General features: G+C 51.5%; 33 protein-coding genes (1 of these 33 running past the window's edge). 15 read left to right on the top strand and 18 right to left on the bottom strand.

Annotation, left to right across the window (positions count from 1 at the left end; genetic code table 11):
- Positions 1-1,497, top strand: a 1,497-nt coding sequence (locus tag BM114_RS08515; RefSeq protein ID WP_255406472.1) for a helicase C-terminal domain-containing protein, incomplete at its 5' end; no start/stop codon positions are given.
- Positions 1,498-1,580: 83 nt separating this feature from the next.
- Here BM114_RS08515 and BM114_RS08510 read toward each other — a convergent pair.
- The 15 genes from BM114_RS08510 to BM114_RS08440 form a co-directional block, all read right to left on the bottom strand.
- The gene (locus BM114_RS08510) at positions 1,581-2,642 is read right to left on the bottom strand and encodes a nucleotidyl transferase AbiEii/AbiGii toxin family protein (protein ID WP_091826435.1); all 1,062 of its coding nucleotides are present in this window, start codon (positions 2,640-2,642) and stop codon (positions 1,581-1,583) included.
- Entirely contained in the window at positions 2,639-3,349 is a 711-nt protein-coding gene (locus BM114_RS08505; protein WP_091826433.1) for a DUF6577 family protein, read from the bottom strand. Before BM114_RS08505 ends, BM114_RS08510 begins: the two co-directional genes overlap by 4 nt.
- Before the next feature lie 97 nt (positions 3,350-3,446).
- On the bottom strand, positions 3,447-3,755 hold the full coding sequence (locus BM114_RS08500) for a helix-turn-helix domain-containing protein (RefSeq protein WP_091826431.1): 309 nt from the start codon (positions 3,753-3,755) through the stop codon (positions 3,447-3,449).
- The gene (locus BM114_RS08495) at positions 3,743-5,803 is read right to left on the bottom strand and encodes a bifunctional DNA primase/helicase (RefSeq protein ID WP_091826429.1); all 2,061 of its coding nucleotides are present in this window, start codon (positions 5,801-5,803) and stop codon (positions 3,743-3,745) included. Before BM114_RS08495 ends, BM114_RS08500 begins: the two co-directional genes overlap by 13 nt.
- Entirely contained in the window at positions 5,800-6,180 is a 381-nt protein-coding gene (locus BM114_RS08490) for a DNA-binding protein (protein WP_091826426.1), read from the bottom strand. The genes BM114_RS08495 and BM114_RS08490 overlap by 4 nt, the downstream gene beginning before the upstream one ends.
- Positions 6,171-6,518, bottom strand: a complete 348-nt coding sequence (locus BM114_RS08485; RefSeq protein ID WP_255406471.1) for a helix-turn-helix domain-containing protein — start codon at positions 6,516-6,518, stop codon at positions 6,171-6,173. Before BM114_RS08485 ends, BM114_RS08490 begins: the two co-directional genes overlap by 10 nt.
- 572 nt (positions 6,519-7,090) lie before the next feature.
- The gene (gene galA / locus BM114_RS08480; protein WP_092112428.1) at positions 7,091-9,475 is read right to left on the bottom strand and encodes a beta-galactosidase GalA; all 2,385 of its coding nucleotides are present in this window, start codon (positions 9,473-9,475) and stop codon (positions 7,091-7,093) included.
- A 195-nt stretch (positions 9,476-9,670) separates the two neighbouring features.
- A complete protein-coding gene (locus BM114_RS08475) occupies positions 9,671-12,622 on the bottom strand; it encodes a TIM-barrel domain-containing protein (protein WP_092112415.1) in 2,952 nt (983 codons plus the stop codon).
- 27 nt (positions 12,623-12,649) lie between these two features.
- A complete protein-coding gene (locus tag BM114_RS08470; protein ID WP_092112413.1) occupies positions 12,650-13,537 on the bottom strand; it encodes a helix-turn-helix transcriptional regulator in 888 nt (295 codons plus the stop codon).
- Position 13,538: 1 nt separating this feature from the next.
- On the bottom strand, positions 13,539-14,729 hold the full coding sequence (locus BM114_RS08465; RefSeq protein WP_369808414.1) for an AGE family epimerase/isomerase: 1,191 nt from the start codon (positions 14,727-14,729) through the stop codon (positions 13,539-13,541).
- Entirely contained in the window at positions 14,726-16,108 is a 1,383-nt protein-coding gene (locus BM114_RS08460; protein ID WP_092112411.1) for an MFS transporter, read from the bottom strand. The genes BM114_RS08465 and BM114_RS08460 overlap by 4 nt, the downstream gene beginning before the upstream one ends.
- Positions 16,108-17,274, bottom strand: coding sequence for a glycoside hydrolase family 130 protein (locus BM114_RS08455; RefSeq protein WP_092112409.1), 1,167 nt, complete (start codon positions 17,272-17,274; stop codon positions 16,108-16,110). Before BM114_RS08455 ends, BM114_RS08460 begins: the two co-directional genes overlap by 1 nt.
- A gap of 6 nt (positions 17,275-17,280) precedes the next feature.
- On the bottom strand, positions 17,281-18,345 hold the full coding sequence (locus BM114_RS08450) for a glycoside hydrolase family 26 protein (RefSeq protein WP_092112407.1): 1,065 nt from the start codon (positions 18,343-18,345) through the stop codon (positions 17,281-17,283).
- A 3-nt stretch (positions 18,346-18,348) separates the two neighbouring features.
- On the bottom strand, positions 18,349-19,629 hold the full coding sequence (locus BM114_RS08445) for an acetylxylan esterase (RefSeq protein ID WP_092112405.1): 1,281 nt from the start codon (positions 19,627-19,629) through the stop codon (positions 18,349-18,351).
- 24 nt (positions 19,630-19,653) lie between these two features.
- Complete coding sequence (locus BM114_RS08440) at positions 19,654-20,877, bottom strand: glycoside hydrolase family 27 protein (RefSeq protein ID WP_092112403.1); 1,224 nt, start codon at positions 20,875-20,877, stop codon at positions 19,654-19,656.
- An 849-nt stretch (positions 20,878-21,726) separates the two neighbouring features.
- On the opposite strand from BM114_RS08440, the gene BM114_RS08425 reads away from it, so the two are divergent.
- From BM114_RS08425 to BM114_RS08380, 10 genes are all read left to right on the top strand, one after another.
- The gene (locus BM114_RS08425; protein WP_092112397.1) at positions 21,727-25,020 is read left to right on the top strand and encodes a SusC/RagA family TonB-linked outer membrane protein; all 3,294 of its coding nucleotides are present in this window, start codon (positions 21,727-21,729) and stop codon (positions 25,018-25,020) included.
- Between the two features lie 21 nt (positions 25,021-25,041).
- Positions 25,042-26,793, top strand: coding sequence for a RagB/SusD family nutrient uptake outer membrane protein (locus BM114_RS08420; RefSeq protein WP_092112394.1), 1,752 nt, complete (start codon positions 25,042-25,044; stop codon positions 26,791-26,793).
- Positions 26,794-26,814: 21 nt separating this feature from the next.
- Complete coding sequence (locus tag BM114_RS08415) at positions 26,815-28,194, top strand: glycan-binding surface protein (RefSeq protein WP_092112391.1); 1,380 nt, start codon at positions 26,815-26,817, stop codon at positions 28,192-28,194.
- Positions 28,195-28,214: 20 nt separating this feature from the next.
- Positions 28,215-30,191 carry an IPT/TIG domain-containing protein gene (locus tag BM114_RS08410; RefSeq protein WP_092112388.1) on the top strand — a complete coding sequence of 659 codons (1,977 nt, stop codon included), beginning with the start codon at positions 28,215-28,217 and terminating at the stop codon, positions 30,189-30,191.
- A 76-nt stretch (positions 30,192-30,267) separates the two neighbouring features.
- Positions 30,268-30,717: a T9SS type A sorting domain-containing protein gene (locus tag BM114_RS08405; RefSeq protein WP_092112386.1), complete on the top strand. Its 450-nt coding sequence runs from the start codon at positions 30,268-30,270 to the stop codon at positions 30,715-30,717.
- Entirely contained in the window at positions 30,714-33,056 is a 2,343-nt protein-coding gene (locus tag BM114_RS08400) for a cellulase family glycosylhydrolase (protein WP_092112384.1), read from the top strand. Before BM114_RS08405 ends, BM114_RS08400 begins: the two co-directional genes overlap by 4 nt.
- Before the next feature lie 9 nt (positions 33,057-33,065).
- Positions 33,066-34,127: a hypothetical protein gene (locus BM114_RS08395; RefSeq protein ID WP_092112381.1), complete on the top strand. Its 1,062-nt coding sequence runs from the start codon at positions 33,066-33,068 to the stop codon at positions 34,125-34,127.
- Positions 34,128-34,227: 100 nt separating this feature from the next.
- A complete protein-coding gene (locus tag BM114_RS08390) occupies positions 34,228-35,682 on the top strand; it encodes a sialate O-acetylesterase (protein ID WP_092112379.1) in 1,455 nt (484 codons plus the stop codon).
- Between the two features lie 10 nt (positions 35,683-35,692).
- Entirely contained in the window at positions 35,693-36,976 is a 1,284-nt protein-coding gene (locus BM114_RS08385) for a glycoside hydrolase 5 family protein (protein ID WP_092112377.1), read from the top strand.
- 12 nt (positions 36,977-36,988) lie between these two features.
- Complete coding sequence (locus BM114_RS08380) at positions 36,989-39,328, top strand: glycoside hydrolase family 3 C-terminal domain-containing protein (RefSeq protein WP_177207082.1); 2,340 nt, start codon at positions 36,989-36,991, stop codon at positions 39,326-39,328.
- 272 nt (positions 39,329-39,600) lie between these two features.
- Here BM114_RS08380 and BM114_RS08375 read toward each other — a convergent pair whose 3' ends face one another.
- Together BM114_RS08375 and BM114_RS08370 are read right to left on the bottom strand one after the other, a co-directional pair.
- The gene (locus BM114_RS08375) at positions 39,601-40,230 is read right to left on the bottom strand and encodes a nitroreductase family protein (protein WP_092112373.1); all 630 of its coding nucleotides are present in this window, start codon (positions 40,228-40,230) and stop codon (positions 39,601-39,603) included.
- A gap of 13 nt (positions 40,231-40,243) precedes the next feature.
- Positions 40,244-41,329, bottom strand: coding sequence for an FMN-binding protein (locus tag BM114_RS08370; RefSeq protein WP_092112371.1), 1,086 nt, complete (start codon positions 41,327-41,329; stop codon positions 40,244-40,246).
- Positions 41,330-41,533: 204 nt separating this feature from the next.
- Between BM114_RS08370 and BM114_RS08365 the strand changes: the two genes are divergently transcribed.
- The 4 genes from BM114_RS08365 (at position 41,534) to BM114_RS08350 (ending at position 46,036) form a co-directional block, all read left to right on the top strand.
- Complete coding sequence (locus BM114_RS08365; RefSeq protein ID WP_092112369.1) at positions 41,534-42,019, top strand: ferritin; 486 nt, start codon at positions 41,534-41,536, stop codon at positions 42,017-42,019.
- 105 nt (positions 42,020-42,124) lie between these two features.
- Positions 42,125-42,610: a hypothetical protein gene (locus tag BM114_RS08360; RefSeq protein WP_092112367.1), complete on the top strand. Its 486-nt coding sequence runs from the start codon at positions 42,125-42,127 to the stop codon at positions 42,608-42,610.
- Positions 42,611-42,645: 35 nt separating this feature from the next.
- A complete protein-coding gene (locus BM114_RS08355) occupies positions 42,646-45,138 on the top strand; it encodes a DUF3160 domain-containing protein (protein ID WP_092112365.1) in 2,493 nt (830 codons plus the stop codon).
- Positions 45,101-46,036: a CapA family protein gene (locus BM114_RS08350; protein WP_092112363.1), complete on the top strand. Its 936-nt coding sequence runs from the start codon at positions 45,101-45,103 to the stop codon at positions 46,034-46,036. Before BM114_RS08355 ends, BM114_RS08350 begins: the two co-directional genes overlap by 38 nt.
- A gap of 19 nt (positions 46,037-46,055) precedes the next feature.
- Here BM114_RS08350 and leuB read toward each other — a convergent pair whose 3' ends face one another.
- Positions 46,056-46,183, bottom strand: partial view of a 3-isopropylmalate dehydrogenase gene (gene leuB, locus BM114_RS08345; protein WP_092112361.1) — the final stretch only. 937 nt of this gene lie beyond the right edge of the window; only the last 128 of its 1,065 coding nucleotides appear in the window; the start codon falls outside the window, past its right edge — the gene reads right to left on this strand; the stop codon is at positions 46,056-46,058.

The raw sequence follows: 46,183 nt of genomic DNA, 5'->3' as shown, positions 1-46,183 counted from the left end.
AAGATGAGCTTGGATTTACGCATGATAGATTTGGAGGGGTACTCGGATCATATCGACAACAAGGCGAGCCATTGTGCGAAGTTGCTCAATGACTATTATCGGAAGTATGATGCACAGAAAGGAACGCAGTTCGTATTCTCTGACTTGGGGACATACAAGCCCGGAGAATGGAACGTGTATTCGGAAATCAAAAGAAAACTGGTGGAAGACTACCATATCCCGTCCTACGAGATACGCTTTATTCAGGAGTGCAAGAACGAGAAGGCAAAGAAGGCGATGGTGGATGCCATGAACCTTGGCGACATCCGTATTATCTTCGGCTCCACGTCCATGTTGGGAACAGGAGTCAATGCCCAGCAGCGTGCCGTAGCCGTCCATCATTTGGATTGTCCTTGGCGTCCTTCGGATTTGGAGCAACGCGATGGGCGTGCCATTCGTAAGGGCAATATAATCGCCAAGGAGTTTGCAAATAACAAGGTCGATGTGATTATCTATGCCGTAGAACGCTCTTTGGATAGTTATAAGTTCAATTTGCTTCACAACAAGCAGTTGTTCATCAATCAGCTCAAAACAAACACCCTTGGTAGCCGTACCATTGACGAGGGTTCAATGGATGAGGACAGCGGTATGAACTTTTCTGAATACGTGGCAGTACTTTCGGGCAATACCGACCTCTTGGAGAAAGCAAGGATGGACAAGAAGATTGCCACCTTGGAATCCGAGCGCAAGAACTTCCTCCGTGAGCGTGATGCAGCGACAGGGAAGTTGGCGGAGATTGACAGCTCCGTGTCCTTCCATTCGGACAAAATTAAGGAGGCTAAGGCGGACTTGGCTCTCTTTGAGCAGCGTGTGGAGCGTGACAAGGAGGGACTGCCCGTCAATAAACTGACGATAAAGGGTGTGGAGGACAGCACTGACATCAAAGTCATTGCAGCCCGCTTGCATGAGATTGAGGAAAAGGCTCGCACTAAGGGTGAGTACAACAAAATCGGTGAGATTTACGGCTTTTCCGTTATGGTCAAGACGGAGAGCAGCTCAAAGGACCTGTTCGATTGCTCGGTGAACCGTTTCTTTGTCAAGGGACAGGAGAGCATCTACTATACCTATAATAACGGTAAGTTGGCGACAGACCCGAAACTTGCCTGTGAGAACTTCTTGGGTGCCTTGGAGCGTATCCCGAAGGTGATAGAGTCGCATGAGAAGGAAATGGCAAAGGTTGTGGCCAACAAGGACGTTTACACCAACATTGCGGGTGGTTCTTGGAAGAAAGAGGACGAACTGCGTGCGCTCAAAGGGGAGGCAGCAGAACTTGACAGAAAGATTGCGCTTACGCTTGCACCGCCGGAGGAGGAAAAAGAGGAAACGGAGGAAATGAAGCAAGGAGAGAACTTGTCCGACAATAATCATTCTGCCGGAATAAAGAACAAGAGTTATCCTGCTCAAGACAAGGAAGAAGACTACCGTTCACAAAACTTCAGACCCAAATGGAGACACTAATAGAAATACATTGATGATAATTATTATCAAGTCAGTTAGATTTTGGCAATAAATAGAAATTATTGCCAAAATCTAACTAATTTTTATAATAGCTCACTCGTCTTGACCCAATAGAAGAAGGCTTCCGGCAATATTTTTTTCAATTTGTTGAGTTTATTATTGACGGAAGGAGACAATTCCATGGCAAGTATGGTGTTCGGATTTCCATCGTATTTCTCAATTCTTGTGTTTGATTTTTCTATTGAAGTGGCAAGGTAAGCCGCACGGGCCGAATCTACGATAGCATCCTCTATGCGATATTTCCCTTTGTAGATGTAGCCGTCTATTTTCTTAATGCCGCTTTGCAGCATTTTGAAATCGCCTTTACCCATTTGCCCTCTGGTAGCCAGACACAAGGCGGTTTCCCGAATATCCTCATAAATGAGTGACAAATCAGCAGGCAAGCCCCGGTATTGCAATTCTATTTTCCCTATCTGAGTGAAAGTTTCCTTAGTGTGCAGGAAATTGTCAGTATGCTCAAACAGTCTGCCTACGTCATATAACTGCTTGATGATTTCCAGCGAGCGGTCTCTGCCTCCCTTGATATAAGGAACACCTGAGGTGTTGGGGGCAAATGCAGTAAGTTTATCACCGAGAATGTCGTCAGCTGATGGCACGGTTACCTTCAATGGATCACCGTCCAATTCTATAAAAGGCCCTTTAATCTCAACTTCTTCTGTAGCGTGGTATTGTAAATCCTCGTACAGGACATCAAGCAGTATATACGCAGGTTTATCATCGTTCTTATAAGCGATGTGATAAAAGAATTTCGAGTGGCTTTTGGGAATATTCGTGTCCCTCTGCTGCCGTTCCTCAAGGGTCTTGGATATGAATCCGAACTTTTCTATATCGTTCAGATAAAGCTCAATATTCGTCCCGGGCGGGCAGATAATGTCAATGTCTATGGATAACCGGTGAGCAGACTCGCCCAGAATAAGCATCAGAGCCGAACCGCCCTTAAAGCAGAATGGGCAACCAGATAATTTCAGCATCTCCAGCAGGGACATTGCCCTGATGACTTTTTCTATCAGGTTCAGGTCTTTATACTTGTTGCGTACGGATATGGACTTTATCCATTCGGTAGTCATACATTCTTTTTTGATCATACCATTTCCTTGATATAGTTTTCTATTTGCGGTTTTATGTTGCGTCGTGAGGCATAACGCAGCAGCATTCCTACATTCACGTTATAGTTGGTAAAAGCATTCCGCATCATGTACAGGGCTTCCTGACCTTGCAGGTAGAAGAAATCCCTGTCGCATTGAATATCGACTAAAAGCTTTTCAATAGTCGGTACATTGATGCCGTTTACTTCCTGCATGGGGGACTCTGAAACAAGAGGCTTTACGATATAGGCTCTTTTATCCAGCCGGATATAATCGGACATCACGTCTTCCTTTGGCGAAAGGAAACTGCGTTCGTGCATATCCTGTACAAAGTGGAATATGGTTTCAGCGGCATCACGCTCCGTTTCTATATAGATATTGTTGTTGTATGACAGGTGATGCTGTAAGTCGGACAGGATTTCGCCGTTATACACGCAAAAGTCCAATAACGGATATTCCGCTTTTAATTTCTTGTACAACCGAATGGAATAAACGTTAGGAACCGGGCGGAATATGACTTTTGGAGTGGTTGTATATATACCCTTGCTTATTCTGAATATTTTTCTTTCATCCATCAGCTTGCGTAAATGCCAAGACAGCATCTTCTTGGAAATTTCAATTTTTCCGGAAAGATTCTCATACAAGTCGTTCGTCCTGAATTCCTTGTTGGTGTTTGCAAAATCTATAATGATATTACTGACGTTCATTCTGCTATCACTAATGGTTCGGTGCAAAGATAGTTAGATTTTGGCAATAAAACAAATAAATTGCCAAAATCTAACATATTTTCATATTACTTTGCTGCTACCAACCATCTCGCTTCCGTACCATTTCATCTATCTCTTCCCGAAGGAAAAGCAATCGTCCATTGGCCTTGAGATAGGGGATTTTCCCTGCCCAAACCCAGTTGTAGATGGTCTTTTGTTCCACTTTGAGAATCTTGGATACATCTATGATGTCCAAGTATTCCGGTTTCAAGGGTGGACGGACGCTTGTATCGACGGATTGCTCTTGCAGGACAAGCAGCTGGTCGAGTTTATCCTCAACATTCCTCAGCTTGTCGAACAGGCATTTCTGCCAAGTATCTTCTGTATTGTAGTCTATGTACGGCATAGTTCTCCTTTTTGATAGTTACCATTGGTATCCTGTGCCAAGATACGCTGTTCTTTCATGTAGGCGATGTATTTCTTCGCGGTTCTGTCCTTGATTTCCATTTCCCGCATCAGAACCTCACAAAGCTCTTGGTAAGTGAGCTTGAAAGAATTTCGGAAAGCTTCCTTGATAACGGCAATGAGTTCATCGGTCTTGCGCTTTTCCTTGTCCTCCTTAGACTTCTCGCCACGATAGACGTGCATATCCTCTGCCTTGTCCCAGCCGAAAAGCATCATCGGTACATCCAGCGGACTTCCGTCACGGACTTTCAATGCCTTCACCACAGAATATTCGGGATTGTCGTCTTTCTCTATAGAGAGAATACCCGCCGCCTTGCGTTGCAGTTCCGAGCCGATGTGTCCACGGAGTTTGATACCATTCGGCACGAAGTGCAGCACGCAGACAATGCAGGTATTGTAGATACCCGCCAGACGGTACAGCTCATCAACAATGGCTATGCTCTCCGTTTCGTCATTGGCTGAGCGTATCAGGTCTGCTATGCCGTCAATAACCACAAGATGGATGCCTCCATGCCTGTGATGAAACAAATCCATACTCTCGCGGATAAGTTTCAGCCTGTCCTTGCGGGACAGAGAGGCGAGGTACAGGGAATGGTAAAACACCGGTACGGCCGTCAATAAAGCCCGGCGCAGTGTCTTGCCCAAATTCTTGTGCAGCTGTGCCTCGGACTGCTCCGTGTCATAGTGCAGGACTGCCAAGCCTTTGGGGTTGGCGGTAATCTCCAATCCCAAGGTTCTCTCTATTGGCAGCCGTTCTTCTCCCAATGCTCCGGCAAGGATGGCTCCTACATAGTTACTCTTGCCCGTGCCCTCACCACCGGTGATGCAGAACAGATTATCCTGTGTTCCCAGCGGAACGCCATTCACCGCCACAACCGATTTGGAAATGTCCGGTGGATTTTCGTAGTCTATCTCACAGGAGCGAAGCATCATCATGGTTTGGCTGTATAGGTCTGTAAACATATTGGCAAGCAGTTCTTTCAGTTCTTTAGTCCCATTGCCTAAGGCAAAGAAATCGGAAATGTCTTTTTCTGTCTTAGTTCCGCTGAGCGGAAGTGAAAGATTCAAGACCTTATATTCTGCTAAATGTTCAACCTGTTTATGCGCCTCCCGTACACCTGTTTCATCCGCATCATACAAGAGTATGATATGCCTAAAACGAAGCTGAAGGCTCTCAATGATACTTGTAGGTATCTGTGCCGTTTCACTGTTGAAGCAAATCGCATTGAAGCCGTGTGCATACAACGAGAGGACATCCTTTTCCCCACCTGTTATGAAAAGCATATCTCCTTTGGTGGGGATCTGCTCCATACCGAAACAATAGGTGGCTGGCATCCGTCCGCCATAGAGAAAGCGGATTTTCGGACTGTGGGGGCGGTATATCTTGACATAGCCGTTTCCGATATAGGCAAATATCGGCTCTGTCGGTGAACTGTGAAGTTCAAACTTCCTGCCTTCAGCAGATACGCTTTCATACCGTTTAAGGCTTCGTACCCGAAAAAGCCGAAGTGTATCCTCATGGATACCGTAATGCGCCCAATAGTTCAGCAGTCCATCGTCAAAAGGCTGTATCTCGAAATTGTATGGGCGTTCTTCCGCACTTTGGACTGTATCAGTCTTAGGACTGGAAACGATAGGGCTTTTACGGGGCGGTGCAGCGCGCTTGCCATGCTTCCCACCGTCATACAAGGAATACAGTCCAAGTTCTTGGACGATGATTTTCAAGACTTCGGGGAAATCGGTTTTTAGATTTAAGCCTCGCATGGTTGCCACAAACCAGAAACAATCCCCCGAATAGGTGGTATCCCCATGATCATAGAACTTATAGGAAGAAGTTTTCCTATCATAGTAGATATGGCATGAAGCCCGCCTGTCGTCATAAAAAGGACTGCGGAAGTTACGGTGAAGGTTCACCTCAAAGCCAAGGAAATGGGAAAACACATTAAGCCCTCCTTGTGTAAGTGATAGTATCTGTTCCTTATCTATCATAACTGTCGGTTTTTAGGGTTAAGGCATGAACTCATGATAAGATTGTCCTTGAAGCGGTTGAGCCGACCAAGAACCTCGTCATTCCTCATGCCTGAAACACGGAGGCGGTTGCACTTTACGGCAATAAGGATTGACTTAAAGAAGTAACGCACATCGCCACTCTCCGTGTAGCGATACCGCACTAACTGTTTCTTGCGCCAACGGTAAAGGGTGGACTCTGAGATATTCAGAGTCCCGATAAGGTCTTTGGTGGTCATTTCCAACTCGTCATCTATATCCTGGATAAGGTGAGAGGTTCGCTCAACGTACTGCTCTATTCGGTTGAGCCTGTCTATCAGGTCCTGATAGGCTTGGCTTTCTACTGCTATTATTTCCATCTTTTCAACTTGGTGTTTTTAATTGCTACGTCCAACCCGGAATTCGCAAGATGTTGCATAAGCGAGTTATAGGCACCCTGTGTATATACCTCAACGTGTACTTCCGCGATAGGTCTTGGAATGTCTTCTCCATTACTTGCGAGAAATGCAAACATCTCATAGATATCTATTTCCAAAGCAGATGCATAGTTCTCTATTTGGAGGAATGTCATTGCAATCTGTCCGGACTCCCATCGGGATATCGTACTTTCATCAACTCCCAATTTCTCAGCAAGATACGCTTGTTTCAGAGATTTGTTCAGTCTCTCATTTCTAAGAAATTCCAGTAACTTTTTCATAGATATAAAGTTATAGAGACATCTCGGCACGAGCAACCCGTCACACGCAAGTTTATGTACCCTCTGCAAGTCGTCATGCTTCAGATGCAATAGTTTGTTTGGTGGCGGATGCAAAGGGCATCTATATATAAATTGACGATTATCTATTGTGAATTATATTGGGAAGTATTAACATTCCATTCGTCTGCCACATACATAAAATTCCTCCAGTGCAAGGTGCAAGCCCCTATATATAAGGGGACTTGCACCTTGCACTGGAAAGTGTAGCAATAACAAGTCTAAATATTTATGGCACAAAGATTTGGAGGTTAGTACAATTTTATATACCTTTGTACCCAAGAAAAGAGAGCTGTTGTGCTTTCAAAAGGTAGTCAGAATGGTAGTCATAAAGCAGTCAAAATACTGCTACAAAAATGCTACACAGGTGATTTATCAAAATATATAGAAGATTTATATACAACGAGATACGAGAGTTTGGTTCATAAACCTCTCTCTCCGCGGAAAGATATAGGCAAGTCGCCAGCCCGTTATGGGATGGCGACTTGCTTTCGTTTATAGGCTTTCTCTTACTTTCAATTCAGTCTTAAAACGGCCTTTCCGCCGTTTGCGAGCTGCACGGTGAGGGTTACGGGGGCCTTCTCTTGCCATTTTCCATCGACTCCTCGCAAGATGACCTGCGCATGTCCCATGAAGGCTTTGAGTTCAGCCTGTTGACAGTCCTTGACCGTCGGGCGTTCCGTTTCCTTGAAACCCGGGTCGCCGTTGCCCCATCCGAGGATGGCGGCAGCACCCGTTACGCTGACTGCGAGCTTGTCGCAGGCGTCGGGCACGCGGCGACTCTTCTTGTCGAGGAGTGAGATATCGATGACCACGGCGTCCTGCCCGTCGGAAAGGAGCGTGTTTTTGCTGGCCTTGAGGACAACCTTTGAGGCCTCGTCGGTGGTCTCCACTCGGGTGGTGAGCACCTTCTTCCCGTTTTTGAAGCCATTGGCAACCAGTCGGCCAGGCCTGTAAGTAGTGCTCCAGACCAGATGCCCGTCTCTCGGCATTTTCTGTCTGCCCAGCGAGCGGCCGTCCTGAAAGAGTTCCACCTCGTCCATATTCGAGTAGGCCCATACCTCCACGGGCTGCCCCTCCTTGCCTTTCAGGTTCCAGTGGGGGAAGATGTGCAGCACGGGCTCTGCCGTCCAGGCGGCCTTCAGGTAATAAGCCTCATCCTTGGGGAAGCCGCAATAGTCGAGGATACCAAACTGGCTGCCTGTGGCAGGCCACTTCATCGGGTTGGGTTCACCCCTGTAATCGAAGCCTGTCCAATAGAAGATGCCGCCGGTATAGCTGTTGTCGCGATAGTATTTCCAGCCTCGCTCGATGACATTCTTTTCCCCTCCGGAGCGTTCCTCGCCCTCATAGTTGATGCTTTTCATCCATCCCTTGAGGGAGTCGGTCTCATAGATGTTGCGTGTTCCGCAGCCGCTGGTCTCCTCAGTCCCTACGACAAACCAGTCGGGATAGGTCTTATGCCGGTTCTCGACATCGTTCTGGAAGATATAGTTGTAGCCGTGGATGTCCACCTGCTTCGTCAGTCCGAAGCCGCCGCTGTTGCCATAGGTGTATGGGCGGGTATCGTCAATCGTGCGCGCAAAGTCTATCATGCGCCGCGCGATACTCTCTCCCTTCTCCGTGCTTTCTATCCACCACTCCTCGTTGCCGATGCTCCAGAGGATGACGGAGGGGTGGTTGCGGTCGCGCTGAATCATTCTCCGGAGCAGGTCGAGGTGCTCCTCGTTGGTGCCCATGAGTCGGTTTTCGTCGATGACGAGTATTCCGAGCGAGTCGCATATGTCCAGCATGGCCGGTGTGGCGGGGTTGTGGGAGCAGCGGATGGCGTTCACGCCGAGCTCCTTCAGCTTCATCACCTCGTAGCGCCACACCTCGTCGGGCAGGCCGACTCCCACGCCCGCATGGTCGAGATGCATGTTCACGCCCCTCAGTTTCATCGCCTTGCCATTGAGCAGGAATCCCTTTTCAAGGTTAAACTCCATCGTGCGGAGCCCTACCTTGGTCCTCACCTCGTCTGTTACCTTCCCCGACGGGTCGGCAATCCGCGACACGAGGGTGTAGAGATAGGGGTCGGTGGAAGACCAGTAGTGCGCCCTGCTGACGGCTGCCGACCCTCCCTCGTCAATCCGGGCGACCTCGCTGCCCCCGCCATCCATCAGCGCGTGGGTAACGCGAAAACCTGTCTGACCGGCGGGATTGTCAACCTCGCTGCTCACGGTGAATGTGATTCGGTCGCCGTCTTTCCGCGTCCTGAAGAAGATGCGGTCGCTCTTGAAATGCAGGGGAGCGGTCTCTATGAGCCACGCATGCCGGTAGATGCCGGCTCCCTCATAAAACCAGCCCTCCTCGGTAGAGGCGTCGCAGCGCACGGTGATGATGTTCTCGCCCCCGTAGTTCAGGTATTCGGTGAGGGTATACTCGCGGGAAGCATAGCCGCTGACCTCGTGCCCCAGATAGAATCCATTGCAGAACACCTGGCTGTTGCGGAAGATTCCGTCGAAGCGGACGGCAAGGTGCCGGCCTTTAGCTTCGGCGGGGATGAACAGCCGCTTGCGATACCAGCCGACGGAGTTTCCCGGATATTTCCAGCCTACCTGCTTATAGCCGTGAGAATGGCTGGCCTCGCCACTGTAGGGGAGGTCTACCACCCAGTCGTGGGGCAGGTTTACGGATGTCCACGAGGAGTCGTCGAACTTCTCGCTGGCAGGTCCTTGGTTCTGGCCGACGGCCTTTGTGAGGTAGGTGAAGTATTCCGTGCCGTGCGAGAAGTCCTTTTCCATGGAGGCGGCATTGCCGAGATGGAAGGTCCAGTCGTTGTCCAGCGAGGTTGTTTCCCGTTGCGCTCCGGCGCCGCAGGCAATGGAAATCAGGCAAAGTGTTGCGAGGAGTTTCTTCATAAGTCTTGTCTTGTAATATGATAGGTTTCTGTTTGTCTGGGGAAAGACGGTCTCCCCTTTGACAAAATCGGCGAAATTGAAGAACAAAATCGGCGATTTTGTCGCACAATCTCGCCGATTTTGTCAGCCTGTTAGCCGCTGATAGCAAACGGGAGGGCAGACTCCCGTGCTGCAATAGGGGAGGAGACTGCCGTCTTATTGCAGCTTCACGGTGATAGCCTTGCCGCCGTAGTTCACCATCTTGCCGGCAGGACTGTCCAGGTTGAGTGCCTGGGGGTTGTCTCTGTTCACGGCCACGATGTTGAAGCGGCGCTGCTTCAGCATTCCGTTGAAGGAGCCCTTGCGCTTGGAGAAGGCAACGGTCTTGTCGGCCTCGCTATAGTGGATGTCGATGGTGGCGTAACGCCCCTTCTCGTAATTATAGTTCGTACCCTCGTCTTCATACAGCTGGAAGTCGGCATCCCTGCCCTCATAGACATAGAGATTGATGAGCTCCGGCTGCTTCTCGTCGCTCCATTCCATTTCCGGACCGAAAGGAATGATGCTGCCTTCGGGCACGAATACGGGGATTCGCTCATAGGGCGCATCGACCACGAGGCTTTGTCCGCCTTCGATAAACTCGCCCGTGTAAAGGTCGTACCACCCTCGCTGGCGGGGGAAGTAGACGCTGCGGTTGCGTGCGTTGTAGTATCCCACGGGGCAGGCCATCAGCGACGGCCCGAACATCCATTGGTCCTTGATGTCGTAGATGTTGTCGTCGCCGTTGAAGTCCATCACCAGCCCCCGGAGCATGGTGTAGTCGTTGAAGTGCACCCATCCGGCCATGGAGTAGAGATAGGGCATCAGCCGGTAGCGCAGCTTGTCGTAGGCCACGATGCTCTTGTAGGCGGGATGCCCCTCGGGAGCGATGTTCCATACCTCGCGCGTGGGCCATTGCCCGTGAGTGCGGTAAAGGGGAATGAAGCAGCCGAACTGGTTCCAGCGTGCCTGTAACTCACGCCATTCCTTCAGGTCGCTGTTTTCCACTCCGGTCTTGTCAAACTCCTGTTGGGCTGCCACATACCTGTTCTCCACGCAGAAGCCGCCCTGGTCCATCCCCCAGAAGGGCAGCCCGGACATGGAATAGTTCAGTCCGGCACTCATCTGGGCGCGCATGTCTTCCCAGCGCGTGGCTATGTCTCCGCTCCAGGTGGCCGTGGAGTAGCGTTGTTCACCGGCAAAACCGCTCCGGGTGAGCAGGAATACCCGCTGATCGGGGTTCACCGAGCGCTGTCCGCTGTAGATGGCGTCGGCGTTTACGATGGAGTAAGCGTTGAAATATTCGGTCGATGTACCGAGCGCGGTGGGCCCGGAGAGCGCCTTGCGATACCACATGGGCGTGCAGTCGCGTATGTTCGGCTCGCTGGCATCCATCCACCAGGCGTCTATGCCGTGGTTATACTTGTTATAGAGATTCTCGTCCATCTGCCGCCAGAACACCTTCCTGGCCTCCGGGTCGTAAGCGTCATAGAAGGAGCCGGGGAATCCGAGCCAGTCGTGAATGTCGTCTTCGATGGCCTGATGGTAAATCCAGCCTCGGCGGTCGAGCTCCTTATAGTTAGCCACCGACGAATAGAACTTGGGCCAAACGGAAATCATGAATCGCCCGTGCATGGCATGCACGCTGTCGAGCATTGCCTGCGGGTGGGGATAGCGACTGGTCTCGAAGGTGTGGTCGCCCCAGTTTTCGAGCTTCCAATAGTTCCAGTCCTGCACGATATTGTCGATGGGGATGTGGCGTTTGCGGAACTCCGCGAGGGTGGCCTCTATCTCCTCGGAGGTCTTGTAGCGCTCGCGGCTCTGCCAGAAGCCGAGTGCCCACTTGGGATATACCTGCGCCTTGCCGGTCAGGGTGCGGTAGCCGCTGATCACCTCATCGGCATTCCTGCCGGCAATGAAGTAATAGTCGAGGTCTTTGCTCATCTCGCTCCAGATGCTTATCATGCCCTGTTCCTTCTCCGGGAGCAGCCGGGCTACCCGCAGGCCGCAATAGCTCACATCGCCGTCGGGCTGCCATTCCACGCGAATCTGCGTCCTCCGCCCCTTGACGAGGGGAACGACGAACTTCCAGGAGTTGGGGTTCCACGCCGTGCGCCAGCGCTCGGCAACCGCCTCCCGGCCGTCGAGATAGACTTTTATGTAGCCTGCATAGTAGAGCATGAAGTGGTAATTGCCGTTCTCGGGAGCCTCCAGAAAACCCTCGTAGACCACATTCGAGCCGTTCAGGGAGAATCCTTTCGGGAGATTCTTGATGCCTCCGGGCTCAACGGCGTTGGCAAGCCTTGAGGCGGCGGGGGTGTCAAACTCAAAGTAGAGGCTGTCCTCATCGCGCACGAGCGTCTTGCCTGTCCGGTCAATATAGGTGCCTGTGAGGTGGCCTTCCTTACCCCGCCTGTCATAGAGCTTGAAAGCCCGGTTCAGCTGCAGGTATTCATTCGGATTTCCCCAGCGGCAGTAACTGTAGCTGTCCCATAGGATTCCGTAGTTCTTATTACTCAAAACGAACGGCACGGAGACCTTGGTGTTGTATTGGAAGAGGTCTTCGTTGAGCCCTTTCATATTGAATTCCTCGGCCTGGTGCTGCCCGAGCCCGTAGAAAGCCTCGTCGGCTGGGCTGTCGAAGCGGGCTTGCCAGGAGAATCCGTGCTTCCACGCGTCGGGCACCTTAGCAATGTCGACGCCCATCTCACGGTCGGGCACGGTGAAGGGGGTGAGCGTCTTGCCACCCTCCGCAGCCTCTGCAAGATAGGTCTTACCGGCTTTGTCTTTGAAGAGAATGCGGCCGGAATGCCTGTTCACGAGCACCTTTATATCTGCCGTGGTGATGTTTATGTCCGCTCCCTCCTCGTCTACCCGGAAGTCGCTGAACGGCTTCTGCGGGACGATGATCAGGCTTTGCTTCTGCGGAAAGGTGTCGCCGGCGGTGGCCTCCACGCGTACAATCCTGCTGTTCACTACCTGCAGGCGGACGAGGGAGGCTCCGTTGCGCCCGGGATTGGAGACTCTGATTGTAACCTGGTTACCCCTTTCCTCGTAGTCTTGGGCCTTGCTGATGCTGGTTGGCACGGTCAGAAATGTCAGGAGAATTAGCAGCTTGACGGTTCTCATTTATGTCTTTGGGATTTGATAGGTAGCCTATACGATGATTCTCACTTTCTTGTAGTTCTCGCGGAAATCGCTGGGAGAGCAGCCTTTCTTGCGCTTGAAGATGCGGTTGAAGTTGCTGATGTTGTTATATCCGCACTTGAAACTGATCTCGCTGATGCTCTGTGTCGTGTCGATGAGCAGCCGGGCGGCATTGCCGATGCGGATGTCGATGATATAGTCGCTCAGCGTCCGGCCGGTATGCAGCTTGAAGAAGCGGCTGAACGCGCTCTCGCTCATGTAGGCCATGTCGGCCATGGTCTTGAGCTTGAGGTCGTTCATATAGTTCTGGCTGATATAGTTTTTTATCTTCAGGATGCGCCGGCTGTCGTCCTCTATGTCAACCTTCGCATAGCTTGTGGTGGCCAGGGTGCGGGCCCCTTCGCTCTGTGAGAGGTCATAGAGTATCTCAAGAAACTGGATGACGGCATGGAACCGGTCGTTCTGCCGGCTCAGGGTGTCAAGTTTCCCGTAGACTTTCATGATGGTATTGAGCGGGAATACAAGTCCCTTCCGCGCCTCAAGGAGCATGCGGCGGATGCTGTCGAAGGGTGTCTTGTTCAGAAATCCCTCATCCTCGGTGAGGCCAAAGCGGAACTGGATGGTAATCTCCCGGATGTCTTCGCTTTTGCATTCGTTCTGTTCCCAGACATGTTCGAGGTCGGAGCTGGTTATCAACACCAGGTCATAAGGGCCGATGACCTCATTGCTGTCGCCGACAATCCTGCGTACTCCTTCTGCGTGTTCTACGAAGTTGAGCTCACATACCTCATGGCAATGGATGGGGTAGGAGAACTCTTTCTTATGCCTGTCGGCGATGTAGAGGGCATCCTTGTCCATCAGAGGAGTAATCTCGTGTAATACATGACTTTCGTTCATATCAGTATTTCCTTTCCATTAATTCAAGGCACATGCGGCTGTTGTGGTAAGGGCACTTCCATAATCCGGCCTTGTCGTCTTTGTAGTTGACGGCTCCGTTGGCGTCTATTCCCCAGTGCCATTCCCCGTTTTCGTAGTCGATGAGATTGTTTTTTACGAAATTCCAGCATCTTAGTGCGGTTCCAAGAGCTTCTTTGTCCCCAAAATGCTGGTAGAGATTGACATGCCCGATGATGTTCTCGCACATCACCCACCATTGTCTCTGGTTGTCGGTCTTGCCGCTCTCCGTCCAGCGCTCATAGGCCATGGAGCCGTCTGGCTGCAGCCCTTCGTCGGCCGCTTTGGCTATGTCTACGACTATGGGCTCCATCTTCTTGAGAATCGCGGCATCCCCGAGCACCAGGGCAGTCTCGTGAAGAAGCCAGCTGGTCTCGATGTCGTGGCCGAAGCTTTGGATATTGCGCTTGCCGTTCCATTTGTCATCAAAGAACAGGTCGAGGTGCCGCGTTTGCTTGTTGAGCAGTTTTTCGGTGAAGATATCAAGTAGGTTCACAATGCTTTCCCTGAGTTCCGGGGTTTTCCACACACGGTAGAGGTTGGTATAGGGCTCAATGATGTGCAGATGAGTGTTCATCGTGCGGCTTCCGTTCTCATCTTTGTCGGAGAGGCGCATGTCGGCAATAGGCTTCCAGTCGCGGGCCAGAGCTTCCACATATCCATTGTTCACCGGGTCGAAGGCATGCTCTTCTATGTCGTGATAGAGCTTGACGGCCAGTTCGAGAGCCGACTTGTCTCCTGTGGCGCGGACATACTCGCCGAGCCCGTATATGGTGAAGCCGAGGGCATATGTCTGCTTCTTGGTGTCAAAGGGGTTCCCTTTATCGTCCAGACTCCAGTACACTCCGCCGTATTGCGAATCGATGAAGTGCTCTTCTATATAGTTCTTTGCCCTTGTGGCAGCTGTCAGATAGTCGGACTTTTGCAGTATGCGGTAGGCCGCGGAGAAAGTCCAGAGGATGCGGGCATTCAATACGGCCCCCTTCTCAGCGGTCATATCCACCTTGTCATGGCCGTCGATGCGGCCATAATAGCCTCCGTGCTCACGGTCGGTCATCCGCTCAATCCAATACTTGAGAATGTTTTCCTCGAGCGTCTGACGCATTTCCTGTTTCAGCTTCTCACTATTCATCATCCTTCCATCTTACGCAATTCCTTCAGTTTTTCACCGATGTCTTTCATCTTGCCCTTGCCGAGCGGATAGGCAACCATGATGATAACCATTAATATGGCGATGGCAGCAGGAATCCAACTCATGGTGAGCTTCATGCCGAGAATGGCCGTCTCGGTCTGCTGGACGGCGTTGGGAACAAGGCCGAAGGCCGCAAACAGCCATAGCACGGCCGACCCGGCGATGGCTCCGCCGAACTTCTGGGCCATCGAGCCTGACGAGAAAATGAGACCCGTGGAGGAGCTTCCGTCCTTTATCGTCGCATAGTCTGACACATCAGCATACATGCTCCAGATGAGCGGACTGATGATTCCTGTGCAGATGGAGATGAGTATCTGGAGCAGGAGCATGGAGATGAAGCCGCCGTTGGAGACTGGCAGATAGAAGAAGAACATGCTCAACACGGCCATGCCGGTGCAGGCAAGGGCGAAGGTAATGCGCTTTCCGAGACGCTTGCTGACGGGCACCGCGCATACAACGCCTATCATATTGCAGACCTCGCCGACGCCAAGGAACAATCCCGCATAGAAGAGAAATCCCACGATGCCTAAGTCTATATTGGCATTCTCACCAATGTAATACTTGAAATAATAGGCCACGGTAGCTCCCCGGACCGTGTTGAAGAGGTTGGAACACAATGCTGCGGCCGTGAGCAACCACCACGGAGCATTGTGGATGAGCGACTTCAGGTCGGAACCGAGAGGCGTTGCCTCTACATGGACATGCTCCCTGGTTAGCCGGAAACAGGCAAGGAAGAGCAGGAAGCAGAATACGGCGATGACAATCATTGCCCACTGCCATGCCCCTTGCTGCGTCTTTCCTGTCGCCTCGAAGAATTTGCAAAGGGGTTCCCAAGCAAACAGGGCAAGGAACGAACCCGCATAGGCGAAGAACATGCGGAAGCTGGAGAACACGGTTTTCTCATCTGAATCATTCGTCATTACGCCCAACATGGAGCCATAGGGGACATTGATGCCCGTATAGACGGTCATCATGAGGATATAGGTTACATATGCCCAGACCAGTTTCCCGGTCTCGCTCATGTCGGGAGTAGTGAAGAGCAGGATGCCTGCAATGGCAAAAGGTGCCGCGAACCACAAGAGATATGGGCGGTATTTGCCCCATCTGGTCTGTGTGCGGTCGGCGATTACTCCCATCATCGGGTCGGACACGGTGTCCCAGATGCGGGTAACGAGCATCAAGGTAGCGGTCGCTCCGAGAGACAGACCGAATATATCGCTGTAGAAGATGGGCAGATAATAGGAGAAGATCTTCCAGAACATGCTGGAAGACATGTCCCCGAAGCCATAGCCAACCTTCTCTGTCAGTTTTGCTTTAGCCATTATTCTGCGGTTTTGTTCTTGGCAATCAGTTTCTTGATAGTCTCTACGGATTCCGCCGTTGTGTATCCGTCGGCAGGAGTATTCTGGCAGTAGTCCACCAGTTTGTCGACTGTTGAGGTGGCCACATGCATTCGTGTGTCGCTGGAGGCATAATAGATATACACGGTGCCATCCTCATCTGCTATCCATCCGCTTGAGAAAACGACATTCATTACATCGCCTACATATTCCTCCCCCTCGGGTACCAGGAAATAGCCTCCCGGCATGGCGGTAACCTTCGAGGGGTCTTCGAGGGCAGTCATATACATATAGAGCACATAGCGGAGCCCGCTCGCGCAACCGCGGACGCCGTGGGCCAGATGAAGCCAGCCTGCCGATGTCTTGATGGGGTGTGGCCCCTCGCCGTTCTTCACCTCCATGATGGTGTGGTAGTTGCGTGGATAGATGATGGTTTCCTCTTTGATTTCAGCATTCTCGATGTCGTCGATGAGAGCCCAGCCGATGCCTCCTCCCGAGCCTGTATCTATGAATCCATCCTGCGGACGAGTATAAAAAGCATACTTTCCGTCTACGAATTCAGGATGAAGAACCACATTACGCTGTTGGGTCTTGGACTTCAAGTCATGCAGCCTTTCCCACTTAACGAGGTTCTTGGTGCGTGCGATGGCTGCCGTGGCAGTTGCTGCGGACAGGTCGCCCGGCTGGCTGTCGTCGTGCCGCTCGGCGCAGAATACGCCGTAGATCCAGCCGTCTTCATGGGCCGTAAGCCGCATGTCGTAGATATTGGTGGCGGGAATGATGTCCTCGGGCATGGTAATCGGATCGTCCCAGAAGCGGAAGTTGTCAATTCCGTTGGGGCTTTCGGCCACGGCGAAGAAGCTCTTGCGATCTGCTCCTTCCACCCGCGCCACCAGTACATACTTGCCGTTGAACTTGATTGCGCCGGAGTTGAGCGTGGCATTGCACATGATGCGCTGCATCAGGTAGGGGTTGTCTTTCTCGTTAAAGTCGTATTTCCACTCCAATGGCGCATGTTCTGCCGTGAGGACAGGGTACTTGTAGCGGGTATAGATACCGTTTCCCCATTCGAGAGGTTGGTTCTTTCTCGCCAGCAGTTCTTCGTGGTGGGCACGGAGGGCAGCGACTCTTTCTTTGAAATCACTCATAATATATTACTTTTTGTTCTTGATGTCGTTGACGAAGAGAGTTCTCTTTTCTGCGGCAAACTTCTTGAAGTCTGCCTCCGACGGGGCACCCGGATAGGACATGTAGGTTTCCTTGTGCTGATCCCATGCGTTCCTCCAGAAAAGCACATAGCTGAAGGAGTATTCCCTTGCCACGGGCCAGAACACCTGCGAGAACCAGTTCTCGTCCGGCAGTTGCTGTGCTCCCGTCTCTGTAAGAGCTATCAGTTTCTTGTGCTCTTTGCCGACTTTTGCCAGGCGGGTTAGTTCCCGCTTGAGGTTTCCCTGGTATTTTGCATTGTCGGCCTCGAAGTCATACAGGTCGAACCCCATCAGGTCTACATACTCATCGCCGGGGTAATATTTCAGGAAGTCTTCGTCTCCGGCATTGGGCGAATATCCCCAGACGAGGTTGTCGAGCTTGTATTGTCTTGTGAAAACATCGTGGGTATAGACGAAGAGCTGCTTGAATTCTTCCGGCGTGCAGCTCTTGCTGCCCCACCAGAACCAGCCTCCCCCCATCTCGTGCCACGGACGGAAGACGACAGGGATGAGCTTCCCGTCCTTGTCCCTGAGCGACGAGAGGAACTCGGCAATCCGCTTCAGCCATGTGTTGAACTTGGCATGCTGGCTGCCTCCTGCAAGTATTTCCCTTACCGGGAATCCGGAAGGATCCCAGGCACTCTTGCCCGTAACGGGGTTGTCCGGATGCCAGCTTATCTCGATGATGCCGCCGCGCTCGTGCTGTCTTTTCACTTCCTCGCGGATTCTGGGGAACGGAACCTGGTCAAGGCTCTTCTCCTTTCCCTGTTCGAGATGCCCCAGTTCGAATCCCATCAATGCAGGATAGTCTCCCACGACATCCTTTACATCACTGCGTCCGAGCTCCCATTTCCAGTCGTGCCCATAGACAGGGTCGTCCTGATGGCCGACCATGATTCCAGCCCTTTGCAGTTTTTTCATTCGCTTGATGAGCTTACGGGCGGGCGAGCCGCTGAAAGCCGACAGACTGAATGCGAGTAGCGTCATTGCCAATAGAATGGTCTTGTGCATGATTTACTTTATTTTCATTTGTTCTAAAAGCCAGTTCTGCCATTCGTCCCACTGCTCCTGATACCAGTAATGGCCTGTTAGCTGATAGAGGCTCAGCGTCTTCGGGGCCTTAAAGACATTATAGGTTCCGTAGGCAGAGGTAGGAGGAACGACCTCGTCGTTGTACCCGAACGAGAACCATCCCGGACATTTGATGCGGCGGGCGAAGTTCACGCCGTCGTAATAGCGTGCTCCCCTGATGCGTTCGCTGCTGGGATTCTTCACACGATAGAAGTAGTGAGGCCATCCGCCTGCCACTCCCTTGAGTTCTGATTCATAGTCGCACATGGCGCCATGGACGACTCCGCAGAATGTAACCCTTTGGTCAAGGGCCGCGACGGCCAGCGAGAGGAATCCCCCCTGACTGGAGCCGCTGACCCCCAGGCTTGCCCCGTTCCATTCGGGGAGCGACGCGAGATAGTCTACTGCACGGACTGCACCCACGACCACACGCTTGTAATAGTTCCTGTCCGGGTTTTCGAGGTTGACATCGTAGTAGCCGTCGAGACCGGCGGTGAACATCTCGTCGTAGACGCTTTGCTCCATGGTGACGGGAATACCATGGATTCCGATTTCAAGCGTGATGGCTCCTTGCGCGGCTGTCCACACATCGCCGTGGTATTGGCGGATGCCGGCACCGGGAACGCGGAGCAGGGCGGGATATCTGCCCGCTTTCTTCGGGATGCAGAGAATGCCGTAGATGCGGCCGTTGGGGCGGTCGTTTACGAAGCTTACCTCATACACGGCCACATCCTTCGTGCTCCGGTCGGGGAGTGGGGTGAGGTGTGGGTCGAGGTCGAATTTCCGCGCGTCGTCGAGCGCCTTGCTCCAAAAGGCATCGAAATCAGCCGGACATTGGGTTGCCGGTTGTATCTTCTCGGGGGAGAAGCCTGCCATGCAGAGCCCTTCGTAGTCCTTGTCGCCTACATGGGCGGTAACCTTGAGTTGGTAGAAACCGGGCTTGCTCATCTTTCCTGAGAACTTCATGGTTCCGTCTTTCAGGGTTACATCCCGCTTTTGGATGTCGGGATACATGGCCGGGCCGGCCTCGTAGTCCACCCGTACATTGTCCAGCAGGGTGCCGGAGCGGAGCACATTGACGGTGAACACGGCCTTCTCGCCTACTTTGTAGTTCCAGTCTTTGTGGTCGGGTTGTATGGTAACCGTGATGTTGTTGCCGCGGATTTGAGCGCTGGCAGGCGTCAGCGCGAAGAGCGTTACTAATAAGAGCAGATATTTTCTCATGTTGTTTGTTTTTTTATAGACTGTTTACTGTCGGATGAGCCGGTAGGCTACCACATCGTGGGAGGGCACGGTAATCCTGCGTTCAACCTTGGCTTTCTTCGAGGTCTTTCCCTCGAAGCGGTGCGTCCAGAGGTTGCGCACGCGGTAGACCTCCGCGTCGAAACGGGTGCTCCTCCCTGATACCTCCTCATCGGTGAGGTTGAAGTCCTGCCAGTTGAGGGCATAGGTGATGGCTTTCTTCGTGGGATTGAGGATGGTGAACGCCCAGTCGCCGCCGGCAAGGGGCTTGAACCAGAAGTCGAGTCCCCGCTCCGAGCAGAAGTGCAGGCCCTGTACGCCCAGCGTGTCCTGGTCCACGGCTATCATCTCCCGGTTCAGTATGATGTCCCGGGTCTCGTCGCTCATGCCGCGGATGTCGTTCCCGAGGATTAGCGGGCTTGCCATCATGCACCACATGGTGAAGTGGGCGCGGTCTTCGCTCGCCGTCATCCCGTTGCCCACCTCCAGCATGTCGGGGTCGTTCCAGTGGCCTTTCCCGGCATAGGCGCGCAGGGTGTCGTTGGCGTGGATGCAGTGCATCACGCTGTACTGGACGGAGGTGGGAAATACGCGGAGCGAGTCGAAGGAGCACCAGATGTCGGGTCCTATGCGCCAGCTGTGGCCGATGTCGCGCGCCCAGCGCCACGGCTTGGCCGTACCCCATTCGCACATGGAGAGGAATATGGGCCTCCCGGCGGCTCTCAGGGCGTCGCTCATGAGCCGGTAGGCACCCATGGGGTTCACATTCTCGGTGTTGCACCAGTCTTCTTTCAGGTAGTCTATGCCCCAGCGGGCGTATTGCAGGGCGTCCTGGTATTCATGTCCGAGCGAGCCGGGCATGCCCGCGCAGGTCGCCGTCCCGCAGTCGGTGTAGATGCCCAGCTTCATTCCCCTGGCATGGACATAGTCCGCCAGCCACTTCATTCCGTGGGGAAACTTGCTGCTGTCAGCCTGCATGAGGCCGTCGGCATCCCGCTTTCCGTGCCAGCAGTCATCAATGTTGATGTAGGTATACCCGGCTTCCTTCAGCCCGCTGGCTGCCATGGCGTCGGCAATGCCCGTGATGATCTCCTCGTTGATGTTGCCCTGGAACTTGTTCCAGCTGCTCCATCCCATCTGAGGAGTGTCGGCTATGTGCTCCCATTTCTGGGCGTCTGCACTCAAGGCAAAGGCTGTAAGGAGCAGCAATAAAATACCAGTTTTCTTCATTTTTTAGGTTTTTTGCTCGGTTTTAATCTTTTTATCTTGGTGCAAAGATAAAGTATATTTCCTAAAGCACATAATATTATTTTGATAAAAAGTGGCACTTTGATGCTTTTTTTGATATTCCTGCGCTTTTCTTATCCTGTCCTTTTCGTATGATTTTGGATGTTTTTCCAGGTGGGGGAAATAGTGTCAGAAGTTCTCGAAATAGCCGGCGTGAGGGTGTCCTGATGCCTCTGGAATCACCTGAAACCGCTTCTGAAACGGTAAAAGGCGGCAAACAGCACCGCTTTTGGTGGCCTTTTACTCTGCTCTTGGCCGTCTTTTACTCTGCTCTTAGCCGTCTTTGGGCAGGCCTTTCAGCCGCTTTTTACTCGGAAAAAGTGCTGCTTTTTGCTTCTTGGTAATTTGTTTTGTTCTTTTTCTTTCTGATAATCAGATGGTTGTGAAATCCTTCAAAAAAGAGCCGTTTTCAGTCCGAATGCCTCCTCGGTTTCATGGAAGGGCTTGTTTTTGCACCTTTCCATGTTCTTTTGGTACGATTTCTCGTATTTTTTTCTGTCATGTAGCACGGAGTGCGGAATAGTGCAAGAGAATTCTCTCTTTTCCCCCTTATCCCTCCTTAAATGTACTGGTTTTTCCTTTAAGTTGATACAAGTCAAGCAAGATAAGGCAAGATAATATAGAATCATGCGTTTTATATCTTTTGCAAAATAATGTAACTTTTAGGTAAAAAAGTATTATAATGTTTTGAAAATAATTGTATATATTTGCAGCGAAGTTTATATCTTCCAGGCAAAACCTAATAAGGAATCTACTGATAAATAAATAATGTATATATCTAAACATATTTCTATGAATCTAAAAAAGCAAAGATTAGTGGTGCTTGCAGGGCTGTGCTCATGCCTGCTCGTGGGCTATGCTCCCAAGGCTCACGCCGTGAATGAAACCGGCAGGGCTGTCCAGCAGCAAACTAAGAAAGTAACAGGTACCGTATCGGACGCTCAGGGTCCCATCATCGGTGCCACGGTTCGTGTGAAGGGTAGTCAGGTTGCGACGGTTACAGACATTGACGGTAACTACTCAATCAATGCCCCTCAGGGCTCAACGCTTCAGATATCCTATGTCGGTTATGTCAACAAGGAGTTTAAGGTGGGAGCCCAGTCCAGGTATAATGTTACTCTCGTGGAGGACAACAACAACCTCGATGAGGTGGTTGTCGTAGGTTATGGGGCGATGAAGAAGAGCGACCTTGCCGGTGCTTCAACCTCCTTGGACGAGAGCACCTTGAAGTCTGCGCCGGTTACCAATGTCGACGACGCCCTTCAGGGTCGCGTGGCCGGTATCCAGTCATTGCGCACATCCGGTCAGCCGGGTTCCGCCATCTCTGTGAATGTGCGTGGCATTGCCACGGTGAATGCAGGTACGGATCCCCTTTATGTCGTGGACGGCGTGATCTGGCAGGGCGGCGGCAACAGCGGAGCAAGTCTCGGACTCGGCGATGCGCTGGGTAATGGTACCCACTCGGCCGTCTCCCCTCTGTCATTGCTGAGCCCTCAGGACATCGTGAGCATGGAAGTGTTGAAGGATGCCTCGGCCACCGCCATCTATGGAGCACAGGGTGCTAACGGCGTGGTGCTGATTACGACCAAGCGCGGTAAGGCTGGCGAGGCAAAGTTCACCTATAACGGTTCGGTTACGGCTTCCCGTCAGAATCGTCGTTTGGACATCCTCAACCTCCGTGGCTTTGCCGAGTATTATAATGACATCGTGGCCCAGGGAGAGATTGCGGCTTCTCAGGCAGATCCTGCTTACAGCGATCCGTCTATCCTGGGTATAGGTACCAACTGGCAGGACGCCATCTTCCAGACGGCTCTTTCCACAAAGCATCAGCTGAGTGCAGAGGGTGGTACAGACAAGGTAAAGTACTATGTCTCCGGCAACTACGACAAGCAGGACGGTACGATCATAGGAAGCAACTTCAAGCGCCTTGGCTTCCGTACGAACCTTGACGCCCAACTCAAGAAGTGGTTGAAGCTTGGTGTAAACCTCAGCTTCAGCAAGACGCACGAGAGTCTGAAGCTGGCTGACAGCGATGAGGGCTTGATCAACTATTCCCTGAATACTCCTCCTGACATTCAGATCTATAATATCGACGGTGGCTATTCAAGTGTTTCCAAGGAGGGATTCATCAATCCGAACCCGATAGCCATGGCTCTTGAACAGGATATCCTGCTGGATCGTCAGGGCCTGAACGGCTCTGTCTATGCAGATGTTACTCCTATCAAGCATATCACCTGGCATATCCAGTATGGTTTTGACATCAACTCTTCAAAGGGCGACACCTTCGTTCCCGTGATTCACTTGGGTACTTGGAACAGGGATAAGAACCAGAGCCGTATTCAGAAGAACAGCGGATCCTATTGGTCGCTCAACAACTATGTAACTTATGCTAACCAGTTTGGCAAGCACAGCGTTTCTGCCATGCTGGGTCAGGAGGCTTGGGAGTCTAAGTATGACTACATGTCGACCACGGGTACGGGGCTGCCAAGCAATATCGTCCACAACCCCTCACTGGGAACCGGCGACCCTATGATTTCCAACGGATGGGGAAGCAGCTCCATGGCGTCTTTCTTCACTCGCGAGACCTATAACTACGATGACCGTTATCTGGCAACTTATACCTTCCGTTATGACGGCAGCTCCAATTTCGGTCCCAACAAGCGTTGGGCTCCTTTCCATTCGATTGCCCTTGCATGGCGCTTCTCCAACGAGAAGTTCATTCAAGACTTTGCCGGCAAATGGCTGAGTAATGGCAAGCTGCGGCTTGGATGGGGACAGACGGGAAACTCCAACATCGGTGGATACCTCTGGGGTTCCAGAATGTCTGTAATGGGTAGCGGACTTGGTACAAGTTATCGTCCGGCCAACTTGAAGAACCTTGATATCCAGTGGGAAACACAGGAACAGTTCAATGTGGGCCTGGACCTCGGTTTCCTTAACAATCGTCTGAACATCACCGCCGATTGGTATCGCAAGGAGTCAAAGAACATGTTGATGATGCTCAACCTGCCTTCTATCATGGGTACGAGTGGAAATGGATCGTCTGCCCTTGCTGCGCCTTATGGTAACTATGGCGACATCCTGAACTCCGGTATTGAGGTTACCATCGATGCGAAGCCTGTCTATACAAAGGACTTCGACTGGACAGCCAATGTAAACTTCTCGGTAAACAAGAATGAGCTGAAGAGTCTGAGCGGCAGTGCGGCTCTTCTGGGTTATGGCCAGTGGTCGGATCCTGTATCCCGTACCGTTCCCGGAATGTCTCTCTATCACTACTATGGCTATGAGGTGGTGGGCGTTTACCAAAGCTTTGAGGACATCCTGAACTCACCGGTAGATACTCGCCAGCAGGCTAACCCTATCGTTGTAAATGCAGACGGCACAAAGTCGTGGAATACGGATCCCACGAGATATAGCCGAACCAACACCACTTATGTGGGCGACCTGAAGTTCAGGGATGTAAACAAGGATGGCGTTATCGACGACAACGATAAGACCGACTTGGGCGATCCGATGCCAAAACTCTTCTTCGGCATCAACAATACCTTCCGTTACAAGAACTTCGATCTCAACATCTTCTTGCAGGGTTCTGCCGGCGGCAAGGTGTTCAATTACCTGAAGAAAAACATCACTCACATGAACTCCATGTGGCAGAATCAGCTGAGCGAGGTTGACAAGCGCGCTCGCCTTACGGCCAAAGACGGCAACCTCACAGGAAACTGGTATGACAATATTGCCAATGTGGTAGTTGCCAATCCCGATGCCGTTTTGCCCCGCGCTTCTCTCAACGACCCGAATGATAATGATGCTATCAGCAGTCGTTATATTGAGAGTGCTTCCTATCTTCGCTTGAAGAGCATTACTCTCGGGTACACCTTCGACAAGAAGCTTATCCAGAAGATCGGCTTGACGAATCTTCGCCTGAGTCTAAATGCCACCAACCTCTTCACCATCACGGGCTATGACGGTTATGACCCTGAAATCGGTCTGTCTACGGCAAGTTCGAGTGGCAGTGTATATAACCTCGATAATGGTCGTTATCCATTGCCGACAAGTGTAACATTCAATGTAAACCTGTCGTTCTAACAACTTAAACAGAATAAAGAAATGAAAGCTAAATATATCAAAATAGTTGCGGCTATGTTATTCATGGGGTTGGGATTCACTTCTTGTGAGGATTTCCTGGACCGTCCCGTGGACGACAACTATAATGCCGACAACTTCTACCAGTCGGACGAGGCATGTAAGTCAGGCGTGAACTACCTGTATAACTCCCCTTGGTATGATTTCCAGCGTGGTTTTATCAAGGTGGGTGAAGTGATGTCGGGCAATATGTACTGGGGGGCCAGCCCTTACCTGAATTTCTCTGTGAACGGTTCTGATGTTGACTTGGTGAACATGGCATATTCTCTTTGGGCTGTCATTGGCCATGCCAACACCGTATATCAGTCGTTGCAGGGTGCCACGGCTTCTGAAAATGTGAAAAGACAATGCATGGGTGAATGCCTGGCCTGGAAGGCCATGGCTTATTTCTACCTCGTCCGCACCTTCGGCGATGTGCCTATCGTGCACAACAGCTCAGAGACGCTGGCTTCTGGTAAATATAACGACATGCCTAAAGTTGAGAAGGCTGATGTATATGAATATATCATCATGACTCTTGAAGAGGCGATGGAATTGCTTCCTAAGACAAAGAGCACGGAGGGGCGTATCGATTACTATTGCGCCGAAGGTCTGCTTTCAAAGGCTTACCTGACAAAGGCGGGTGTAACCGGCACCCTTAACAAAGAAGACCTGCAGAAGGCCGCAGAGTATTCCAAGGATGTGATAGAGAACTCTGGCCGCGTGCTCATGCCTAACTACGAGGATATCTTCCGCGGCAGCAACAATGCGAGCGATGAGAGTCTGATTGCCTGGCGCTGGGCCGTAAGTGCTCAGTGGACTTCGCAGAACACCTTGCAGAGCGACCTTGCACCGGAAGGATTTGACGAGTACGGTGATGTATGGGGAGGCTGGGGCGGCCCTTCGCTCGATTTGATAGAAGCCTTCGGTGTTTCTCCCATGGACAATCCTGCTACCCGTATAGACAAGGATGTTCGTCGTAAGGCTACTGTCATGATGGCCGGCGACACCTATCCTTACTTCTGGAGGGATCATACGATGAGCGATGGCAAGAAGGGATTCAGTTATCTCCAGTTCTGGTATGACAAGACTTATAATGTCTCGGCTACTGGTGAATGCCAGGGGCCTTGCGGCGGAAACAATGTAAAGAACCTCTATGGTGATGCAGCCGACCATGAAGCAGAGATGGGCTCTTCTGCGGCAAGAATGGCAAGTAGCCTGGCTACTCATATCCTCCGCCTTTCTGATGTCTACCTCGTAAACGCCGAGGCTCATGTCCTGATTGACGGAGGGACGACTTCTAACGCTGACGCCTTGAAGAGCTTTAATGCCGTCCATCAGCGTGCCGTATCTGGTGATCCGGAGATGAAGTCGCTCACCTTTGATGATGTATGGAAAGAGCGCCGTCTGGAGTTTGCCGGTGAAGGCGACCGTTGGTATGATTTCGTCCGCCGTGCTTACTACGATGTAAATTCCTGTATCTCTGAAATCAAGGCTCAGAAGCGTAATGCACTCTGGGGATGCAGTGCCGTTTACAAGAGGTATTATGAGTCTGGCGTATGGTCCTACAATGAGGCTGATGGCGAAATGCAGTACGATGCAGCTACTGCTCCTCCTAATGTGAACGAGAATACTTTCCAGTTACCATTCCCCACGAATGATGTGGCACTGAATCCGAACCTCGGTTCTAACGCAAAGCCTATCCATGTTGATGTGCGTACAGAGTATAGCTATTAATCAAACATAGAACATATAATTATGAAAACTAAGAATATTAAATGGGCTTTCATGCTGGCTTTGGCAGCTGTCGGCACCATGTTCACTTCTTGTGAAGATGAGCCTGATAAATATGAATCGACTGGCGGACATCCCACGGTTTACTATATTCGTCCGGCTGCTGTGGCAAGCAAGGATTCGCTCCTTGTCTCTGCCTCGATGGAGCAGATGATTTGTTTGGTGGGCGATAACCTTAGAAGTATAATGGAGCTTTATTTCAATGACCAGAAGGCCGTGCTGAATACCAGCTATATCACAGACCATACTTTGATAGTTACAGTTCCAAAAACCATCCCTTCTAATGTAACAAACAAAATGTATATGATTACAGCTGATAAGGATACCATTCCTTATGACTTCTCTGTAACCATCCCGGGACCTTCGGTGGTCTCATTGAGTAACGAGTGGGCAGCTGCCGACGAAGAGGTAACCATTACCGGAGACTACTTCCTGGATTACGAAAATTCCCCATTGACAATCAATGTGGGCAAGAACTATACTGTTCCTCGTGAGAATATAATAAGTATCACAAAGACAGCTATCACTTTCAGAATGCCTGCTGACATGCCTCAGCACGAGGAGATTTCCGTTACTACTATTTATGGAACCACTAAAGGATCTTTTGAGTATATGGATGATCGCGGTATGCTGTTTGACTTCGACAATCCTTATCCTGGAGGATCGGATGTTCTTGGCAACAACGGGTGGCACAGTCGTCCCATTCAGAGCGATGATACATCATTGAGTGGCAATTACATGATGCTGGGTGGCCCTGCAGCTTCAATGGGTGCCGATGGCGGTTGGAACGATGGAGATTTCTCATTCGAGTATTGGGCTGGCAACTGGGCTGACCCGGAGACTTATGCCGGTCGCCCTCGTCTAAATGATGTGGCAGACTTTACTGACTGGAATAACATGAGCCTGAAGTTCGAGATGCGTGTTCCTTCAAGCAACCCTTGGCAGTCAGGTCCTATGCAGATAATCTTCGGCGGTCCAGAAGTGATTTCCCAGGGCAATGCGGGTGTGAAGGATATATATGGAGCGACTCTGGGTGGTGCTAACAATACTTGGTTCCATGAGCAGGGTAAGATAGGTAGGGCGATTTACATGCCATTTAAGGCCTCTGGCTCTTATGATACTGGCGATAAGTGGGTAACAGTTACAATTCCATTGAGTAGCTTTACGCTCGACTGGGATGGTAATGACTTGAAAAAAACCACCTTCACTAAGCCTTCTGATTTTGCAAGTCTGAACATTTTCATGGTTAGAGGTAATTATGATGACAAGACTGTCCTCCCAGAAGGTGCGGACTGTCATCCAGTAGTACAGATTGATAACATCCGTGTGGTTCCTAACAAATAAGTCTTAAACTGAAATCCAATATGAAAAAGTATTATAATGTATTAGGTCTGTTGATGGTAGCCCTTATGGGGCTATCGTTGACAGCCTGCAGTGACGGAGATGATTTGAACACCGACCAGTACGGAAACGAAATCTCCCTGAATTCCTTCGGGCCTTGTCCTGTTCTGCGTGGCGGTACCTTATATTTCTATGGAGTTAATCTGGATCAGATTACAGAAATAGATATTCCGGGGGCGGATCCAATCACAGCTATCAATGTTATCACTTCAGGTCAGCATAGTCAGATTTCTATTCAAGTGCCGGCGGAGAAGTGTGATACGGGTCTCGTTACTTTGGTTACAGCTAAGGGTGGCCAGATAAAGTCAGTTACTCCTATAACATATCGGGAGGATATCACTTTGAGTGATCTCTATATCGGGCAGCAGGGTAACCTTGCAGGTAATGTAGGCGATGTAGTTACCATTAAGGGCGATTATCTGAACCTCATGCACGGAGTAATCTTCGCGGGTAATGATACGGTGAGGGAAGCAGAGTTCGTCACTCATGACCGTTATACTATTCAGGTCAAGATTCCTGAGTCAGCAGCTTCTGGAAAGTTGATTCTTACGGACCTTGCCGTTGAGCCTGCAGAACTTGAGACAGAAGATGCAATCACCATTACTCTGCCAACAGTTACTAAGTTGACTCCTACGGATCCAAAGGCCGGTCAGACCATTACAATTACTGGTACGCAGCTCAACCTCATCGCTGCTGTTGTGTTGCCAAACAATGTAACCATAGAAGCAGAGGATTTCACAACGCATAGTGCTACTACCATCGCATTCAACCTTCCTGAGACCGTGGGAGATGGAGAGGTTTCCCTGACAACCAAGTCGGGTGTCCAGATTCCTGCCGGGAATATCATAACCGTAGTTCCTGGCGACCTGAGCGCTGCTCCTGCCCCGGTGAAGAATGGCAAGGAGATCACTATTAGTGGCAAGGATCTTGACCTCGTTACTGGTATAGCATTCCCTAATGCAGACGGCACATTAAAGTCTGTTGCTGCTACAAAAGTGGTTGCTGTTGTTCCGGGGACAGCTCAAGAGGGTGATATAGCCTTGACCCTTGCAAACGGTAAGACTGTTACAGTAGCTTACACATTGGTTAAGCCTGTCGTAACTGGGGTTACTCCTGCAACCGTAATGGCTGGCAACAAGATCATGCTGAGAGGTACAGATTTAGATCTCGTTGTTTCTGTAACATTCCCCGGGGAGTCTCCTGTTACGGCCGATGACGCTATTATCAATGCTACTGCTATCGGCGTAACGGTTCCGGCTTCTGCCGTGGGTTCTGGCTGTACACTTAACTTGAAGAACGGTAATACTGTTTCTGTTTCTGGTCTGACAATTACTGCTGCTACCGATCCTGTTCTTTCAGAGCCAGCAGAGGGTGTTCTTGGCGAAAATGTAACGGTAAACGGTAAAAACTTCAATAATGTAGAGCAGATATTCATCGGAGAGACCAAGGTTACCAAGGTTATCAGCCGTGGGGATAATGCCATGACATTCCAGATTCCAGCTACTGTAGCAGCCGGAACTTACGATCTCATCTTCGTAGGTCCTGACGGGACAAGGTATGTAGGAGGTAAGATTATAGTGAATGCTCCAGAGATTGATTTGTGGACAGGCTCAGCTGGTCCTATCGCCTGGGATGGCACGGGTACTGTGGCCATTGCTGATAAGGCCTCCCTTCTCAGGCCGGGTTATACCCTTGGATTTGATTTTACTCCAACTCCAGGCTCTTATTACCAGATTCGTCTGATGGGCACATGGTGGACAGAGTTGCCGTCATTCCAGGCTATATATACCGATAAGGCCAACAATGTAAAGGAATATAAGGAAAGCGATACGGGAGACTCTTTCGTATTGACTCAGGCTGATATCGATATCATTGCACAGCAGGGACTTCTGTTTGCTGGTAACGGACTCACAATTACACGAGTTTATTACAAGAAATAGGAAATAAATCTGTAACTTTGTGGCGCAGTAATCAAAAACTACTGCGCCATATTTGCCAAATCTAAAAACCTGGTTGATGAAAAGATTACTACTTATTTTATTGACATTTATCTGCACTATAACAGTTTTAGCGGATAATAAACAACTCATCATTACTTTTAATGATGGCACCTCCCAGGCTTTTGCGTTGTCAAATCTTCCTGATATAAAGATGGAAAATGACAAGATGACTATCAAGGCAGGGGAAACGACTGCGGAGTATGACCTCTATAAGGTCAAAACCTTTACTATTGGCGAAGCTACAGGTATTGAGGGAATTGCCTTGAAAGGTTTTACCATGGATGGGAACAAATTCATAGTTCCGGGTGTTAACAATAGTATCAGACTATACTCTGTCGACGGAAAGAAAGTCGAATTGAATCAGATGCAGACAGACTCTGCTTCTTTCATCAGTCTGGATGCTCTCCCAAAGGGTGTCTATATTATCAGCGCTAACGGAAAATCAGTTAAAATATTGAAGAAATGAAGAAACTCTTATTCTCTATCGTTGCGCTCCTTATGGCATTGAATGTGTCGGCTCAAGCAGATACCGATGTATATACCGTACATAAGACAGATGGTACCTCAGAGCAATTTTCAATTAAGGATAATAATCATCTGAAATTCACAGATGCTAATACATTAGTGAATTACATGACTGGTTTTGAAGACTGGGGTGCTACGGGAACTTGGAATGTTTCAGACATCAAGAGCATTACTTTTGATGTTTTCCATCAGGATCCTATAGATGTAACAGGCGTGAGTCTTGCCGACGCTCAAGCTTCAGATGAGGCCAAGAAGCTTTATAAATATCTACAGCTGGTGTATGGCACCAAGATTCTTTCTGGGGTTATGGCTAATGTGGCATGGAATCACACGGAGGCAGACAAGATTTATAGTTTGACAGGTAAGTATCCTGCCATCAACTGTTTTGATTTCATTCATATTACAGTTCCTAATCAAGGTTCCAATGGTTGGATTAATTATAATGACATCACTCCTGTCACGGAGTGGGCAAGTGCGGGTGGCATTGTAAGTCTGATGTGGCATTTTAATGTTCCGAAGAATGAGAATACCAAAATCGGCGCAGATGGTTCCGGCACGGGCATTAAAGCCGGAGAGACCACCTTCAAGGCTGCCAATGCGTTGGTTACTGGTACTTGGGAGAATCGGTTCTTCATGGAACAGTTGGAGAATGTTGCCAATGTAATGCTTAAGCTCCAGGATGCTGGTGTCGTGGCTCTTTGGCGACCATTCCATGAGGCTGCGGGAAATTCAACGGAAAAGTCTGGCACTTGGGGCAAGGCTTGGTTCTGGTGGGGTGAGGCTGGTGCTGAAACCTTCAGGCAACTCTGGCAGACAATGTTCAACTATTTCGCCACTAAGGGAATCCATAACTTGATTTGGGAATGGACCTCTCAGAACTATAATGGCGATGCTGCAAATTATAATAATGACTACGGCTGGTATCCTGGTGATGCGTATGTCGATATCATCGGCCGCGACCTTTATGGGACGAATGCTACTCAGCAGGTAACGGAATACAGACAGCTCAAGGCCCAGTTTCCAACCAAGATGATTACTCTTTCGGAGTGCGGCATAAATGGCAATACGCCTACGGCAGATGTAGGGGATGCTTGGGATGCAGGTGCTAAATGGTTGAACTTCATGCCTTGGTATGGTGCCTCTATGCCTTCTGATGCTTGGTGGAAGAAAGTTATGGATGAAGGAGTCGTAATCACCCGTGATGAGGTAAATACAGACGCAACTTATATGGCTGAGCCAGCCCAGAGTGCGGTTGTCAACTTTGGTCTGGGTTTCAATCTTGGCAATACGCTCGAGGCAAATGGTATTGGCAAAGGACAGGACTTGGCGAAGTATGAGACACAGTGGGGACAGCAGCCTACGACACAGAGCCAGTTGACATTTCTGAAGAAAGAAGGCTTCAACTCTGTCCGTATTCCTATTACCTGGTATGAACACATGGATGATGCCGGAAATGTGGATGCTGCATGGATGGGGCGTGTAAAGGAAGTGGTAGACTATGCCATGAATGCAGGCTTGTATGTCATCATCAATGTACATCACGATACGGCTGCAGGCAAGGGGGCTTGGATCAAGGCTGATCCTGCGGTTTATGCCGCAACCAAGGATAGATACAAGAAGTTATGGACGCAAATAGCCAACGCCTTTGCCGACTATGACCAGCATTTGCTCTTCGAGGGATATAACGAGATGTTGGATGCAAGCAACACCTGGAACCAGCCTCTGGATGCTTCAAGTTATACGGCTTTGAATAATTATGCACAGGACTTCGTAGATGCTGTGCGTGCCACTGGCGGCAACAACGCCACTCGTAACCTCGTAGTAAGCACTTATGCCGCTGCCAAGGGTGTGGAGGTATTGAACAACTTCACCATCCCGACAGATAAGACAACGGGCCATCTCGTTGCAGAGGTACACTCTTATGATCCCTGGAACTTCATTAATGACAAGGATACATGGGACGACGAATGCCACATCACCTTGACTAACATTTTTTCGGATGTGTCTAAGAAGTTTGATTCCATTCCTTTCATCATCGGTGAGTACGGGACGGCCGGTGCTGCGGATGCAAATGGGAATGAGACATCCGTAAACAAGTCTTCTGCTCCCGAGAAAATCAAGATGGCAGCGGATCAGGCTGCTGACATGGTGCGGCAGGCCAAGGGGAAGAAGGCTGCAACCTTCTATTGGATGAGTATCTTCAATGGCGCAGACCGTACCGTCCCTCAGTGGAGCCTTCCTACTGTCGTAGAGGCCATGAAGAAGGCCTATAATGAATAAACGGAACCCATGAGGCAGAAAATAGTCTATAGTCTTCTGTTGACAGCCATACTCTTTTCATCTTGTGGCAAGAAGGCAAAGAAGTCGTATGATGAGATTGGGAATGCAGGCTTGACAGTCCGCACGGAAAATTTGCAGGCAAATTTGCGCTCTTTTGCCAAGCAGGGAGTCATAATCGGTCAGCAATATGCCACCTTGGAGGGAGTGGGATGGGTGAGCGATACCATTGAGCGTAGTGATATTCATGGAGTTTGCGGCGATTTTCCGGCATCTTCTGGCTACGAACTTTTAGGATTGGAGCATGGATGGTCTATGAACAGCGACTCCTTGGATTTTAGTGTAATTCGTGAAGATGCCCTGCGACTTTTCAAGAGAGGTGGGCTGATTTTGATGAAATGGACGGCTCCTGACCCCAGGGGTAATGAAAAGACTCTTGATGATTGGGTGGGGAGAATCGCCCGTTATCTGGCTTCGCTCCAAAACGATTATGGCATCAAGGCTCCGGTTGTCTTGTTTCTTTATCCCCAAGAGGGAAAGTCATGGTACGATAATCTGTCAGACGAAGCGTATAAGGATATGTTCGAACACACCATTGACAAGTTGAAAGACCTCGATGTAACCAATGCGCTCTATGGATACTCCTGTAATTCCGCGGCCTTGAAGAAGGGTATAGAGGACAGATTGCCCGAGGGCGTAGATGTCATAAATATGACGCTGTTCGGTGATAGAGACACAAGAGAATCCAAGTCTCTTTCGTCTTCTTTGCCTGAAAGCCTGAATCTGTTGAAACAGACGGCGAGCGAGCACCATCTGGCTCAAGGGCTGACAACGGGAATGGAAGGCTTGCCTGACAGCACCTTTTTCTCAAAAACATTGCTCCCTGCGATTCAGCAGAGCGGGCTTTCATACATACTTTTCGGCCGCAATCATGGAGATTTCTCCGAGGGGTACTGCTATACACCTTATCCCGGTTGTGGAAATGCGAGGATTAATGACTTCATGAAGTTTTATAATAATCGTACGACGATATTTCTTAAAGAATTGAACGGCTTGTATCTTAACGGGAAATAGTGTTTATGGCAACACATTATATGTAATAAATAATCTTTGCAGGTTGTCGGTAGTAATGACGGCGGCCTGTATATAGGTAAAATCATTTAAAACAAAATATATGACAAAGCATTTGTTGGCCCTGGCCCTGACTCTTCTCATGGCCGCTCCAGTACACTCTAAGGTTCGTCTGCCGCATGTGATTGGCGACTGTATGATTCTTCAACAGCAGGCAGAGGCGCGTCTTTGGGGATGGGCCAAGCCTGGCAGTGAGATAAAGGTTTCTGTCTCCTGGAGCAAGAAAGTCTATCGCACGAAGACGGGTGAGGACGGAAAGTGGCTTGTAAAGGTGCTGACACCCGCTGCCAGTTATACTCCGCTCTCTATTTCTTTTGATGATGGAGAGAAAGTTACGATATGCAATGTGCTCGCGGGTGAGGTCTGGGTATGTGCCGGGCAGAGCAATATGGAATTTCCTGTGCGGGGATTCAACAACTGTCCTTTGGAAAACTATGCCGAGACCGTTGCCTCCGCCAACGACTACAAGGGCATTCACTATGTCAAGGTGCCAAGTGTGATGAGCATGACTCCCCTCGAGGATGCCGACTGTAACTGGCAGACTGTCAATCCGGCTACCGTCAGCGAATGTAGTGCGGTCGGCTATTTCTTTGCCCGGGTTATAAATAAAGCTCTCGAGATACCCGTCGGATTGGTGATTGCCAATAAGGGGGGAACCCGTGTGGAGAGTTGGCTTGACAGGGATAACCTACGGAAATATACTTCCGAATCATTGGATTCATCCGAGATGGCACATCGGTTTTCTGAGAGTTACCATTACCCCTTGCTTTGGGGCAACGGCACATTCCATCCCATCTTGAACTATACCGTTAAGGGAATCCTTTATTATCAAGGCTGCTCCAATGTCGGCGATCCGGCTAACCAGTACTCTGACCGCTTGAGGCTTCTGGCAGATCAGTGGCGCCGCGATTTCCAGCTTGGTGAGATTCCGTTCTATATCGTACAGATTGCGCCCTATGTCTATGGCGACGGGCTTGATGGTGTTTCCGGTGCCTTGTTGCGGGAGCAGCAAGTGCGGGCGGCTGATATTATCCCTCATAGTGGCATTGTATGCACCAACGACTTGGTGTATCCTTGGGAGAAGAGTCAGATTCATCCTTGCCGGAAACAGCCCGTCGGCGAGCGCTTGGCCTATTTGGCTCTGAACCATGATTACGGATTGAAGAACCTTTATTGTGAAAGTCCCCGTTTTAAGGAGATGGAAATAGGAGGCGACACCTGCTATGTTCGTCTGAAAAACGATTTTGGCGGTATCTCCCGCTTTGAAGACATCGAAGGTTTTGAGGTGGCAGGCGCGGACAAGGTGTTCCACAAGGCCACTGCCGGACACTTCTGGAGGCCGGGGCGTGATGCTCGCAACGAAACCATCTTCGTAACCTCACCCGAGGTTAAGAAGCCCGTGGCAGTACGCTATTGCTTCAAGAACTTCCAGGTGGGCAACCTGAAGAATAATGCAAACCTGCCGTTATTGCCGTTCCGAACCGATAATTGGCAATAACACCGAAAACATGAAGAATCTATTTCAGCTTATCTTATTGATATTGATGACAATTTTTCCTTTAACTGCTGATGCTCAGTTCGTTACTACTGATAACGGTAGCTTCTTTCGGAACGGCCGCCCCTATTATTATGTCGGCACTAACTTCTGGTATGGTGCCATCCTCGGCTCTGAGGGCGAAGGCGGAAACCGTCGTCGTCTGATAAAGGAGCTTGACCTGATGAAGAAGCAGGGCATCAACAATCTGCGTGTCCTGGTGGGGTCCGACGGTGTTCCCGGTCCCAAGGCGAAGGTGCAGCCCACGCTTCAGCAGGCTCCGGGCGTTTATAATGACACGATTCTTGCCGGCCTCGACTATCTGCTTTCGGAAATGGGTAAGCGGGGCATGGTGGCCGTGCTCTATCTGAATAACTCCTGGGAATGGAGCGGCGGATATAACTTCTATCTGGAGCATGCCGGAGCGGGAAAGGCCGTTATGCCCCAGGATGTGGGTTACGGTGAGTTCATGAAGCATGTGAGCCAGTTCTCGGTCAACAAGAAAGCGCAGCAGCTTTTCTATGATTATGTCCGCTTCATCATAGGGCGTACGAATCGATATACGGGCAGAAAGTATATCGACGACCCTGCCATTATGTCGTGGCAGATAGGCAACGAGCCGCGGGCATTTGCAAAAGAGCTGTTGCCCGACTTCGAAAAGTGGCTCCGCGAGGCCTCCGCCCTCATACGCAGCTTGGATGCTCATCATCTGATATCCGTGGGAAGCGAGGGCATGTGGGGCTGCGAGAACAGCTATGAGAGCTGGGAGCGCATCTGTGCAGATAAGAATATCGATTATTGCAATATCCATCTCTGGCCCTATAACTGGGGATGGGCAAAGGCCGACTCCCTGATGGAGAACCTGCCGCGTGCCTGTGAGAACGCAAAGGAGTATATAGAGCATCACCTGACGATAGCCCGTCGTCTGGGAAAACCCCTTGTCATGGAGGAATTCGGCTACCCGCGCGACGACTTTCAGTTTGCGCTCGGCACTCCTACGAAAGCCCGTGATGGATTCTATAGCTATGTTTTCGATCTCGTGTACCGGAATGCCCAGGGCAAGGAGCCTTTTGCCGGCCTGAATTTCTGGGGCTGGGGCGGTCTTGCAAAGCTCCGGCACGAGCAGTGGATGGTGGGCGACGACTATACCGGCGACCCCGCGCAGGAACAGCAGGGGCTGAACTCCGTGTTCTCGGGCGACAAGTCGACCTTGAAGATTATCCGCAGATATTGCAGGAAACTATCAACAATCAAATAAATAGAGATTACGATGAAGAAAGTGTTTATTTTTATTTCAAGTCTTTTTATGATGATGGATATACAAGCTCAGGCTCCGCAGTTGCGGGCAGATAATATCGACGAAGTTCTCGCCGCAATGACTCTTGAGGAGAAGGCGCAGCTTCTGGTGGGTGGCGGTAACGCCGGTTTTTTTGGCAGCGGTGCCTTCATGGGGCATCAGGAGAAACTCGTGGCGGGGGCGGCCGGTACCACGGTTGCCATTCCCCGGCTGGGAATTCCGTCAACGGTAGTTGCCGACGGTCCGGCAGGAGTTCACATTGATGCTCGCCGCAAGGGCACGGAGCAGACCTTCTATGCCACCGGCTTCCCCGTAGGGACGGCTCTTGCCTCGTCTTGGAATACTGCGCTTGTAAGCAATGTAGGCAAGGCTATCGGCAACGAGACCCTGGAATATGGCTGCGATGTGATTCTCGGGCCGGGGATGAACCTCCACCGCAATCCGCTTTGTGGTCGCAATTTTGAGTATTATAGCGAGGATCCCGTGCTGACGGGACTCATCGGTGCTGCCATGGTGAAGGGCATCCAGAGCCAAGGCGTGGGTGTTTCGGCCAAGCATTTTGCCGTCAACTCCCAGGAGGGCGACCGTGTGCGCGTGGACGAACGGGTAAGCCAGCGTGCCCTGCGCGAACTCTATCTGCTGGGTTTTGAGCTGATGGTTCGCGATGCTAAGCCGTGGACGGTCATGTCGGCATACAACAAGATCAATGGCATTTACGCCCAGGGAAACTATGATTTGCTGACCACGGTCCTGCGGAAGGAGTGGGGCTTCGACGGAATTGTTATGACTGACTGGATCGGAGAGCGTGAGGATTTGCCCATAGGAGATGAAGTTCATGCCGGCAACGACCTGATGATGCCCGGTTTCCCGATGCAGGTGCAGCACATCATGGACGGGGTGAACAGTGGGAGAATCAAGCTGGAGGATGTGGATAACAATGTGAGAAACATGCTTCGCTATATCGTCAAGACTCCTCGTTTCAAGGGTTATAAGTTCTCTAACAAGCCTGATATGAAGGCGCATGCCGCCATCACGCGCCAGGCAGCTACCGAGGGCATGGTGCTCCTGAAGAATGCGCCGCTGCCGGCAGCCGCTGCCGCCACTCCTACGCTGCCGCTGCAGGACATCCGGAAGGTGGCCCTCTTCGGAGTGAACAGCTACGATTTCATGAGCGGGGGTCTGGGTTCCGGGTGCGTCAATGTGCCTTATGTCGTCGACATGGTGGCAGGTCTGAAGAATGCCGGCATCGGCACTACGGAACAGCTCACGGAGATTTACCAGAGTTATGTGAAGTATGCCAAGGCAAAACTCAAGGTCGACAAGAATCCGGAGATGTGGTTCTTGGACCAGGGACAGCCCAAACTCGACGAGATAGACATTTCGCAGCGCTGCGTGGAGCATGAGCTGCCACAGGCCGATGCGGCCATTATCACGATTGGCCGACAGGCCGGTGAGGGCATGGACCGGCAGATAGAGGGCGAATTCAACCTTACCGAGCAGGAGAGGCAGATGATATTCCGCGTGTCGGATGCCTTCCATGCTGCCGGAAAGCCCGTCATCGTGGTCATCAATTCCGGCTCCGTGATAGAGACGGCTTCGTGGCGCGACCGTGCCGACGCCATCCTCGTGGCATGGCAGCCCGGCGAGGAGGGCGGCAACAGCATTGCCGATGTGCTCACGGGAAAGGCCAATCCGTCGGGACATCTCTCCATGACATGGTCTGTTGCGGCAACCGACCACCCCTCAACGGCCAACTTCCCCCAGCAGCCCGACTATTATAATATGTCGGAGAAGATGTATGCCAAGACGATGAAGGGTGTGAACTATACCAACCACGACGAGGGCATCTGGGTGGGCTATCGGTATTTCGATACCCAGAAGAGGGCCGTGGCATATCCTTTCGGCTACGGACTGAGCTATACCACCTTCGAGATGAAGAACCTGAAGGTTTCACAGGGCAAAGGCGAGGTTAAGGTTAGCGTTACAGTAAGGAACACCGGCAAGGTGAACGGGAAGCAGGTTGCCCAGGTATATGTCGCTGCCGCAAAGGGTGAATACGACAAACCGGCAAAGGAATTGAAGGCGTTTGCCAAGACCAAGAACCTGCGCCCGGGTGAGAGCGAGACGCTCACCATGACCATTCCGCAGCGTCTCTTTGCCAGCTTCGACGAGGCTCACAGCCAGTGGAAGGTAGATGCAGGCACCTATACATTCCTCGTAGGCGACAATGTAGACAACATTCTCGGCACCGCCGAGCTGCGTCTGCCGGAATTTACGGAGAAGGTGAACAACGCACTTCCCCGTGTGAAGTAGACGGGCCGACGGCCTTCTCATGATAGGCAGGCAGCGTGTGCTAATGTTACACGCTGCCTGTAATCGGATTACACACGGCGTGTAATCCGATTACAAGCCGTTTGTAACAGCATTACACGCCGCTTGTAACAATGCCGCAGGCCGCCATCGGGATTATGGGCGGCCGGAAAGACTGACTGTTCCGGCCACGAAGGGTTTTCAGGAAGGGTATAGACAATAATGCCGTCTGCCAGAAAAAATGGCAGGCGGCATTGTGTATGAGTGGGCGGAAGCTATTCCTCATAGAAGTCGTAGGACACATTGTCCTCGCTGAACTTCTGCTTCACGGCCGGCATTTCGGCGGGATGGCCGATGGCGATGACCCCGAGCGGGACGATGGTCTCCGGCAATTCCAGTGCCTTGGAGATTTTGCTCACGCGGTCTTTCACGGGGTATACGCCCGTCCATACGGCCCCTAAGCCAAGCCCGTGGGCGGCGAGGAGGATGTTCTCGGTGGCTGCCGAGCAGTCCTGCACCCACATCTCGGCGCCCTCGCCGTCGAAGGTCTTGTCCTTGTCGCCGCACACCGCGATGGCAAGCGGTGCCCGGGCCACCATGCCGGCGTTAGGATTGGCGGCAGCCAGGTCGGCCAGCACTTCCTTGTCCGTGCACACCACGAAGTGCCAGGGTTGCCTGTTCCCGGCCGTGGGGGCAGCCATGCCCGCCCGGAGCAGCTTCTCGATGGTGGCGTCGTCTATTTTCTTGTCCTGATACTTGCGCACGCTGGTGCGTGTGAGAATGTTGTTGTATACGGCCTCCGAGGGGTCGGCGGCCTTGGGCTCCGCGGTCTTCTGGAGCACGAGCATTGCGGTTACATAGACCAGTGCGGCGGCGAGAGCCAGTATCAATATCCTTGTTTTCATGTCTTGAATCTCCTTATTTTGAACTTTGACTTAACTTGAACAATGTGCCGGTGGGGCATACGAACCGGCAGTAGGGGCGCGTTATGATGGTGGACAGCAGCACGAAGCCTATGGCGATGCCGATGACAACCCATGAGGCCGAGGTGAAGATGAAGGCCGAGAACGGCTCGTAGTCTATCCAGTCGCCCCAGACGCCCGTCCAGAGGCAGAACATCAGCGCGGCCCAGAGCACCTGCCGGAAGGCATCGAGGCGCCTCACGGTCTGCGGGCTCATCTTCACCTTGTATTTCACGCACTTGCCCGAGAGCTCCTGCAGGGAGCCGAAGGGGCACACATGGGTGCAGTAATACGACTTCTTTCCGAACAGCGGATAGATGAAGGCGGTGATGAGCATGATGACGGGAATCATCAGCGTGAGCACATTCATGCCATTAGACATGTAGCCGATGATGGAGGAATAGTTGAGAAACATGCCGCACCAGAAGCCCAGGACCAAGATATTGAGCGCTTGCTGGACAAGGCGGTATCGCCTGTTCTTGACGAACAGCGGCAGGATGGCGGCCATCAAGGCAACGATGAGACCGGCTATGGCCTTGGCGGAGAGGTCGAGCTTGGCGAGGAGCGACTCCTCCTGCTGGGTCTTCAGGGCAAACTGGAGGCCCTGCCTTACATTTCCGATGATGGCCTTCGACGAGAAGGTGGCACCCGAAACGGCGTCTACTTTCAGTTCCTGGGCCTGCTGCAAGGTCTTCCCGTCCCAGCTTCCGAGGAGGCTTGAGGCCTGCTCGAAGAACTCCGGAGTCTCCTCGTTGTCCAGAGCCTTGACGCTGACGACCTTGTCTTCCTTAATCCTGATTTCGAGGGGCACCGTCCCGGCATAGCCCGTGATGTCCTTGCCCAGAAGGGTGGTGTTGATGACCGTGGTGCCGTCTTCCAGCGTCTGCAGCGTCTGAATCTTGCCGGCCTTGACGGTGTCGGCGGCCGCTTCCACCTTATGGCCGAGCCACTTGCCGTCGCGCCGGATGGAGACGGTGAGAATCATCAGAACGCATGCCGCGAGACAGAGTAACTGCTTGAACTTGTCTGATTTGTTAGTCATATACTGATGGATGATGAATTCTCTGCAAAATTACAAAAAAAAATGAATCCGTCCGATTTTTTCTGTTAATCTTTAGGCAGCCTTGCCCATCTGGATTAGAATGGCATACTTCTTGCATGTATAATTATAAATGGTTATGTAATCTATTAATAATAAATATACTCGCAGAAGGTTTTTTCTGTAATAACAAACAATTTTCAGATTATGGATATCAACAAGAAAATGCAGGATGCGTTTAATGCGCAGATTACCGCAGAGCTTTATTCTTCAAATCTTTATCTCCAGATGGCGTTCTGGTTCCGCAAGGAGGGCTGGAAAGGCTTTGCCAAATGGATGTTCAAGCAGAGCGACGAGGAAAAGGGGCATGCCCTCGACATGGCAAACTTCGTGCTGAACCGTGGCGGCGAGGTTAAATTGACGGCCGTCGATGCTGTTCCGACAAAGTTCGAGAGCCCGAAACAGATCTTCGAAAATGCCATGGAGCACGAGAAGAAAGTGTCGGACATGATTGCCAAACTGGCAGACCTGGCAGACGACGAGCACGACCATGCCTCCTCTAACTTCATGGGCAAGTATGTAGACGAGCAGGTTGAGGAGGAAGCCAGCGTGCGCGATATCCTGAATCTGTTCCGTCATCGTGACGGGAACACCGTTGCCAACATCGACGACATCGTCGGCGGACAGGAGTAGGAAGTGTTTTCCACATCGTGGATCATGAGATAAAATTCCCGGAAAGATGTTTTGTCTTTTCGGGAATTTTCGTATATTTGCGCTTGAATGATATAAAGAGTTGGAATGAGACATTGTCTTCTACTCTTCTTCATAGGATTTGCTACCGCTGTGCAGGCGCAGGTTTTCTCCCTTCAAAGGCAGAACGACAGCTTGTCGTGGCTCTGTCTGGAGCAGGGTGGAGCAGTCAGCCGGTGGAAACTTCCTTACCCCGTATATCGCTTGCAGGCAGGTGATGTGAATGGCGACGGGGTTGACGAGGCTCTCGTGGGCGTGGTCAAGGCCACCCGCTATTATCCGATGGGCCGCCGCCTGTTCATCTTCAAGAATGTGAAGGGCAAGGTGCGCCCGATGTGGATGGGGTCCAAGCTCGGCGGCATACTGGAGGATTTCCGCTTCGTCGACGGCCGTGTGCGCAGCCTTGAGACCACCACCGACGGGCTCTATGTGGTAGCCGAATATGCGTGGGACGACTTCGGGCTGCGCTTCGTGCGGTTTCTCGCCAAGGGAATCACCCGTCCGGAGGCCGTAAAACATTTCGAAAAGCCTTGATTCAACTGGCATGAAAACGAAAAACAAGAAGTGATATGAAACTGAAACTGATGATTGCGATGATGCTGTTGCCCATAGTGGGCATGGCGCAGGAGGGTCTGGAGACCAAGAAAACAGGCATCGTGCTCCCGGGAAAGGGGCATATCCGCGTGGAGAATCTGAACAAGAAGCTCGACCTGAACATGGATATCTCCAACCTGTCTGTCAGTGAACTGCGCGTCTTGCGCAACGCTCCCGCCGCCCGACAGGGATATAACTTCCGGGACGCGACGCTCAATGCCATTTATTCTTCTACCACATGGTATACCGATACGCTGTTTGGGCGTTGGGATAAAGAGGAATCACTCTATAGCGAAGCCTTGGAAAAGATGCACAAGTCGTGGATAGGCGAGCTCACGGAGCAGGAGCGCAAGGCGATTGACGAGCAAGTGAAAAAGCACTCGACGGTGCATTACACGGCAGCCGAGCAGGCTTTCATGCGGCGGCTTCAGGCTCGCGAGGACGAGCTGAAGAAGCTGAACTTCAAGCCGAAGGCGGGCTGCGTGGTGAACACCGACAACATCGTCAACCCCTATCAGCTGGAGTCCATCGAGCCGCCGCTGATGGACATGCTTGCCCGGCAGGGCTTCGCCATCGTGCCGGCACAGCATAACCAGCTCTTCCATGTCTACGAGAAGAACGACTACAGCGACTTCCCCGGCTTCGTAACGACGGATGTGTTTCTGCAACTCTTCCATCTCTACTTCGACACTTGCCTGCGCGAGGTGGAGGAACAGAAGCTGATAGGCACGATGACGGTACTCTGCCGCGGGCTCTACCGCCATTTCTCCGATCGCCTCAATCAGTTGCAGGGCAGCAAAGACGCGGTCTTGCGCGACAATGTGGCGTGGTGTCAGGCTTATTTTGCGGTAGCCCTGCGGTTGCTTACGGATAAGCTTCCTCCCGTAAACGCAGCTTATGAGAGCATGGCGAAAGAGGAGGTTGCCAAGGTGATGGCCGCCGAAAACGACCAGTCGCGCTTCCTCGGCCCCGACTATTTCGGGCCCCGAAGCGTGCTGTTTGCCTACAGCCTCTTCCGCCCGCGCGGCCACTATACCCGGAGCGAGCAGGCCGGGCGTTACTTCCGGGCCATGATGTGGCTGCAGAGTGTGCCTCTGGGTACGGACTATCCGGAGCAATTACAGCGGGCGGTGCTCATGGCCGAGGCACTCAGTCAGCCCGACCTGCATGCGAAATACCAGTCTGTAGCGGAACCGCTGACCTATCTCATGGGGGCTCCCGACAATGTAACCATCCTGCAGGTGGGGGCTGAAGTCCGGAGACTGGGCGGCAAGCAGGATAGCAAGAAATCGCTTAAGCGGTTGCGCCAAAGCGTGGAAGCCATTGCCGAAAGGCAGACGCACATCAAGCCTCTCTTTGTTCATACAAGCAAATATAAGGTCAACTTCATGCCGCAGCGATACCAGCCCGACGCCGAGGCGATGCTGAAATTGGTGGACGCGAAGAACTTCCCCAGTCGCAGGGAGGTGCCTATGGGACTTGACATCATGGCTGCCATGGGCATGGAGACAGCCCAGACCCTTCAGAAGCAGCAGCCCGAGTACAGGCAATGGGAGGGGTTTAGTGCCGCGACAGATAGCGCCTGCGTCATCATGCAGCGCATAAATACCGACACGACCATCGCCAATCGCTGGATGTGCACGCTGCAGTTGTTGGCCGATTCCGTGGCCGGGGCTCCCTATTTCATGCGCACGCCGCAGTGGGGCAAGAAGTCTCTGAATGCCATGCTGGCCTCTTGGGCGGAGCTGAAACACGATGCCATTCTCTACGCCAAGCAGCCCATAGAGGCCGAGTGTGGGGACGGCGGACCCGTGCCGCCCGTCCTGAAGGGCTATGTGGAGCCCAATGTCAAGTTCTGGCAAGAGGCCGTAAGTCTTGTCGATGAGACCATGGCGCTCTTCAAAAGATATAATCTCGTAACGCCGAAGCTCTCTACCACGACCGAGCGCATACGCGAACTGGCCGAGTTCTGCCTTTCTGTCAGCCGGAAGGAGTTGGCTGGCAAGGAGCCGACAGACGAGGAATATAACCAGATAGAGATAATAGGGTCCACGATAGAGAATATCTCCCTGGAGCTGGTGAGCAACAAGGATGAGATGTTGCAGGGCTGGGATGAGGTGTCAGGCACGGACAAGAATGTTGCGGTGGTGGCTGATGTGTTTACTGCCAACGGCGACAATGTGCCCGATGAACGCCACCGCGTGCTCTACGAGGGCACCGGACCTGCCTATGAAATCTATGTTGTGGTGGAAATCGGAGGGTATCTTTACCTCACGCGGGGCGCGGTGCTCTCTTATCGTGAGTTCTGCAGGGCGGTCGATGAGCCGCGCATGACCGACGAGGAGTGGCAGAAATCCTTGAAGACCCACCCTCATGCCGGCGAGCCGGAGTGGATGAAAGAGATTATAGCCCCGGTAAAGGGAATGCCGAATGACAACGAAGAGGTGTTCTATAGCTCGGGCTGTTAGCCTGTTGCTGTTATGGCTCGTGCCCGGTATCGTACTTGCCGCCGACACGCTTCGCATTGTCTTGACGGGCGATGTGTTGCTTGACCGTGGCGTGCGGCAGCGCGTCGAGCGGACTGGAGGCGTGGATTGTCTTTTCTCAAGGGGGATAGACTCTCTCTTCAGACAGGCGGATATTGTGGTGGGCAATCTGGAATGCCCGGCCACCCACATACAAGCTCCTGTCTTCAAACGCTTTGTCTTTCGTGCCGAGCCTGAATGGTTGCAGGGCTTGCGGCGGCATGGATTCACGCATCTGAACCTCGCCAACAACCATTCTATCGACCAGGGGCGGGCGGGGTTGCTCGATACGCGTGAGAATATAATAAGGTATGGCATGGTTCCCCTTGGTGCCGGGGCCACCCAGAAAGAGGCTTCGGCCCCGGTTCTGCTGGCAGACGGGGAGCGCAAAGTATGGATGCTGGCGTCGCTGCGGCTGCCTTTGGAGAACACTCCTTACCTTCCCAAGCTCCCCAGTGTGTCGCAAGAGCCGTTTGATACACTCGTCTCCCGCGTCGCTATGATTCGCCAGCAAGACCCCAAGGCCTATATTATCGTGAGCCTGCATTGGGGCTGGGAGCATCACGAACGGGTCTTGCCACGCCAAAGGGAACAGGCTCACCGGCTCATCGACGCGGGTGCCGACATTCTGGTGTGCCATCATCCTCATGTTTTGCAACCCGCGGAAAACTATCGCGGGCACATGATTTACTACAGCGTGGGTAACTTCATCTTCGACCAGCGGAGGTTGCGGAACTCTCTGGCATGCGTCGTTCAAATCAATATTACAGGGCAGGAGAGCATAGTGAAGAGCCTCCTTGTCAAGATAGAGAACTGTCGGGTGAGGCTGGTGGACAAGTAGGAGTCCGGCTCAAGATGCTTTATCCTTTGGTTGCAATATAGTTGGCTATCCATTCGCCGACCTCTTTCGTGCCGTAGCGGGCACCTCCCTTCACTTGTATCTCGGGCGTGCGGATGTTCGCGTCCAGGCTTGCGGAGACAGCTTCGC

This window comes from Prevotella sp. KH2C16 (genome assembly GCF_900113305.1).
GTDB lineage: Bacteria > Bacteroidota > Bacteroidia > Bacteroidales > Bacteroidaceae > Prevotella.
Note: the sequence above shows the minus strand (reverse complement) of the source record. Positions and strands in the feature narration are given on the sequence as shown.

Excerpts from the sequence above, each read along its gene's own strand:
- BM114_RS08370 (WP_092112371.1), bottom strand. The coding sequence starts at position 41,329 with ATGACTAACAAATCAGACAAGTTCAAGCAGTTACTCTGTCTCGCGGCA.
- BM114_RS08450 (WP_092112407.1), bottom strand. The coding sequence starts at position 18,345 with ATGCACAAGACCATTCTATTGGCAATGACGCTACTCGCATTCAGTCTG.
- BM114_RS08495 (WP_091826429.1), bottom strand. The coding sequence starts at position 5,803 with ATGATAGATAAGGAACAGATACTATCACTTACACAAGGAGGGCTTAAT.
- BM114_RS08410 (WP_092112388.1), top strand. The coding sequence starts at position 28,215 with ATGAAAAAGTATTATAATGTATTAGGTCTGTTGATGGTAGCCCTTATG.
- BM114_RS08500 (WP_091826431.1), bottom strand. The coding sequence starts at position 3,755 with ATGCCGTACATAGACTACAATACAGAAGATACTTGGCAGAAATGCCTG.
- BM114_RS08355 (WP_092112365.1), top strand. The coding sequence starts at position 42,646 with ATGAAACTGAAACTGATGATTGCGATGATGCTGTTGCCCATAGTGGGC.
- BM114_RS08400 (WP_092112384.1), top strand. The coding sequence starts at position 30,714 with ATGAAGAAACTCTTATTCTCTATCGTTGCGCTCCTTATGGCATTGAAT.
- BM114_RS08470 (WP_092112413.1), bottom strand. The coding sequence starts at position 13,537 with ATGAACGAAAGTCATGTATTACACGAGATTACTCCTCTGATGGACAAG.
- BM114_RS08505 (WP_091826433.1), bottom strand. The coding sequence starts at position 3,349 with ATGAACGTCAGTAATATCATTATAGATTTTGCAAACACCAACAAGGAA.
- BM114_RS08360 (WP_092112367.1), top strand. The coding sequence starts at position 42,125 with ATGAGACATTGTCTTCTACTCTTCTTCATAGGATTTGCTACCGCTGTG.
- BM114_RS08485 (WP_255406471.1), bottom strand. The coding sequence starts at position 6,518 with ATGAAAAAGTTACTGGAATTTCTTAGAAATGAGAGACTGAACAAATCT.
- BM114_RS08365 (WP_092112369.1), top strand. The coding sequence starts at position 41,534 with ATGGATATCAACAAGAAAATGCAGGATGCGTTTAATGCGCAGATTACC.
- BM114_RS08385 (WP_092112377.1), top strand. The coding sequence starts at position 35,693 with ATGAAGAATCTATTTCAGCTTATCTTATTGATATTGATGACAATTTTT.
- BM114_RS08465 (WP_369808414.1), bottom strand. The coding sequence starts at position 14,729 with ATGATGAATAGTGAGAAGCTGAAACAGGAAATGCGTCAGACGCTCGAG.
- BM114_RS08510 (WP_091826435.1), bottom strand. The coding sequence starts at position 2,642 with ATGATCAAAAAAGAATGTATGACTACCGAATGGATAAAGTCCATATCC.
- BM114_RS08390 (WP_092112379.1), top strand. The coding sequence starts at position 34,228 with ATGACAAAGCATTTGTTGGCCCTGGCCCTGACTCTTCTCATGGCCGCT.
- BM114_RS08405 (WP_092112386.1), top strand. The coding sequence starts at position 30,268 with ATGAAAAGATTACTACTTATTTTATTGACATTTATCTGCACTATAACA.
- BM114_RS08420 (WP_092112394.1), top strand. The coding sequence starts at position 25,042 with ATGAAAGCTAAATATATCAAAATAGTTGCGGCTATGTTATTCATGGGG.
- BM114_RS08395 (WP_092112381.1), top strand. The coding sequence starts at position 33,066 with ATGAGGCAGAAAATAGTCTATAGTCTTCTGTTGACAGCCATACTCTTT.
- BM114_RS08375 (WP_092112373.1), bottom strand. The coding sequence starts at position 40,230 with ATGAAAACAAGGATATTGATACTGGCTCTCGCCGCCGCACTGGTCTAT.
- BM114_RS08475 (WP_092112415.1), bottom strand. The coding sequence starts at position 12,622 with ATGAGAACCGTCAAGCTGCTAATTCTCCTGACATTTCTGACCGTGCCA.
- BM114_RS08490 (WP_091826426.1), bottom strand. The coding sequence starts at position 6,180 with ATGGAAATAATAGCAGTAGAAAGCCAAGCCTATCAGGACCTGATAGAC.
- BM114_RS08460 (WP_092112411.1), bottom strand. The coding sequence starts at position 16,108 with ATGGCTAAAGCAAAACTGACAGAGAAGGTTGGCTATGGCTTCGGGGAC.
- BM114_RS08425 (WP_092112397.1), top strand. The coding sequence starts at position 21,727 with ATGAATCTAAAAAAGCAAAGATTAGTGGTGCTTGCAGGGCTGTGCTCA.
- BM114_RS08440 (WP_092112403.1), bottom strand. The coding sequence starts at position 20,877 with ATGAAGAAAACTGGTATTTTATTGCTGCTCCTTACAGCCTTTGCCTTG.
- BM114_RS08445 (WP_092112405.1), bottom strand. The coding sequence starts at position 19,629 with ATGAGAAAATATCTGCTCTTATTAGTAACGCTCTTCGCGCTGACGCCT.
- BM114_RS08455 (WP_092112409.1), bottom strand. The coding sequence starts at position 17,274 with ATGAGTGATTTCAAAGAAAGAGTCGCTGCCCTCCGTGCCCACCACGAA.
- galA (WP_092112428.1), bottom strand. The coding sequence starts at position 9,475 with ATGAAGAAACTCCTCGCAACACTTTGCCTGATTTCCATTGCCTGCGGC.
- BM114_RS08350 (WP_092112363.1), top strand. The coding sequence starts at position 45,101 with ATGACAACGAAGAGGTGTTCTATAGCTCGGGCTGTTAGCCTGTTGCTG.
- BM114_RS08415 (WP_092112391.1), top strand. The coding sequence starts at position 26,815 with ATGAAAACTAAGAATATTAAATGGGCTTTCATGCTGGCTTTGGCAGCT.
- BM114_RS08380 (WP_177207082.1), top strand. The coding sequence starts at position 36,989 with ATGAAGAAAGTGTTTATTTTTATTTCAAGTCTTTTTATGATGATGGAT.